The 57,671-nt window shown below is 63.8% G+C and carries 36 protein-coding genes (2 of these 36 only partly in view); 18 read left to right on the top strand and 18 right to left on the bottom strand.

The window, feature by feature from the left end; translation table 11 throughout:
* From ACFRFQ_RS00990 to ACFRFQ_RS00970, 5 genes are all read left to right on the top strand, one after another.
* Positions 1-687 carry the 3' portion of a hypothetical protein gene (locus ACFRFQ_RS00990; protein WP_378651960.1) on the top strand. It extends 525 nt beyond the left edge of the window, so only the last 687 of its 1,212 coding nucleotides appear in the window; its start codon lies beyond the left edge, outside the window; its stop codon occupies positions 685-687.
* Positions 688-783: 96 nt separating this feature from the next.
* Positions 784-2,799 (top strand): glycosyltransferase family 2 protein, encoded by a 2,016-nt coding sequence (locus ACFRFQ_RS00985; RefSeq protein ID WP_378651957.1) that lies wholly within the window; start codon positions 784-786, stop codon positions 2,797-2,799.
* Positions 2,796-5,081: a hypothetical protein gene (locus ACFRFQ_RS00980; protein ID WP_378651954.1), complete on the top strand. Its 2,286-nt coding sequence runs from the start codon at positions 2,796-2,798 to the stop codon at positions 5,079-5,081. Before ACFRFQ_RS00985 ends, ACFRFQ_RS00980 begins: the two co-directional genes overlap by 4 nt.
* On the top strand, positions 5,078-5,275 hold the full coding sequence (locus tag ACFRFQ_RS00975) for a hypothetical protein (protein WP_378651952.1): 198 nt from the start codon (positions 5,078-5,080) through the stop codon (positions 5,273-5,275). Before ACFRFQ_RS00980 ends, ACFRFQ_RS00975 begins: the two co-directional genes overlap by 4 nt.
* Positions 5,272-6,177 carry a family 16 glycosylhydrolase gene (locus ACFRFQ_RS00970; RefSeq protein WP_378651949.1) on the top strand — a complete coding sequence of 302 codons (906 nt, stop codon included), beginning with the start codon at positions 5,272-5,274 and terminating at the stop codon, positions 6,175-6,177. The genes ACFRFQ_RS00975 and ACFRFQ_RS00970 overlap by 4 nt, the downstream gene beginning before the upstream one ends.
* Here the strand turns inward: ACFRFQ_RS00970 and ACFRFQ_RS00965 are convergent.
* The gene (locus ACFRFQ_RS00965; protein WP_378651946.1) at positions 6,162-7,481 is read right to left on the bottom strand and encodes a lipopolysaccharide biosynthesis protein; all 1,320 of its coding nucleotides are present in this window, start codon (positions 7,479-7,481) and stop codon (positions 6,162-6,164) included. The genes ACFRFQ_RS00970 and ACFRFQ_RS00965 overlap by 16 nt on opposite strands.
* On the bottom strand, positions 7,478-8,284 hold the full coding sequence (locus tag ACFRFQ_RS00960) for a glycosyltransferase family 2 protein (protein ID WP_378653477.1): 807 nt from the start codon (positions 8,282-8,284) through the stop codon (positions 7,478-7,480). The genes ACFRFQ_RS00965 and ACFRFQ_RS00960 overlap by 4 nt, the downstream gene beginning before the upstream one ends.
* Positions 8,285-8,594: 310 nt before the next feature.
* On the opposite strand from ACFRFQ_RS00960, the gene ACFRFQ_RS00955 reads away from it, so the two are divergent.
* Positions 8,595-9,782, top strand: coding sequence for a 4-hydroxybenzoate 3-monooxygenase (locus ACFRFQ_RS00955; protein WP_378651943.1), 1,188 nt, complete (start codon positions 8,595-8,597; stop codon positions 9,780-9,782).
* A 15-nt stretch (positions 9,783-9,797) separates the two neighbouring features.
* Here ACFRFQ_RS00955 and ACFRFQ_RS00950 read toward each other — a convergent pair whose 3' ends face one another.
* Positions 9,798-10,529 carry an arylamine N-acetyltransferase gene (locus tag ACFRFQ_RS00950; protein ID WP_378651940.1) on the bottom strand — a complete coding sequence of 244 codons (732 nt, stop codon included), beginning with the start codon at positions 10,527-10,529 and terminating at the stop codon, positions 9,798-9,800.
* Positions 10,530-10,717: 188 nt separating this feature from the next.
* On the opposite strand from ACFRFQ_RS00950, the gene ACFRFQ_RS00945 reads away from it, so the two are divergent.
* The 6 genes from ACFRFQ_RS00945 to ACFRFQ_RS00920 all read left to right on the top strand — a co-directional run bounded on the left by ACFRFQ_RS00945 (position 10,718) and on the right by ACFRFQ_RS00920 (position 18,683).
* Positions 10,718-11,554, top strand: a complete 837-nt coding sequence (locus ACFRFQ_RS00945) for a 2-amino-3,7-dideoxy-D-threo-hept-6-ulosonate synthase (RefSeq protein ID WP_378651937.1) — start codon at positions 10,718-10,720, stop codon at positions 11,552-11,554.
* Between the two features lie 66 nt (positions 11,555-11,620).
* Positions 11,621-12,805, top strand: a complete 1,185-nt coding sequence (locus tag ACFRFQ_RS00940) for a 3-dehydroquinate synthase II family protein (protein ID WP_138870149.1) — start codon at positions 11,621-11,623, stop codon at positions 12,803-12,805.
* A gap of 5 nt (positions 12,806-12,810) precedes the next feature.
* Entirely contained in the window at positions 12,811-13,953 is a 1,143-nt protein-coding gene (locus ACFRFQ_RS00935; protein ID WP_378651934.1) for an LLM class flavin-dependent oxidoreductase, read from the top strand.
* A complete protein-coding gene (locus ACFRFQ_RS00930) occupies positions 13,946-16,477 on the top strand; it encodes an alpha/beta fold hydrolase (RefSeq protein ID WP_378651931.1) in 2,532 nt (843 codons plus the stop codon). The genes ACFRFQ_RS00935 and ACFRFQ_RS00930 overlap by 8 nt, the downstream gene beginning before the upstream one ends.
* On the top strand, positions 16,474-17,376 hold the full coding sequence (locus ACFRFQ_RS00925) for a beta-1,6-N-acetylglucosaminyltransferase (RefSeq protein ID WP_378651928.1): 903 nt from the start codon (positions 16,474-16,476) through the stop codon (positions 17,374-17,376). The genes ACFRFQ_RS00930 and ACFRFQ_RS00925 overlap by 4 nt, the downstream gene beginning before the upstream one ends.
* Positions 17,373-18,683, top strand: coding sequence for a lipopolysaccharide biosynthesis protein (locus tag ACFRFQ_RS00920; protein ID WP_378651925.1), 1,311 nt, complete (start codon positions 17,373-17,375; stop codon positions 18,681-18,683). The genes ACFRFQ_RS00925 and ACFRFQ_RS00920 overlap by 4 nt, the downstream gene beginning before the upstream one ends.
* Here ACFRFQ_RS00920 and ACFRFQ_RS00915 read toward each other — a convergent pair.
* The 8 genes from ACFRFQ_RS00915 to ACFRFQ_RS00880 form a co-directional block, all read right to left on the bottom strand.
* A complete protein-coding gene (locus ACFRFQ_RS00915; RefSeq protein WP_378651922.1) occupies positions 18,680-19,576 on the bottom strand; it encodes a glycosyltransferase family 2 protein in 897 nt (298 codons plus the stop codon). The genes ACFRFQ_RS00920 and ACFRFQ_RS00915 overlap by 4 nt on opposite strands.
* Positions 19,573-20,547 (bottom strand): glycosyltransferase family 2 protein, encoded by a 975-nt coding sequence (locus ACFRFQ_RS00910; protein ID WP_378651920.1) that lies wholly within the window; start codon positions 20,545-20,547, stop codon positions 19,573-19,575. Before ACFRFQ_RS00910 ends, ACFRFQ_RS00915 begins: the two co-directional genes overlap by 4 nt.
* A 78-nt stretch (positions 20,548-20,625) precedes the next feature.
* Entirely contained in the window at positions 20,626-21,648 is a 1,023-nt protein-coding gene (locus ACFRFQ_RS00905) for an endonuclease/exonuclease/phosphatase family protein (RefSeq protein ID WP_378651918.1), read from the bottom strand.
* On the bottom strand, positions 21,638-21,868 hold the full coding sequence (locus tag ACFRFQ_RS00900; RefSeq protein WP_378651915.1) for a phosphopantetheine-binding protein: 231 nt from the start codon (positions 21,866-21,868) through the stop codon (positions 21,638-21,640). The genes ACFRFQ_RS00905 and ACFRFQ_RS00900 overlap by 11 nt, the downstream gene beginning before the upstream one ends.
* On the bottom strand, positions 21,865-23,181 hold the full coding sequence (entS, locus tag ACFRFQ_RS00895; RefSeq protein ID WP_378651912.1) for an enterobactin transporter EntS: 1,317 nt from the start codon (positions 23,179-23,181) through the stop codon (positions 21,865-21,867). The genes ACFRFQ_RS00900 and entS overlap by 4 nt, the downstream gene beginning before the upstream one ends.
* A 2-nt stretch (positions 23,182-23,183) precedes the next feature.
* Positions 23,184-24,236: an ABC transporter substrate-binding protein gene (locus ACFRFQ_RS00890; RefSeq protein WP_378651909.1), complete on the bottom strand. Its 1,053-nt coding sequence runs from the start codon at positions 24,234-24,236 to the stop codon at positions 23,184-23,186.
* Between the two features lie 10 nt (positions 24,237-24,246).
* Positions 24,247-36,342: an amino acid adenylation domain-containing protein gene (locus ACFRFQ_RS00885; RefSeq protein ID WP_378651906.1), complete on the bottom strand. Its 12,096-nt coding sequence runs from the start codon at positions 36,340-36,342 to the stop codon at positions 24,247-24,249.
* 59 nt (positions 36,343-36,401) lie between these two features.
* Positions 36,402-47,048, bottom strand: a complete 10,647-nt coding sequence (locus ACFRFQ_RS00880) for an amino acid adenylation domain-containing protein (protein WP_378651904.1) — start codon at positions 47,046-47,048, stop codon at positions 36,402-36,404.
* Between the two features lie 144 nt (positions 47,049-47,192).
* On the opposite strand from ACFRFQ_RS00880, the gene ACFRFQ_RS00875 reads away from it, so the two are divergent.
* Entirely contained in the window at positions 47,193-48,068 is an 876-nt protein-coding gene (locus ACFRFQ_RS00875; RefSeq protein WP_378651902.1) for a siderophore-interacting protein, read from the top strand.
* Positions 48,069-48,078: 10 nt separating this feature from the next.
* On the opposite strand, the gene panD is transcribed toward ACFRFQ_RS00875, so the two are convergent.
* Genes panD through ACFRFQ_RS00860 form a run of 3 tightly spaced genes read right to left on the bottom strand, consistent with a single transcriptional unit; the run spans position 48,079 to position 49,972 of the window.
* Positions 48,079-48,474 carry an aspartate 1-decarboxylase gene (gene panD, locus ACFRFQ_RS00870; protein WP_378653474.1) on the bottom strand — a complete coding sequence of 132 codons (396 nt, stop codon included), beginning with the start codon at positions 48,472-48,474 and terminating at the stop codon, positions 48,079-48,081.
* 17 nt (positions 48,475-48,491) lie between these two features.
* A complete protein-coding gene (locus ACFRFQ_RS00865) occupies positions 48,492-49,157 on the bottom strand; it encodes an isochorismatase family protein (RefSeq protein ID WP_378651886.1) in 666 nt (221 codons plus the stop codon).
* A 59-nt stretch (positions 49,158-49,216) separates the two neighbouring features.
* Positions 49,217-49,972: an SDR family oxidoreductase gene (locus ACFRFQ_RS00860; RefSeq protein ID WP_378651884.1), complete on the bottom strand. Its 756-nt coding sequence runs from the start codon at positions 49,970-49,972 to the stop codon at positions 49,217-49,219.
* A 62-nt stretch (positions 49,973-50,034) separates the two neighbouring features.
* On the opposite strand from ACFRFQ_RS00860, the gene ACFRFQ_RS00855 reads away from it, so the two are divergent.
* The 3 genes from ACFRFQ_RS00855 to ACFRFQ_RS00845 all read left to right on the top strand — a co-directional run bounded on the left by ACFRFQ_RS00855 (position 50,035) and on the right by ACFRFQ_RS00845 (position 53,171).
* Positions 50,035-51,678: a (2,3-dihydroxybenzoyl)adenylate synthase gene (locus tag ACFRFQ_RS00855; protein WP_378651882.1), complete on the top strand. Its 1,644-nt coding sequence runs from the start codon at positions 50,035-50,037 to the stop codon at positions 51,676-51,678.
* An 11-nt stretch (positions 51,679-51,689) separates the two neighbouring features.
* Positions 51,690-52,028 carry a hypothetical protein gene (locus ACFRFQ_RS00850; RefSeq protein ID WP_378651879.1) on the top strand — a complete coding sequence of 113 codons (339 nt, stop codon included), beginning with the start codon at positions 51,690-51,692 and terminating at the stop codon, positions 52,026-52,028.
* Between the two features lie 246 nt (positions 52,029-52,274).
* Positions 52,275-53,171 carry a class I SAM-dependent methyltransferase gene (locus ACFRFQ_RS00845; protein WP_378651877.1) on the top strand — a complete coding sequence of 299 codons (897 nt, stop codon included), beginning with the start codon at positions 52,275-52,277 and terminating at the stop codon, positions 53,169-53,171.
* A gap of 7 nt (positions 53,172-53,178) precedes the next feature.
* Here the strand turns inward: ACFRFQ_RS00845 and ACFRFQ_RS00840 are convergent, their stop codons facing one another.
* Both ACFRFQ_RS00840 and ACFRFQ_RS00835 read right to left on the bottom strand, forming a co-directional pair.
* Entirely contained in the window at positions 53,179-53,961 is a 783-nt protein-coding gene (locus tag ACFRFQ_RS00840; RefSeq protein ID WP_378651874.1) for an oxidoreductase, read from the bottom strand.
* Between the two features lie 382 nt (positions 53,962-54,343).
* A complete protein-coding gene (locus tag ACFRFQ_RS00835) occupies positions 54,344-54,499 on the bottom strand; it encodes a DUF6131 family protein (protein WP_092803415.1) in 156 nt (51 codons plus the stop codon).
* Between the two features lie 142 nt (positions 54,500-54,641).
* Here ACFRFQ_RS00835 and ACFRFQ_RS00830 point away from each other — a divergent pair, with 142 nt between their 5' ends.
* Positions 54,642-54,845, top strand: a complete 204-nt coding sequence (locus ACFRFQ_RS00830) for a hypothetical protein (protein ID WP_378651871.1) — start codon at positions 54,642-54,644, stop codon at positions 54,843-54,845.
* 184 nt (positions 54,846-55,029) lie between these two features.
* Here the strand turns inward: ACFRFQ_RS00830 and ACFRFQ_RS00825 are convergent, their stop codons facing one another.
* The gene (locus ACFRFQ_RS00825) at positions 55,030-55,371 is read right to left on the bottom strand and encodes a hypothetical protein (protein ID WP_378651868.1); all 342 of its coding nucleotides are present in this window, start codon (positions 55,369-55,371) and stop codon (positions 55,030-55,032) included.
* 142 nt (positions 55,372-55,513) lie between these two features.
* Between ACFRFQ_RS00825 and ACFRFQ_RS00820 the strand changes: the two genes are divergently transcribed.
* On the top strand, positions 55,514-56,545 hold the full coding sequence (locus ACFRFQ_RS00820; RefSeq protein WP_378651865.1) for a hypothetical protein: 1,032 nt from the start codon (positions 55,514-55,516) through the stop codon (positions 56,543-56,545).
* 23 nt (positions 56,546-56,568) lie between these two features.
* Here ACFRFQ_RS00820 and ACFRFQ_RS00815 read toward each other — a convergent pair whose 3' ends face one another.
* Positions 56,569-57,671: the 3' portion of a MinD/ParA family protein gene (locus ACFRFQ_RS00815; RefSeq protein ID WP_378651863.1), read on the bottom strand. It continues 79 nt past the right edge of the window; the window shows 1,103 of its 1,182 coding nt (coding positions 80-1,182); its start codon lies beyond the right edge, outside the window; it ends in the stop codon at positions 56,569-56,571.

Here is a 57,671-nt window from a genome sequence, read left to right as displayed (position 1 = left end):
GGGCCGGTGGAACCCTGGACGCCCGACCGTACCGCTGCCGTGGTCACCACTGATCCCGACACAGTGCGATCCTTGCGGGCGTGGCGGGACCAGAATCTTCCGTCGGTGTCGATGTATGCCCTGACCGCCTCGGTTCTGCACCGCGCACTGGTCGACGCCGGACTCACGATCAACCCCGTTGCAACAGTGACGCTCGATGCACGTCGTTACCTTCCGGCAGGTCGAGTTCCGTTGGGAAACTTCGTCTCCGGACTCGAGTTCGATCTGGGGGCGAACCCCACGCCTAGCCGCATCAACGAGGTCACGTCCGATGCTGTGGCAGCGGGGCGGCCGGTTGCGAACCTGGCCTTGAATACGATGCGGACCCGAATCGGATTGCGAATCAACAATTCCGGTGCATATCCGATCAGTCGACCACAAGATCCCCAGGCCCAGCTGCTGTTTTCGAGCATCGGCCCGGTGCCTCGACAGGGTCAGGTCCCGTGGCTCGACGGCGCATCACCGTTCTACTCGGCGCACAACGATCCGGTCGGCCCCGAGGGCATAACCCTTACGTGGGCGATCGTGGAAGGTGCGGTCGCGACGACGGCGTCGTTCCACGGAAACGTGTTTCCGCAGGCCGCGGTGACGGCAGCTCTGGAATGCGCTGCCACCGATCCTTTTGCTTTTCTGTCTTCGGTTAACTGACCCGATGTGCCCTCAGGCCACAGGCGTCGGATAATATAGGTAAGGCTGCCCTTCCCGGGTGGTGTTGCACCCCGCCTAGACCCGTCGGAGTACGTCTTGACAGCGCAGACCCACCTGGTCCCCGGGATCACCGTTCTGATCTGCTGCTACACCCACGACCGCCTGGAACAGCTGTCCACCGGCATTCGTAGCGCTCAGGCACAGCTTCGTCCAGACGAGGACGAACTGATCGTGATCGTGGACCACAACGACGCGCTCCGCGCAGATCTGGTTGCCGCATTCCCGACCGGCATCACCGTTATCCCCAACGCAGCGACCCCCGGCTTGTCCGGCGCCCGTAACACCGGCGCCGAGGCAGCGCGGACGGAGTTCGTCGTGTTCGTCGACGACGACGCCGTGCTCCGCCCCGGGGCCCTCGACAGCGTTCGCGGCGCCTTCTCCGACGTTTCGGTCATCGCTGTCGGAGGCGCGGTACACGCCACATGGGAAGCGGGAGCACCACCGTCGTGGTTCCCGGACGAATTCGGGTGGGTCGTGGGCTGCGACTACCGCGGGCTTGCCGCCGACGGCGCCGAGATCCGCAATCCGATCGGCGCCGCCATGGCTGTCCGCCGCGCCGAATTGCAGAAGATCGGCGGATTCTCCGACCGTCTGGGCCGCGTCGGAACAGTGCCGGCGGGTTGCGAGGAAACCCTGATGGGAATTGAACTACGACAGCAATTCCCGGGCTCCAAGGTTGTGCGGATCGAGGCGTTTGCCGTCGACCACTTCGTTCCCCGCACCCGTAGTACTCTGCGCTACTTCGTCAGTCGCTGCCGCCACGAGGGCCGATCGAAGGCAGTGCTCTCCGACATGGTGGGCGGCAAAGCCGGCCTCGCGGCCGAGCGCAGTTTTGTCATCCGTACCCTGACCACCGGAGTGTTCCGCTATCTCCGACGCGCAGTAACGGGCGACGGCATCAGCGCGGTGTCCCGCATTCTTGTCATGATCCTCGGTTTGTTTGTCACAGCGTCAGCCACTGCGGTAGCAGCCATGCGCCAAGGATCACGCACCACCAAGTCGGAAGTACAAGTAGCAGTGCAAAAACCGGCAGAAACACCCGTCACCGCCGACGAGTTGATCACCGTCGTGATTCCCACCGTCGGTCGCGATTCGTTGCTCAACACCGTGCGCACGGTGCTGGCTCAGGACCACCGCAATATCGAATTGCTGGTAGTCGACAACCGTCCCCACCGAGGTGAGGCCGCACGGATCTTGGCCGGCATCGACGACCCCCGCCTGTCGATCCTGGAACAGCCCATCCCCGGAGTCTCGGCGGCCCGAAACAAGGGGCACCAGAGCGCCAGCGGCCGAATCGTCGCCTTCACCGACGACGACGCAGTCCCCGATCCCGGGTGGATCTCGGGGATTGTCACCAGCTTCCACGCCGACGACACCAGTTCCGTCGGAGTCGTGACCGGCCGCGTGCTCGGCACCGAATCCAACACCCGCGAACAAGCTTGGTTCGAGGAAGCGAAGGTCTTCGACAAGGGCGAGGTAGCAACGCTCTGGGCGCTGAACACTCGCGAGGAGACTGCGCTCGGCACTGACGGCATCCTCGGCGAGTACGGTCCCCACGGTCCGTTCTTCCCTTACACAGCGGGTGAGTGCGGTTCGGGTAACAATATGGCCTTCCGCGGGGCCGCTCTGCACGCGATCGGCGGATTCGACGAGCGCCTCGGCACCGGCACCCCCACCCACGGCGGTGAGGACCTCGACGCTTTCCGCGCAGCTCTCCTCAACGGTTGGGCTATTGCCTACAATCCGAATGCCGTTGTGCGGCACTACCACCGTGACAACATGCCGGAACTTCGGGTGCAAAGTTACGGGTACGGCACCGGAATGGCCGCGTCGTTGACCAAGTTCGTCCTGTCCGGATCACCGCGCCCGATCCTCACGCGCATCCCTCGGGGTATCCACATGCTGATATCGCCGACGTCGACGAAGAACATCGACTTCCCGTCCGACTGGCCACTGCACCTACGAGTGCTCGAAGCGCTCGGTTACCTGGCCGGCCCGGTCCTCTTCGTTCGTAGCCACCTGAACGCGCGTCGGGTCGGTGCCGGGCGATGAGCACCGATTTGGACACGGACACAGACATCATCGATCTCCGGCCGGGCAAGTCTGCGTCACCGCTCCCTCACTTCGGGTGGAATCCCCGCATCTGCCTGAGAATCGGCGTGGCAGTTGCGGTTGCCATGTTCGCGCTCAACCTGGCGGTGGCAGCCGATATCGCCGACGTCGTGCCCGCGCCGATCCGCCTGCTGATCGCACTGGCCGGTATGACGCTGGTTCCCGGACTGCCCGTTGTTGTTGCACTGCGCATTCCAGGACGCGCACTCTCCGCCGCCTTGACCGTGTCGGTATCTTTGGCCGTCGCCATCCTGGCCAGTCAGCTGACGATGGTGGCGCAGTGGTGGAGTCCGCTTCGCACTCAGTTCTTCCTGGCGCTCCTCGCACTCGCGCTCTGCGCCGCCGCCTCGCGCACGGTGCCCTCCGACTATCGACTTCCGAGCAGCGACCTTCAACGACTACGGACCTTCGACCGAAGCCGGGCAATCGGTTTCGGCGCACTGCTGATCGCCCTGATCCTGTTCCTGATCGCCGCAGCGAGATTGGATGTCGCGGCGGCAGGCCACTTCGGCATCATCACCGAGATCGGGCCGATCTACGTGCTCGGGCTGGTAACGCTCTGCGCCACCATTGTGTACACGCTGCGTCGACGCCTGATCGACCACGTGTTGATGGCGGCAAACACCGTCGTGCTGATCGTTTACACGACGATGCTCGTGCCGATCGCCACCGGCGAGACTTCGGTACCGACGTCGTTCGTGCATCGCGGTTTCATCAACATACTTGCCCAGAGCGGCACACTCCCCAACTCCATCGACGCGCGATTCAGCTGGGCCGGATTCTTCTCCGCCGGGGCACATCTGATCACGGTCGCCGATGTTCCGGACGCGACCGTGCTGCTTCTGTGGGCGCCGCTGTACATGGGTGCGCTACTGGCGTTTCCGCTGTATGCCATCGCAATTGCCATCACCGGCCGAGTTCGGCTCGCCTGGCTGGCAGTGGTGATCTACCAACTCTTCAACTGGTACCAGCAGGATTACTTCGCCCCGCAGGCTGTCGCGACCATCTTCTACACCACTATTCTCGCGACGCTGCTGTGGCAGCTACGACGCGCACCGCTTCCGGCAATCGGTTCCGGGATCGGCCGATTCATCGTCTCGGCGCCGCGGCGCACCCCCGGGTTTGTTCCCGGTTTCGATTCACTCCGCACACTCGCAGTGGGTGCGGTGCTGCTACTCCTCATTGTCGCCACCACTGTCAGTCATCAGATCACCCCGATCCTGGTCATCGTCGTCCTGGCATCGTTCTCTCTGTTCGGAGCAACGCGCTACCGGACCCTGTGGCTGGCAGCAGGACTCATCTTCGCGGCATGGTTCAGCTACGGCGCCACCGACTTCTGGATCGGCCACCTCCAGTCGATTTTCAGTGAGATCGGGCAGGTCGGCAATTCCGTGGGCCGCGGTGTCAGTGAACGCATTACCGGCGATCCCACGTACCAGCAGATGCAGTACCTGCGCATGGGCGCGTCCGGGCTACTCGCAGTAGTTGCCTTTGCGGGTTGGGTACTCTCACGTCATCGTCGGACATGGCTCGTAGCCGGTGCCGTTGCCGCAGCGCCCTTCTCGCTTGTCCTGCTGCAAAGCTACGGCGGTGAGATGATCATTCGCTGCTTCGTGCTCGCCTCCCCGGTTCTGGCTCCGTTTGCTGCCATCGCTCTCGCCCATGCCGGTAACCAGATTCACAAGGCCCTCAACCCGGTCTCGTCGGCGAATCACACGCGGCCGCGAAAGACGCGGCCGTCGCACTTGGTTCGGGCCGCCGCAGCAACCTTGGCATTGGTCTCGCTGGGACTACTCCTGACCACGAACCGCGGACTCAACACCGCATTCGAAGCATCGACAACCGATCAGGTCACGGTCTCGGACCAGTTCATTGCCGCAGTTCCGCCGTCGACCACGATCATGACGTGGAGCCACGCGTCCCACACCAACGGTGTTCGGCGAACCCTGGACCCACTCGGGCCACGGATGATGTTCATCGACAGCTACGAATGCGCCGACGACCTCAGCGGTTGTGCCTTGGCCAGAAACCCGATGTACGTCTACGTCACCAGCCAGGGCATCGGAATGGCCCGGTTGCAGCAGGGAATGACGCAGGAGTATCTCGACGCCGAACTGGCCGCTATCATCGACAGCGGCCTCTACGTCCCGATGATCGAAAAGCCGAGCATCACGATCCTGCGCCGTGTCGACGCACCCGCTATCGAATTCGAGTCCCCATGAGTGTTGCTGTCTTCTTCTTCCTGGCTGCCGGAGTTCTCCTGATCGCCGGCGTCATCCTGCGTGAACGCGAGGTTCCTGCCACCGGCAGCGTCGGCCGCGGACACGCCGCCCAACTGATCAGCCTTGCACTTGCCGTCTGTGTGATCACCGCCGCGACTTTGACTTTCGTACGACTGATCGCCATGGCTGTATGAGTCGTCCACGGCGCCGAACTGCCGGAGCGATCGCGGCGCTCGCCCTCATCGCGTCATGCACGTCGTGCACGATCGCAGCCGATCCACCGACTGTAAACCCGTGCGCGCCGGAATCGGCACCTGGTGGCACGGCGCTTCCAGAAGGTGACCTGCAGGGGTGGAAGCAGATCTTCAGCGATGATTTCGACGATTGTGATCTCGGATCGGACTGGGGTACATACAGCGGTCAGCCCGGCGGCAATCCGAACAGCACGTGGGATGATTCGATGGTGCAGGTCGACAACGGTCTGCTCAACCTGAATTCGCAACGAACCGATTCGGGATGGATCACCGGTGGTGTGTCGAACTATCCGGTCACCCAGCAGTACGGACGCTGGGAGATCCGCATGCGTGCCGACAACAGTGACGACATCTCGTACCACATGCTGCTCTGGCCGCAGAACGAGAAATGGCCGCCGGAAATCGATTTCGCGGAAAGCGTCAGCGGCACCCGGGACGAGATGTCAGCCTTCCTGCACTGGGTCGACGACACAGGCAGCAACGACAAGAAGGGTGTATCCACAGGCGGGGATTTCTCCGAGTGGCACACCGTCGGGGTCGAGTGGGGACCGGGCATCGTCCGCTATCTGCTCGACGGCAAGGTCTGGGCCGAAGCACACTCGGAGACAATGGTTCCGGACGTCCCCATGTGGCTCGGCTTGCAAGCCGAGGCCGGAGCGTGCGAACGTCGCGAGGACTGGGGAATGACCCCGTGCGCCGATGCATCCGAGCAGCGCCCGGACAACGTTGCCGTACAGGTGGACTGGGTCACTGTGTATGCACCGGACTTCGACGAATTGGAGAAGATGCAGAAATCCGGTTACTACGATCCGTCACCGGACGCCATTCAGTTCACAGACTGAGATTCGCTCCGCATAGCAAGAACCGCACGAGTAAGTGGCACAACAAGGATGACGGCAGACACGGACTCGGCCACGATGTACGCCCAGCCCAACGCAACAAGTCCATGGTTGTCGATCAACGCCAGACTGATCCCGAGAATCAATGCCGCATTACAGATCTGCACCGTGACCGCGAGACGCAAGCGGCGCCGCACACGGGCAACCGCGGTGTACGCGGCCACGATCGTCGCGGGAATCAACGCAATCGCAGCAAGGCGGAGCAGCGGAGTCCCCTGCTCCGCGTACGGTTTACCGACGATCTCCAACATCACGGGCGCGATCACCGCAAACAGAAGAACACCACTCAGGGCTACAGCACCGAGTATCGCAAAGAATCGAAGGGTCAGACCGTACAGGCGCGTCGAATCACTACTTGCCGACGCGGCAACATAAGGCCCGAGCAGCATGGTCATCAAGACCAGTACGGCTGTGACCAGGGACCAGGAGATAGCAAAGTACGCGTTGGCGTCGGCACCCAGGCGTGAGACGACGATCAACGGGAGTAGAAGTGGCGCAAGCGCACTGACCACGTAGATGCCGTAGGAACCGGCTAGGTAGTTGCCGATCTCCCGTCGAGGTGGCAACTGCGACGCCGCGCTCAGATAGTCGGGAGTACGTAACCGCCTGGCCACCATCACACCCAGGATGAGGGCAGCAACCAGCGCCGGTAGCGTCCACGTCCAGATGATGGTGAGGTGCGAAGCGGTGAACGCCAATGCTGCGGCAAGCACCAGCTTGACGATCGCGTGCGCGACGTTCTTTCCTGCAGCCCAACCGGCTTCGCGGAACGCCACCGCTGTGTGGTCGAGCATGGCAAACGTGGAGAACACCACCACGACCAGCGGGAAAAGCCAGTACTCGAACGGATGGAGAAACATCTCCGACGTCGGGCCCAGCAACAGGAATCCGCCACCCAAGAGAAGGCCGCCCACCGCGCCGACGGCAAACCCCGCCGCGACCATCGACTTCGAGCGCTGCCCGGCAAGCGGAAGGAACCGTTCGAAGAGTCCACCGATACCGAAGTTGCCGAAAGCCGAGAGCATGGTGGCCGTGGTGATCACCGCCGCGGCAGCACCGACTTCACGGGCCGGGTACAGGCGTCCGAGGATTGCCCAGTAGACAAGACCCACAACACCGGTCAGGAGCGCCGAGACGGTGAGCGCCAGACTGTTTCGCTCGAGGCTGTGGCCCTGTCCCTCGGTACTGGATCCACCTGCAATTGCCGCCTCCGGCGATACGACGGTGTCGCCGGAGGGGGCGGTCACAGTGTCAGTTCGCGGACGTCAGCCTGCGCGGTCTTTTTCTGGATGGTCTTGGTCTCGCGCCAGTGCTGCCATTCCTGACCGATGGTGCGCAGAACTCGCATACCGTCGCTGTAGGCATTGAGGTTGCTACGGCCGTGGATCCGCGGACCTTCGAAGCTGCCGACCTCGACGATGTTGAGGCCGCTCGTCGCAAGCCGCACGTTGATGACGGTCTCGATCTCGAATCCGTCGCCCCACTGCGCGCGCTGATACTCGACCGGCGCCAGTTCGAGCAACGGGATGTGCTTGCGCCAGAAGGCGTTGTAGCCGTAGCAGAGGTCGGAGAACTTAGTTCGGAAGATGATGTTGACCAAACCGTTGAGGCCCTTGTTGCCGAAGTTCCGCAACCCGGTGATATCGGAACTGCCACCGCGACCGACGAACCGACTTCCCTTGGCGAGGTCCGCCCCGCCGACCAGAGCCTCGACGAAGAAGGGAATCTCAGCGGGATCGGTCGAACCGTCGGCGTCGATCGTGACGATGATGTCGCCGGTCGATGCCTCGAATCCACAGGCCAGGGCGTTACCCTTACCGGAACGGGTCTGCACGACAAATGTTGCATCCGGCCACAATTCACGGGCCACCGCGACGGTGTCATCGGTGGAATGACCGTCGACGAAGACAATCTGATCGATGTCCGCGGGCATCCGCGATGCAACGAACGGCAAATTCTTTGCTTCGTTCATGGCCGGGACGATGACGGAGACAGTCGGACGGTTTCCACCTTTACCGGATTCCGGTTCGGACGGTGTCGCTCCGGTGATGTCGGCAGCCGGGCCACCTGTCGGTATCGAAGTACTCACGACGATCGTCTCCACTCATATTTGACAGTCCGATGCCTGGAGAATGTGTGGGCCAGTGGCCTACACCCAGACAATGCCCCTCTCCAAGAACTGGATTCGGGAGGTCCTGCAGTTCGTCGAACTGCATGCCCTACAGTAGAAGATAGGCAAGCCTTAGCAAAGCCCTACAGGGCTTGTGTGTCGACTGTCACATGGGATCCGGTAGCCGCAACGCAATTGATCCGGTACTGCGAGAACGAATACGCTCGAAGACAAACAAAGGAACTTACACGTGCACACTCAGGTTGCGATCATCGGTGCCGGACCCGCCGGGCTGACTCTCGCCGCCCTGCTTCACCGCCAGGGTATTTCCTCGATCGTTCTCGAGCATCACGACCGCACGTACATCGAGACCCGAACCCGAGCCGGCATCCTCGAGCAACCCACCGTCGACCTCATGCACGAAATCGGTGTGGGTGACGGAATCACGCGTGAAGGCATGGTTCACAACGGGTTCTACGTTCGATTCGACCGAACCACACATCATCTCGATTTCACCAAGCTCGTCGGCGGGCACGCCACGGTCTATCCGCAGCAGAAACTGGTTGCCGACCTCGTGGCGGACCGGGTCGGAGGCGGCGAGCCCCTACTGTTCGAGGCCTCGGTGCGTTCGATCGACACCACCACCGACTGCGCCCGCCTGCACGTCGAGACGCCGGAGGGTCTGATCGAGATCACCGCGGACTTCGTCGCCGGCTGCGACGGATTCCATGGGGTGAGTCGCGCGCACCTTCCCGCCGCCTCGGTCCGAGAGTTCGAGAGAACCTATCCTGTTGCGTGGCTCGGCATCCTGGCGTACACCACCCCCACGACCCCCGAGGGCATGTACTGCGCACACGAGAACGGCATCTCGGTGCACAGCATGCGTGGGCCGAACATCACCCGCCAATACCTGCAGGTTCCCGCGGACACCGACCTGAGCGAGTGGTCTGACGAACGCATCTGGGACGAGCTGACCCTCCGTAGCGCGAGCGATGATTTCCCGGTACTCGAGCGCGGCGAGATCTTCGACAAATCACTGGCCCCGTTGCGCTCGTACGTCTGCGAAACCATGCAACACGGACGGCTTTTCCTGCTCGGCGACGCCGCCCACATCGTTCCCCCTACCGGCGCAAAGGGTCTCAATCTTGCAGTGTCCGACGCCTGCACGCTGTCCTATGCACTCGGTGCGCATTACCTGACCGGCGAACGCGAGCACCTCGACGCGTATTCGAGCACGTGCCTCCCCCGAATCTGGAAGGCGCAGCACTTCTCCGCGATGCTCACCGAAACCCTGCACTCGTTGTCCGAAGATCCGCTGGATTGGCAGTTGCGACGCGCTCGCCTGACCAGGTGGGTGGAGTCGGAGCACGAGCAGTCCGCACTGGGCGAGGTCTACCTGGGCTTGCCCTTCCCCAGCCCCTGGCAGTTCCCGGCATAACAGGGATCAGGTTTTTCAGAATCGAATCGGCCGCGGGAGTTCGGGCAACCGGATGCCGAACTCCGCGGCTAGTACGGCAAGCGCTTCGTCGTCGTCCAGGTCGCGAGCACTGCGCAGCGCTCCGTCCGTGACGGCGAGCTGGTATTGCTCATCGGGCCTGCAGGAGAGGGTCTTTCGCACGCTACCCGCCGTCAGGGAACACACGATTCCGCTGGTGAAACGGGCTAGCGGGGAGGTGCTGTGCCACCACGCCATTGCCGCAAAATCCGAGAGCGGCTGCGGCGCAGCGTCCGTGAGGTACGCGGCACCGGAGGGAAAGCGCACGTCCCATCCGGCGACTGCGCCGGCGTCGATCTGGTGCACTATCGCGTCGCCGCCGAACCCGACGTCGACCAACCACGTCTCGCCGGCGAAGCCGACCACGATCGCGACGTGGCCCAGTGGGAGCCCCGGCCCGTTCGGCGTGACGACCGATGCGCCGACCAGCTGTGCATCGAATCCCAGCGTGCGCAGAGCGCGGGCGAGCAGGCCGTTGAGTTCGTAGCAGATTCCGCCTCGCTCACGCCCGAGGAGCTTCTCCTCGATCGCGGCTACCGAGACCTCCACCGGACACTTGCGGTGAATATCGAGATTCTCGAACGGAATTCGGGCCAGCTGAGCGTCGGCGATCCGTCGCAGCAAAGAAGCGTCCACCGGACTTGTCAGGTTATCGTCGGGCAATCCGACACGTCGGAGATACGACCGCATGACCGAATCCGGCATCACATCGAGATCGCGGCGCATCTGCCGTATTCGTGGTGCTACCGAGGGTGTTTGTGGTGTAGATCGCAGTGTTACCTCTACCCCGCTCGAATCCATTTGTGTAGCCTACCCTAATATTGCGGAGGCACTCGAGAACGTCAGCCGCACGTTCGATGCCCGATTGGAGAACCTCGGTGTTCACATCACCCAACTATGCGAAGTCGCAGTCCTCGGGCGGTAAGTCCATCCGACTCTCCCGGATCAGCAATTACGCTACCGGGCGCACCCTCGTCGTGCCGCTCGACCACTCCGTCACCATCGGGCCGCTCGGCAAGGCAGACCACGCCAACTCGTTGGTCCGCACTCTGGCGCAGGCCGGCACCAATGCCGTAGTTCTCCATCGCGGTCGCGCCAAACACGTTGATCCGGCCCACTTCGCGCGCATGGGATTGATCGTCCATCTCTCCGCCGGGACCACCCGCAGCATGGATCTCGACTCGAAGGTGCTCGTCGGTGGCGTCGAGGACGCACTGCGCATCGGCGCCGACGCGGTCAGCGTCCACGTCAACGTCGGATCATCCACCGAACGCGAGCAGCTCCTGGATTTCGGCAAGATCTCCCATGAGTGCGAAGTGCTCGGAGTTCCTTTGCTGGCCATGATGTATGCGCGCGGTCCCCTGCGTGGCGATCTCCCGTCGGATCCCGCAGAACTGATGCACCTGGCCGCGATCGCCACCGATCTCGGGGCGGACCTGGTCAAGCTCGACTACAGCGGCACCCCCGAATCCATGCGTGAGGTTGCCGAGTCCTGCCCGCTGCCCATCTGCGTCGCGGGCGGCCCGCCCCTCGAAGACGTCGACGCGCACGCTCTTGCGCTCGGCGCCGAAATACTGAGCTCAGGTGTCGCCGGATTGAGCTTCGGCCGTAATGTATTCGAGGCGCGCAATCCGTACGCGGTGGCCTCTACGTTGGCCCGGATGATGCACTCCCCACAGGAATCGGCGTCCCGGTCCGAACTCGAGATCGCCTGATCTTCAGGTTTCACCACCTCGCACGCACACGCGCTTTTTCAACCAACGAAGGGAACGTGTCCAACCATGGACAGCACTATCGTCACCGACCAGATCCTCCCGGCGACGGGGGCCGGCACGGACAGTCGACGGACACCGATCAGCCGCGAAGGACACTTCGCCTGGCTCGACGTCCGTTCGGTCGAGCAGAGCTTGCTGCCGGCAATTGTGCAAGCCGCATTGCACCATCGCATCGACGGCATCCTCTCGGACAAGATCGAGACCTTCGACGGCCTTCCCCCCACCGTGCGCCGCATCCTGAGTGTCGACGCTCCACTCGCAGAGGACTTCCCGTACGACGGAGTCGACCTTGTCGTGGTCGCCGATCGCGCGGACGCATTGTCCCCCAACATCGGTCACACCCCTGATCGTGGCGTCCATGTTGTCGTTTCCGACGCACCGACCCTGCAGTTGGCGTGCGAGGTCGTTCGTGAGGTGCCGTGGACGCTCCTCACGTTCACCGACCCGACCAAGATCCCGCTCGAGATCGTCATCGCCGCCGCGGAGAACTCCGGCGGACGCACCGTCACCACCGTCACCGACGTCGAAGACGCCGAAATCGTGAAGCTCGTTCTCGAGCACGGATCGGACGGACTCCTGCTTGCACCCCGTAGCGCCGACGACGTCGTCCGCATCGCGCGCATCGTCGATCACCAGATCGAGTCGATGGAGCTCTCCGAGCTTGTCGTCACGAAGGTCGAGCACATCGGCATGGGCGATCGCGCCTGCATCGACACGTGCTCGTTGCTCGAGAAGGACGAAGGCTGCCTGATCGGTTCGTTCTCCACCGGAATGTTCCTCTCCTGCAGCGAGACCCACCCGTTGCCGTACATGCCGACGCGTCCCTTCCGCTGGAATGCCGGCGCCGTTCACTCCTACGTGCTCGGCCCGGACAATCGCACGCGCTACGTCAGCGAACTTCAGGCCGGCCATCCGATCCTCGCTGTCCGTTCGGACGGCAGTGTTCGCGAAGTACGCATCGGCCGCGTCAAGATCGAGAAGCGCCCGCTGATCTCGATCACCGCAGTTGCCCCGAACGGCAAGAACGTCAACGTCATCGCACAGGACGACTGGCATGTTCGTCTGCTCGGACCCGGTGGCAGCGTCAACAACGTCACCGAACTGGAACCGGGCGACAAGCTGCTCGGCTATGTTCCCACCGAGGCGCGCCACGTCGGCCTGCCGATCACCGAATTCTGCGACGAGCGCTAGGAAAGATGTCCGTTCCCGAGATCCTCTGGTACATCGGAGCAAACGACGGAGAGGTGCCGTGGGATCCACGGCACCGGTTCGAGCCGTCGTTTGCCGCTCTGCGCGAGCAAGCGCGCACTCTCGACCGACTCGGCTATTACGGCGCGTTGACAACGGCCCGCGAGCCGATTTCGCTTGTCGCCGATACCGAACGGCTGCGCTTTGTCGTACCGGAGTATCCCGGAGTCAAACCACCGGCGTTGCTGGCCGAGGAGGCACAGGTCTTCGACCAGTACTCCGGCGGCCGGTTGATCTACAACCAGGTCAACGGCGCCGATCCGGTATTGGCGCGGTACGGACGATTTCACTCCAAGGACGAGCGCTACGGCGTCTCCGAGGAGTACTGGCCGCTGTTCAAGCGGCTCTATCTCGATGAGGCGCAGGCGTTCTCGGGCGAGCACTTCGAGCTCGGTCCGCGATACAAGCCGGCCATCGCCGGACCCCGTCAGCCGGGCGGGGTTCCGGTCTGGGGCACCGGGGCCTCTCCTGCCGGAATCTCGCACGCGGCAGAGGTTCTCGACGCCTACCTGATGTTCATGAGCCCGGCCGAAGCGATGTCGGCGCTGTTCACGAAGGTCAGGACGGCAGCGTCCGACAGGGGCCGCGAACTGAAGTTCGGGGTACTGGCCAGCGTCATCGTCCGGGAAACGGAAGAGGAGGCGTGGGAGCGGTTCGAATGGCAACTGTCCCAGACCTCACCGGAATCGGTGCTCAGCACCGCGGACCGCAACCTGACCAGCTTCGGGTTCCCGCCGTTGGCGGAACTTACCTCCGACGACGCTCAGGTGCGGGCTCGCATCAATGCTCTGCGGGCCGGGCGACTGCCCACGCGCGCGGAACTCGAATTCACCCCGAACATGGCTGCCGGGCTGACCACGTGGTCCGGGGCCGAACCACCATTCGACATCGCGGGCAAGGGTTCCGGCAATTACCTTGTGGGCAGCGCAGACAACGTGGCCGCACGCATGCTCGAGATGAGCGAGAGCGTGGGCATCGACATCTGGATCCTGTCCGGGTGGCCACTGATCCGCGAAGCTGAAATCACGGCAGAACTGCTGTTCCCCAGGCTTGGCGTCACGGCCGAAGTCGGAGCAAGTGCCGGTGTCTGACAATTCGACAATCGGGTCTTTCCTCGCTCCTCGAGGACACGAGCCGTTCCCGGTCCCGTGGTCCTCGGTTCGGGAACGGTTCGAATCCGTTGCGAGCGCACTACCCGACCACATCGCGGTGGTCTGCGGCGACAGCAGTCTGAGTTATCGGGAACTTCACTCGCGTGCGGACGCACACGCTCGGGCCCTGGTCGGTCATCTCGGTAGCGCTAGACGTCCGGTTGCCCTTGACACCACCTGCAGCCTCGACTGCGTCGTTGCGCTTGTCTCCGTGCTTCTCTCGGGACATCCGCTGGTGCTGCTCGATTCGCAACTGCCCGAGGATCGGCGCCACAACATTCTCACGCGATCGGGAGCCGGCCGCTTTACCCCGGCCGCGTTGGCTGCGCTTCCTCCGCGTCCCGATCAGCCTCTGCCCACTGTCACTCAGACAGATTGCGCGGTATTGCTTTTCACTTCCGGTTCCACCGGCACTCCGAAGGCCGTCCGCCAGGGCAACCGATTGTGGCTCAACCAGGCTGCGGATTTTCACGCCACGCTCGGGATCGGTTCCGGCGACCGGATAGGTATGGCGTTGCCGATCAGCTTCGGCGGTGGACTCGACGTGGTGTTCAGCGCCCTGCTCAACGGCGGCGAGCTGCACTTCCTCGATCCCCGGGAAGTGGGTATCGAAGAAGTCCCGCAGTGGATCTCGAGCCAGAACCTGACCACGCTGCACGCCACCCCTTCACTACTGCGCGCAGTCATGAAGGTGTGCGCCGGCAGCACAACCCTGACCGGCCTCCGGTTGGTCACCACGTGCGGTGAGGCCGTGCATGGCGACGACGTGAGACGGCTCCGCACATTGCTGAGTCCCACTGCGTCGTACTGCAACCTGTCTGGTTCCTCCGAGACCGGAAATCTCGCATTCAACGAGTTCCCCCCTGGCCGCGAGGTTCCCGACCGGGTGCTGCCCGTCGGTGTGGTTGCCGCCAACAAAGTGGTGCGGTTACGCGGCCCCGACGGCGGCAATGTGGCACCAGGTGAAGTCGGTGAAATCGTCGTCGAATCGCCCTATCTCTCCGAAGGCTATTTCGTCGAGCGGGACGGCACCGCTGCCGCAGACCTCACGAAGTTCGGGCAGGCAGCAGATGGCACTCGATCGTTCCGGATGGGTGATCTGGGCCGGTTCGACCAGCACGGACTGCTTCACCTGGTCGGCCGCAGCGACGACGCCGTCAAGGTACGCGGCTACCTGGTAGAACCGTCGGAAGTGGAGTCGGCGTTGCGTCGTCTGCCTGCCGTCGAAGACGCCGTTGTGCTGGCTCGACAGACAGACACCGGTGCCGCGCTGGTCGGATACGTGGCCGTGGATCCCACCACGCGCGCCCCGTCTGCGGCAGACTTACGGCGCGATCTACGAAAGACTTTGCCGGACTGGATGGTTCCAGCCAACCTGATGCTGCTTCCAGCCCTACCCCGCAACGAGCGCGGCAAGGTGGACCGCGCCGCTCTGCCGGCGCCCTCGCCCAGACCTACCGTGGTTTCCCCCGCGGTGGGTGTCGAGTCCGAACTGGCAGCACTGTGGTCCGAGATCCTGGGGATCGAACAGATCGGCCGTGACGACGACTTCGTCTCTCTCGGTGGTGATTCGCTGCAGACTCAGCAGATGCTGACCCGGGCCGGGGTGCTTTTCGGCGCCGAACTGTCGTCGGCAACTTTGGCCAACTTTCCCACTCTTCACCAGTTTTCCGCACATCTCCAACAAGCCTCCGCCGGTACGACGCTGCGCACCCGCGTGCTCGTTCCGTTGCAGAGCGGCGGCACCGGAGCCCCGATCTTCGCCTTTGCCGGAGCCGGTTCCACTGCGCTGGCATTGCTGCCGCTGGCGAGGGAACTGGGCCCCCGATGGACGGTGCACGGCCTCCAGGCCCACGGACTCGAGGGGCGCGGATTCCCCGATTGGACGGTGCGCTCAGCGGCAAAGCGTTACCTGCGTGAGATCCGCCGGGTACAGCCGCACGGCCCGTACACCTTTGTCGGCCACTCACTCGGCGGTGTGATCGCGATGGACGTCGCCCGCCTACTCGAAGCCGAGGGCGACACAGTCAACGCGGTAATCTGCCTCGATACGATCCTGGGTGGGCCGTTGGGTTCGGGAACACTCGATCTGTCTCGCGCTGAACCGGATTCGGGTACGGCGTCGATCCCGGTGTCCGAACCTCCTGCTTCCACCGATCGCGGCACACTGTGGAAGACGCGCGCGATGCTGCTCACGGCTGGACTGTGGCAGTACCCGGCACAGACCCAGTGGGATCTGTTCCACGATCTGGGCCGGCGGATCGCGCTCATGCACCGATTGCAACCGTGGAACGGCGCAGTGTCCGTTGTCATGGCCGAAGACAACCCGGATGACCCCACGTGGTGGACTCAGGTTGCGCCCGATGTCGTTTCGGTAGAGCGTGTCTCCGGCGATCATGTCGGGATGCTCCGCCCGCCGTACGTCGCGCGCACCGCGGCCCTGGTGCGCGAGGCACTGAAGTGAGTTTCCGCGCTGCAGTTCTGGTCATCGCGCATCACCAACCAGAAGTCTTTGCCGCACTCGTCGATTCACTGCGCCACCCGTCCATCGACATCTACGTCCATATCGATGCCAAAGCCGATCTCGCATCGTTCGAGGCCGTCGTACCCGAAGGTGACGGGGTGAGCTACGTGCGCGACCGTTCCTCCGTGAACTGGGGTGGGCTGAGCATCGTCCACGTGATCCTGCGCCTGATCAGAGAGGCACGATCGTCCGGGAACGCGTATCAACGGTACGCCCTGCTCTCCGGTTCCGATCTGCTGATCGCGCCGATCGACGAAGTCCTGACGGCCTGGCAGAGTTCGATCGAGTTCATCCGGATCGACTGGCGATTGACGGGACCCGATGCGCAACGCACCAACCTGGTGGACCGTCGCCACTTCCCGGACGACAGGTTGCCGCTTCGGGCGCGACTGTCGGGGCGCATTCCCCGGAAGGTGGATCCGACAATCGAGTTGTACCAGGGGTCGACCTGGTGGGCCCTGACCGCCGGCGCAGTAGATCAGGTCACCGGATTCATCGCGGAACATCCACGGTGGCTCGACTTCCATCGACACACACTGTGTTCAGACGAGATTGTCTTCCACTCCATCCTCAAAGCCTCACCGCACGCGAGTCGGATCGTTCAGGACGTGGAACAGTGCGCAGACGTCGACGCGTTCATCGCCGACCCGGTACACGCCCTCCACCACATCGATTGGTCGGATCGAACTGCACTGAGTCCGCGAGTATTCGGAATCGACGACGAACCGACGCTACGCCGTTCACCGGCGCTCTTCGCCCGCAAGGTGGACACGACCTCGGCGGCGCTGATCGATGCCTTCGCCGTGCGGCAGGCACACCATTCGGATTCACCCCGATGAGCCGCCTGCCCACCCGCCGCCTGAGCGCGGGACTCGAGTCCAATGCCGCGGCGCTGATGCTCTCGTCCGTGGCGACCGGTGCGCTCGGCCTGGTGTACTGGGCAGTCGCGGAACGCTTCTTCACGACAGCAGAAGTCGGCCGGGCCTCGGCAGTCATCAGCACGGCAACGATGCTGGCATCAGTGTCGTGCTTGTCGCTCGGCGGCGCATACCAACGATTCCTTCCCGTCGCCGGACGCGCTTCGACGCGTCTGGTTCTGGGCGGGTTGGCTCTGACAGCCACCGTCGCAATGCTTCTCGGTTGCGGTTTCCTGCTCGTCAATCCGACCAACGAACGCCTCTTCACGAACACCACCGAACGCGTCGTCTTCCCGATGCTGGTGATGACGCTGGCGATCTACGCGCTGACCGACCCGATCCTGACGGGTCTGCGACTGGCGAAGAGTGTTGCAGCCAAGAACATTGCGCTGTCGGTGCTCAAGATCGTTCCGATCGTCGCGTTAGCGGGCACGGGATCCACTCTGGCCCTGACCGGTTCCTGGGGAGTGCTGGCGTTCGGCGTCACTGCCGTTGCGCTGGTCCATATTCTGCGTACCGGTGTGCGCGGCCGGAAGGCAATCGCTCCTGACCTGCCACCGGTTCGCGAACTGTGGGCATTCCAGGGAGTCTTCTTCACGATGACACTGGTCCTCACGGTGACTCCCCTTGTCCTGCCACTGATCGTGGTGTCGCAGTTGGGGGCCGAACAGAACGCGTACTTCAACGTGGCCTGGACAATGTGCTCGGCAGTCGGTTTGCTCCGCAGCGGAGTCGGTTCGTCGTTTATCGTCGAAGCCTCGTCGCCCGATGCCGACCGGAAAGCCCTACTGCGACGACTGCTCCGGATGCTCGCCGCCGTAACTGCGGTGGCAGCCACCGGACTGGCGATCGGTGGACCGGTAGTCCTGTACGTGATCAGCCCCGACTACTTCCAGGCCGCAACAACACTCGTCCTCGTGATGGCACTCGAGTCGATCGTCGGAACCGTTGTCATGGTGTATTTTCTTCTCGCCCAGATCTTGCGACGGCTCCGGCTGATGCTGGCGGTCCAGTGCGTCATCGTCGTCACCACTGTGTCGCTGGCACTGGTGTTGATTCCCCGGCTGGGTCTGATCGGAGCCGGACTGGCAACGCTGAGCGCTCAGTTGGTCGCCATCGCGGTGATCGCGGTGCCCCTGCGCCGGGCAATCGTCGATTTCTCGGCTACCCCGGCTGTCCCGAAATCCGACCTCCCAGATTCCGACATGCTGGATTCCGCAAGAACCTAGTGCGCTGCTCGCACTTTCGCGAGCGTCTCGACAATCTTGCGTCCGGTGAACCGCACCGTCTCGACGCCCGGACGCCGCATCACCACCGACGCTGCCGGACGCGCGATGTCCGTCAGCGCCCGCAGTGCCGCCACCGGCAGGGATCCCGCCGGTACCTGTGGCCACAACAGCGCTGACAGCGCGTCGTCCGAAAGCGGGCGAACGCCAATCGACTCCGCGTATTCGCGAGCGATCCGCTGGTGCGCAGTCCGCTGCTGCGCCCCGTGCACAGCACTGACCTGGTGCGGGTAGATCCGGTACTCGTATCCGACCATCGCCACGTTGGCGAGGCGCCCGAACTGCGAGAGTTCCGCGAACATCCGATAGTCCTCGGCGTGCGCGAACTCCGTCCGGAACTCGAGTCCGCTGCGATCCAGCATGGGTTTGCGGATCATGACCGACGCACCGCAGTGACAACTGCCGAGCAGCAACCTCTGGCGACACGCAGCATCCGTGCGCGGCATCCGAACCCGGCCCGTCAGTGCCCCGAACAGTTCGTAATCGGTACCGCACGACACTATCGACGAATCAGCCGTCAATACCGCCAACTGGGCGGACAACCGGCCGACGCCCATCCGGTCGTCTGCATCCATCCGAGCCAGGAACTGGCCCCGTGCTTCCGCGAGACCCCGGTTCAGAGCGCCGACCAGTCCGGTGTTGTCCTGCCGCACCACCCGCAGTCGCGGATCAGTCACGGAGGCGAGCACGGCATCCGTATCGTCGGTGGACCCGTCGTCGATCACCAGCAGTTCGAAGTCGCGGAAATCCTGTGTGAGAACCGAATCGAGAGCCTCGTGCAGGTACGGGCCGGCGTTGTAGGCCGGGATCAGAACTGTGACCAGCGGCGCGCTCATCGGTGCCTCAGAATCGCCGAGTACAGACCGGGCGTGTACTTCACCATCACCGCAAACACAGCCTCGCGGCGATGACCGGTGCGTACCAGCGGAATCACGTCGTCCGTCGAAATCGACCGACGCACCCGAGCTATCGCCTCGTCGTACAGTTCGGGGCGCGTCGGCGAAGCATGGCGGGCGCGCATCGCCACATGGGCCACGGACGTCAGCACCTCGCGGTAGCGGAAGGCACGTATCTCGTTGCCCCACTGTGTGCTCAGAGAATGGTCGTCCAGCGCACTGTCGATGTCGCGTTCGACCTTGAACAGATCGAGCGTGCGCGACGTGAGCGAGGTACTGATCGAACCCTCGCGGTAGAGATATCGGTACAAGGGCTCTTCAACCAGGGCAACTCGCTCTGCAGCCAACGACATTCGCAGTACGGGCGCCATGTCCTCGTACCCCTGCCCCTCGTCCCACGGCCGCTCCCCCAGCAATTCTCGGCGGAAGAGTTTGGTACACGCGTAGGCCTTTGCATCCCCGAGAATCAGGCGCCGCGCAAACTCCTTGCCCGACACCACCATCGCGTCGAACGGCGCCTCGTCGACCTGGATTGCCCTACCTGATTCGTCGACGCGAGTTGTTCTGGTGCATGCGAAGTCCGCCGACGCGGTAGTCAAAGCCGACTCGAGCTGCTCGACAAAATCGGGTGCCGCCTCGTCGTCACTGTCGAGGAACCACACCAGATCTTCGGTCACGGCAGCCAAACCGGAATTGCGGGCACGCCCCAACCCCTCGTTGCGCTCGTGGACCACGGATGTGAAATCGACACCACGCGAACGCAAGTACGACTCCGCCTGTGCCATGGACTCGTCACCACCGCGATCGTCCACGAGAACAATCTGCGCAACCGGACGACTCTGCGCCAGCACCGAACGAAGGCAGTTCTCCACGTACGGCAGGCACCGATACACCGGCACAACCACACTCACGCCAGCAGGGTTACGGTTCACCGATCACTCAGGTCTCTCGATAGAAAACACCAACAGAAAGTCAAGAGTTAGGATAGCCTAGGTATTGTTGAAATGGGGTGTCACGGTCGCCACCAGACCATGATGGTCCGAACCCTCGATCTCGATCCGCTCGAACTCCGTTACCGTCGCCCTGTTCGTCACGATGTGGTCGATCCCGATCAGCGCCGGATACCACGTGTCGGCGGGGTAGGTCATCACGAACCCCGCGCCCGTCTGCTCCGCGGCATCAGTGAAACCGTCCGTCAGGATCGCACGAAAACGACTGTGCGAGTAGGTGGAATTGAAGTCACCGCCGACAATCATCGGGTTGCCGTCCGCCGCCTGCTCGTGCAGAAGTCCGTTCAACTTCCCCATCTCCGACGCCCACATCCAGGCCGGCGACGGATATGGCGGCATCGGATGCACCGCGGCCACCGTCACGCTGCGACCGTCGCCGATATCAGCGGTTGCCACGAGATTGGACATCGCGAAGTGGCCGAGCGACTCCTGCTCGGTGAGCGGGAAGCGACTGTAGATTCCGGTACCACCGCCGCCGTCCTTGGGCTCGACAAACCGGTACGGCAGCAACTCCGTCAGACCCGCCGCGCCCAGACGTTCCACCGCCGAGTCCGTCAGTTCCTGAATAGTGAGCACGTCGATCGAGTGCGAACGAACCTGCTCCACCAACGCAACCGGATCGGCCTCGCCCAGGCGAATATTCGCCTGCATCACCCGGATTCCATCGCCGGCAACAGTGTCCGGCGTATTCGAGACGAACAGCGGCGCCTGAGTGAACGCCCCCGCCACGAGAACAACCACTCCCATTGCGAGAGTTCGCCAGGATCTCGTTGCTGCCAGGGCAACCAAACCCAACACACCGACACCAAGCATCAGCGGAACAAACGACGACGCGATGATCAACGTGTTGGACTCGGGCCCGACGTAGAAGACGAGCACTCCCAGCGCTGCAACTGCTACCGCGCCAACTCCGGCAAAGTACGCCGCCCGCCGAACAATCCGGCGGGCGCCGCTCGCAGAACTCGCGCCTGGCTCGGGATCGACCTCGCCGTTACTGTGCACCCATTACCTCGAGCCACGCACCCACCTGGGGGTCCGACGCCAGGTCCACGAAATCGATTGCTGCGCCTTCGAATCGCCAGCGCTCGACCAGCGACATCAGCCGCACCGAGTCCAGGCCCAGGTCGATCAGGCTCACGTCTTCGGTCAACTCGTCAGCGGGGAGATCGAGCACCTCCGCAAGATCCGAGATGATGCGCTCGCGGGTAAATGCAGTGGTCATGTGTTTTCCTTCTCGAGTTCTGTCGAGGGCAACCGAGTGTCGCCCTCATCTGGCGTTGTGACGGCCTGTCTTGCACTGTTCGAGGTACTGCCGCTCACTCGCCGCAACGAACCCAGCACGACCGTCGACAGTAGTGCGACGCCGCCCAGGGTCAGGCTGTAGACGACAACAGCCGTCGACGGCAGGAAGGCTGCGCCGAAAACGCCGGCAATCAGGGCGCCCACCGACACTCCGGCCACTTCCTGAGCTGCCCACAATCCGTTGACACGGCCCAACAATGCTGCCGGTGTATGGGTCTGGATGATCGAGTACCGCAGCACCTCTTGAACAGAAGTGACGGCGCCGACTACGACCAGCAGAAGAACAGCCACTACCAGCCCTGTCGTCACTCCGACCAGTGCCTGCACGGCAAATGCTGCGACGAGTGCCGTCATCAGCACCCGGCCCGGATGAGCCAGGCGGCCAAGCCAACCGCTGGTGACGGTGGCCACCACCGCGCCGATGGCACCGGCTGCGTACAGCACACCCACTGCGCGAGAGTCACCCGTGAACCGTTCGTCCACCAACCCGGGAACCAGCACCAGGACACCGTTGCCGAGCATTGCGATCACGCCGACAGCCATGACGCCGCCGACCACGCGGTGCCCGAAGATGAAGCCCGTCACCGATACCGGCGGCCCATCGTGCCCGGACTCGTCCTCGTGGACGGGTGGCATCATGGACGGCAATCCCGAGAGAAGCACGATAGTGATCACGGTGCCGGCAGCCGCAACCCAGTAGTTCCAGGCCACCGACGTTGCCGCGATCAACAATCCGCCGAGGGCCGGGGAGAGCACGGCGCCGGCACGCGCACTGAGCACGTTGAGCGCGCCGACACCGACCAACTGTTCCCTGGGGATGAGACTGGGAATGACGGCAAAGAGTGCTGCGATACTGATCGAACCGATCAGCCCGTTGACTACGGACAGCACAAAGATTGCCACCGTCGACGGATTGTCCAGCATCGCGTTGAGTGCCAACCCGACAAACGTCAACCCGGATACTGTGCGCGCAAACAGAATCAGGGTCTTCCGGTTGTACTTGTCGGCGAGAATTCCGCCGAACACCATGCCGCCGATGGACGCTCCGCCTTCGACGGCCGCCACGAGACCGACCATGAAGGACGATTCCGTGAGCGCGTACATCTGGATCGGCACACCGACCATCAGCATCCCGATACCGAAAATCGAGATGGTCCTGGCGATGAAAACTCTCCGGAACGCGGCGCTTTCGCGCAACGGCCGTAAGTCGAGTAGCACTCCGCGTTCGCTCATTGCTAGCCCGTTGCGCTCTTCGCGACCGCGTCGGAGATGAGCGGCATGACCTGGTCGGTGGCCCAGCCGAGCGACAGTGCTGACGGGAATCCGACGGCGTTGGGCAGGCCGGTGTTACGGGCCAAGGACACCACAGCGCCATCCTGCACAGCAGGCAATGCGTTCCAGCCCTCGAACTTGGTGAGGTAACCCAGATCTCCGGTGGGCGAGACGACAAACAGCACGTCCGCGTTCAGGTCTCCGACACTCTCGTAGGACAGGATGCCGCGGCCGTCCGCGTCGACGGGCAGTGTGGTGGCATACGGGCTCAGGACCAATCCCAGCGAGGTGAGGAACTGGCCGATACCGCGCTCGTCGGAGGCCAGCACCGACAACTGTCCGCCGGTATCGCCGATGACCGCGTTGTAGGTCTTACCTTCGATTGTCGGGTTCGCTGCTCGAGCCGAAGCCAGGTCCGCTTCGGCAGCGGCAATCACCTCTTCTGCCTTGGCCGGGATACCGAGTGCGGCAGCAACTTTACGAGTCGAATCCTGCCACGGCTCGCCGTTGGCCTTGGTGTCGAAGTGGACAACCGGGAACTGCTTGCTCAGCTGGTCGTACGCAGACTGGTCGAGCGCCCAGAAACCGGTGGAGACAATGATGTCCGGCTCGAGCACAGCCAACTTCTCGGTGATCGATCCGACGCCGGTTTCGAGGTCGAGAGTCTCGGGCGTCGTGGTGCCGAATGCCTCCTTCTGCCACGGCCACACTCCGGAACCACCGGTAGCGGCACGGTTCTGGGCATCCACCGGAATCGCGATCGGAGTGACACCGAGCGAGAGCAGAATGTCTGCGTCCTGCGGGGAGAGCGGCATCGCGCGGGTCGGAGTGGACTCGATGGTCGTCTCACCGAACTTGCCGGACACCGTCACCGGGTACTGACCGGCGTCGGCACTCACCGAAGTGGTCTTGCTCGTGTCGGTGGTGTCGGAATCCGATCCGCACGCCGTGACGCCGAGCAGAACGGTTGCCGCGGCCAGCGCCGCACCGATCCTGCGATTCCATCGAGAGTTCATTTCCGATTCCTTACGTCGTAACAGGGGTTAGTTGTCGTGCCAATTCGCCCAACGAACCGGCGGCAAAGATCTGAGCGGCCTCCACCTCACAGCCGGCCTCACGCAATCGGCTCATCACAGCCATCACGCCGATGCTGTCACAGCCGAGCGCAAAAATGTCGTCGCCTAGTCCCACCTGATCGAGCCCGACATGATCGGCCACCACCCGGCACAGGAGCTTTTCGATCTCCGTCACCGGCTCGCAGTATTCCCCGACGGGCGCAATCTCCGGACGCGGCAATGCCGCTCGATCGATCTTGCCGTTCGGCAGCGTCGGCATCTCGCCGAGAACTACAAATGCAGACGGGATCATGTAGTCCGGAAGTACAGCGCCCAGGGACCGCCGCAGACCAGCACTGTCCGGCTCGGTCCCGTCGGCGACAAGGTACGCCACCAGTGCGCGGGTACCGATATCGTCGCGGGCCAGTACCAGTGCGGCGCCGATACCTTCGGTGGCCAGCAGCGCGGCTTCGATCTCCGCGGGTTCGATGCGATATCCCCGAACCTTGACCTGGTCGTCGGTGCGACCGCGATACTGGATGTGACCAGACGCCGTCCACTTGGCTCGGTCGCCGGTGCGGTACATCCGGGTTCCGCCGGGGGCAAACGGATCTGCCACAAACCTTTCCGCCGTTCGTGCGCTTGCACCGAGGTACCCGCGCACTACACCGTCACCCGACAGGTACAGCTCGCCTTCGACGCCCACCGGAACCGGACGCAACCACTCGTCGAGAATATGAGCACGCGTATTGCCGACGGGCCGGCCCGCGACCGGTGACGTACTGTCCGACACCCGCGCGACCAGCGCGTCGACGGTGCTTTCGCTGGGTCCGTACAGGTTGTACGCCTCGACTCCAGCTTTCTCGCGCAACAGATTCCACAGCGGCTGCGAGACGGCCTCACCGCCGAAGCCCAGTGACGCGGGCATGTGTTCCCCGTCGAGCAGACCGTTGTCGATCAGCTGGCCCAGGTGCGACGGTGTCACTTCGACGAAGTCCCACTCCTGATCTCGCGCTTGCTCGACCATGCGCCGCGGATCCCGCTGCGTCGATTCGTCCACGACGCAGAGGGTGTGGCCGTCGAGTAGCCACAGCTGGGGTTGCCACGACGCATCGAAGGCAAACGACCACGCGTGACCCACTCGCAGTCGATCACGCTGCGCCCGTTCCTGCGTCGGCACATACAGATCCGCACGATGGCTCTGGAACAGTGTCACCAGGCCACGATGCGGCGCGACAACGGCTTTCGGTACACCGGTCGATCCGGAGGTGAACACGATGTATGCCGGATGATCCGCTCGCAGCGGTGCGAGTCGATCCGCATCGGTCACAGGTACGGACGACAGATCGTCGAACTCCAGGCTGTCCATCGCCAGTACCAGCGAGGCGGGAATCCGGTCGACAAAGGCACTCACCGTCAGAGTCACTGCAGGCGAGACTGTTTCGAAGATCGTGTCCAGTCGACTTGCCGGAGCGTCGGGATCACAAGCGACATACGCGCCGCCTGCAGTAAGTACCGCGAGAATCGCCACGACGCTCTCTGCCGACCGCGGCAGCATCAGTGCCACCACCGTCTCGGGACCGACACCATTGCCGATCAGCACCCGTGCCAACCGGTTGACGCGCGCACCGAGTTCTGCGAAGGTCCAGGACACATCGCCGGCCAGCAGTGCAGTCTCGCCGGTGTGTTGCGCCACGGCAGCGTCGAACAATTCCGGCATTGTCAGCGTCGGCACCACAATCGGATTGACGCTCCAGTCACTCTCGATCAGTTGCTGATCCGTGGCCGGAACAGCCTCGATCTCGGACAACCTGCGCTCAGCGGACAGTGCCGTGAACTCCCTGAGCACCTGGGTCAGTCCGTCGGCCAACCGCTGGACTGTGCTGCGCTCGAACAGTTCCGAGCTGTACTCGATCATGCCCACCACGGTGTCGGTGCCCGCGTACTCGACAAAGTCGAACGACAGGTCGAACTTGGCGGTCGCTACCTCGATCGGTTCCGGAGTCATCGCCGCGCCCAGGCTCTCGGCCGGGTTGGGCTCCGTCAAGTAGACGATCATGGTCTGGAACAGCGGGTGCATCGACCGCGACCGCTCACCGCCGCCCAGCACCGAATCGACTACCTGCTCGAACGGCAAGTCCTGATGCTCGAAAGCACCGAGATCGCTTTCGCGGATCCGGTTCAGCAGTTCAGCGAGCGTCGGGTTGCCGGACAGGTCGGTACGCAGGACCACCGTATTGAGGAAGAACCCGACCAGATCTTCGAGTTGCGCATCCCCGCGGCCGGAAACCGGCGTTCCCAACGGAATATCCACGCCCGCACCGGACTTGTGCAGAAGTACTGCCACTGCCGCCTGCGCCAGCATGAACATACTCACGTTGTGTTCACGGGCCAATGCTCGCAGTCCCGCAACCACTTCGGGTTCCCAGGCCAGATACACGGCGCCGCCGGCATAGCTCGTCCGGGCCGGCCTGCTCCGATCGAAGGGCAGCGACAACTCTTCCGGCAATCCCGCGAGATTCGTGCGCCAGTAGATTTCCTGCGCTGCGGCCAGACTCTGCGGGTCGTCGCGCTCGCCGAGAATCTCCCGCTGCCACAGTGTGTAATCGGCGTACTGTACCGGCAACGGCACCCAGTCCGGTGCCTGACCGAGCTGGCGCAGCGCGTAGGCCGACATCAGGTCGCCGAGCAAAGCGCGGGTAGACCATTCGTCGGTCGCGATGTGGTGGATCAGCAACAGGACGACGGTGTGCGTCTGTCCCGCATTGTCGAACTCGAACACCGAAACCCGCACGGGAATCTCATGTTCGAGGTCGAAGCTGTAGCGCGATGCTTGCGCAACCCATTCGGTAACATTGTCGGCCGACACCGTGTGCCGGTGCACCTGCACATCGACGTCACGCGGCGGCACAACCACCTGATACGGCTCGCCGTGCACGGAGTGGAACACCGTGCGAAGTGCTTCGTGCCGGAGAACGACGTCGTGGACGGCTGCTGCCAGCGCGGCAACATCGACCATGGCCGGAACGCGCCACGAGATCGGCACGTTGTACGCGCCGCCGTCGACACCCAACTGATCGAGGATCCACATCCGCCGCTGGGCAAACGAGACCGGCACCAGTTCCGGACGCGCCCGACGTCCCAACGTCGACGAAGCACCGCTTCCGGCGCCGGCAGCGAGCACAGCCAACTGCGCAACCGTTGGCGCCTCGAAGACACTACGCACGGCAAGCTCGACCCCCAGTTCACTGCGCAACGCATTGACCAGACGAATGGCCGTCAGCGAGTGGCCGCCGAGCGAGAAGAAATCGTCGTCGATTCCCACCGTTTCCAGTCCGAGCGCCGACGCAAATACCTCGCACACCTGGCGTTCGAAGTCCGTGCGCGGTTCCCGCGAGGACGCAGTGCTCTCGAAGCTGGGACGTGGCAGCGCCTTTCGGTCCAGCTTTCCGTTGAAGCTGACCGGGAACTCGTCGACCGTGATCACGATTGCCGGGATCAGGTAATCGGGAACCGTGCCGCTCAGAGCGTTGCGCACCGTGGTCGCGTCGACCACCGCGTCGGCCGCTGTGATGACGTATCCGACGAGTACCGCCTCACCGTCGGGGTTTCGATGCACCGCAGCAACCGCGCGGGTCACGTCGCGATGGCCCTCGAGGATCGTCTCGACCTCACCGAGTTCGATGCGCAAACCACGAATCTTGACCTGATCGTCCAAGCGGCCGAGGAATTCGATGGTTCCGTTCTCGGTCCAGCGAACCAGGTCACCGGTCCGGTAGAGCCGCGAACCGGCGTCGCCGTAAGGATCGGCCACAAACCGATCCGCAGTCAGCGCGGACCGGCCCAGGTAGCCGTACGCCACCTGCACTCCCCCGATGTACAGCTCGCCCGCCACTCCGGCCGGAGTCGGTTGCAAGCGCGCATCCAGAACGTAAAGTTCCACGTTCGACCCTGGACCACCGATCGAGGAGGATCCGGCCGGGTCGACGCCGAGGTCACGAGCAAGGTCTGCCGCAAGCGTCACTTCGACGGCAGCTTCTGTCGGCCCGTAGAGGTTGTCGAGTCGAACACCCGGTAGCGCAGCGGCAAACCGTGCGACGGTTCGATTCTGCAGTGCCTCACCGCTACACACGACGCGGCGCAACGACGTCACGGCAGAAATCTGCTCGGTGAGTGCCTCTTCGAGCATCGCCGGAACGAAGTGCGCGATAGTCACGTCGTTCTCACGCAGCAACTTCACCAGCGCAACCGGATCTCGGTGGGTATCCGGGCCTGCTATCACGGTGGTTGCACCGTTCACACTGGGCCAGAACAACTCCCACACGGAGACGTCGAAGGTGGTCGGCGTCTTGAGAACCACGCGATCCGTCGGCAGCACCGGCGACTCCGCCTGCACCCAGGCCAAACGGTTGACCACGGACTGGTGAGACACCAACACACCCTTGGGGTTTCCGGTGGAACCGGAGGTGTAGATGAGATACACCGGGTGGGCCGGGGTCAGGGCGCTACGACGCTCGGTCACCGCCTCACCACTGAGCACCTGCAACCGGGCTTGCACTGCCGGTGCGTCGACATCGGTACGGGCAACACCGCCTGGCAGAGTTACCATGCTGGTAGCAAGCACTCGCACCGGTCGAGCGTCGCCGAGCATGTACTCGATACGCGACGGCGGCAACCCCGTGTCGATCGGCAGGTACGCGGCACCCGATTTCACGACCGCGTGGATCGCCACGATCAGATCTGCCGAACGCGGCACCGCGACGGCCACCACGTCACCGGGACCAGCACCGTCCTCGATCAACAGGCGGGCCAGACGGTTCGAGCGGGCCTCGAGGTGTGCGTAGTCGATCTGCTCGCCGAAAGCGGACAGAGCCGTGGTGGTAGGCGACAACGCTGCCTGCCGCGAAAGAAGGTCGCCGATCGTCGCGGATTCGACCTCGGCGCGGGGCCCGACACCCACCGCGAGTCGGTGAGCCCGCTCACCGGCGTCCACCAATTCCACAGCCCCGACGCGCGCGGACGGCGTAGCCGCAACCACGTCGACGAATCGTGACAGGACGGCGAGGATCATCTCCACCCGCTCCCGATCGAAGAGGTCTTCGGCGTACTCGGCGATGACGGTCACTTCACCGGTGTCCGGTGCGTCGACAAACGTGACGTTGAGATCGAACTTCGCACGCACGTTGGTCAGTTGCTCCCAACGAGTGGGCACCCCAAGGAAATCCGGGAGAACTCCGGCGCGTTGGAGATAGCTCACCATCACCTGGAACAGCGGATTGCGGCCCTCGACACGCGGCGGCGCCAACTCCTCGACCACCCGCTGGAACGGGATGTCCTGATGGTCCATCGCGCTGAGGTCGGCGTCACGTGTCCGGTCCACCAACTCTGCGAACGTCGGATCTCCCGACAGGTCGCTGCGCAGCACAACGGTGTTGACGAAGAACCCGACCAGATTGTCGAGAGCGCTGTCGGAGCGACCGGATACCGGGCTTCCGACGGCAATGTCGTTGCCACCCCCCAGACGTGAGAGCACTGCTGCTGTGGCCGCGTGCAGGACCATGAACATCGTGCCGCGGTGATCATCGGCAATGGCGCGCAGTTTCTGCACCACATCGGAGCCGAGGGCGATCTGTACGTTGCCGGCAGTGCCGGTCGGCTGAGCGGGGCGCAGACGGTTGGTCGGCAGGACGATCTCGTCCGGCAGTCCGGCCAGGTGATCACGCCAGAATCCGAGCTGGCTGTCCGACAGTGCACCGGCCAGTAGATCGTGTTGCCACAGTGCGTAATCCGCGTACTGCACGGGCAGCGGCGCCCAGTCCGGAGCCTGTCCCTGGGTCCGGGACAGGTAGGCGCGGGTGAGATCGCCGAGCAACGGTGCGTCCGACCATTCGTCGGTCGCGATGTGATGCAGCACCAACACAATGACGTATTCGGTGGGCGTGATCCGCACCAGCGTGACGCGCAGCGGTACGTCGGTGCGAAGATCGAAGTTGGCCGTCAGCCGCTCGATCACCACACCCTGCGCGGTATTCGCATCCGCGTCGACAATCTCGAGAGGGGTCGCATCCGAGACATCCATGATCTGCTGGAACGGATTTCCGTCGACGAGTCCGATGACGGTGCGCAAACTTTCGTGACGATCCACGACGTCGCGCAGAGCTACGGCCAACGCTGCCTCGTCCAGCGCGCCGTCCAACCGGGCAACGTGCGCGTAGTGGTAACTCAGGCTGTCGTCCTGCAGTTGCGCGAGCATCCAGAGCCGTTCCTGCGCTGCGGACAACGGCACGAACTCGGGCCGGGTGCCGGCGACAATCGACGGTTGTGCGCTTGCCGCGTTCGGCAGCAGCTGCGCAATCAGCGCCGGCGTGCGAGCCTCGAACAGATCTCGAATCGTCAACTGCACGTCGAACTCCGCACGCACCCGCGAGACCACGCGCATCGCGATCATCGAATGCCCGCCGAGTTCGAAGAAGTCGTCCTCGGCACCGACCGAATCGAGTTCCAGCAAGTCTGCGAAGACGTCGCACAGCGCCTGCTCTGTTGCGTTCTTCGGCGGACGCGATGTGGCCCCGGCGCGAATCTCCGGCATCGGGAGTGCTTTGGCGTCGAGCTTGCCGTTCACCGTCATGGGGATCGCGTCGATGATCTGCAGAGTGCTGGGCACCATGTAGTCGGGCAGCTTTGCCCGCAGGTACGCGAGCACCGTAGCGGCGATGTCCGGGTCCGAATCATCCGCAGCCACCATGTATCCGGCAAGACGTTTCATACCGGGGACCAGCGGGTCTTCCACCGCGATCACAGCGGCCGATGCGGCGAGGGGGTGTGATTCGACGGCCGATTCGACCTCGTGCAGTTCGACGCGGTAACCACGAATCTTGACCTGGTCGTCGATGCGACCGAGGTAGTCGAGGTTTCCGTCGCGCCGCAGCCGGACGAAGTCGCCGGTGCGGTACATGCGGTCGCCGCCGAACGGGTCGGCAACAAAACGATCGGCGGTGAGGTCGGTGCGCCCCAGGTAGCCGCGTGCCAATCCGACACCGGCGATGTACAACTCACCTGCCACTCCGTCGACGACGGGACGCAACCACGCGTCGAGGATGTATCCCCGCGTCGCACGAATCGGGGTTCCGACGGTAGGGGTGACGCTGTCGTCGGTGCCGGCGCCGAGGGTGTTGATCGTGTACTCGGTGGGCCCGTACAGGTTGTAGCCGAGGGTTCCGTCGCTGTCGCGTAAGCGATTCCAGACCGAGTCCGGGACCGCTTCGCCGCCGAGCAGCACCAGCGGCGGGCGATGCCCGATGCGGTCGCCGTCGATCGGTTCGCGGTCGAGCAGACCCTCGGCCAGCAAAGCCGTTGCGTACGTGGGTGTCACGTTGACAACGTCGATCTGCGCTCGGTCGCAATAGTCGACCAGGGCATTCGCGTCGCGGCGCAGGTCCTCGTCGCAGATATGCACTTCGTGGCCTTCCACGAGCCACAGCAGTTCTTCCCACGACATGTCGAAGGCGAAGGAAACTGTGTGCGCCACCCGAAGTCGACGCCCACCCTCGGCCGCCACCACCGGCTCGAAGATCTTCTCCTGATGGTTGCGTTGCATATTCGTCAAGCCGCGGTACGGCGTGAGAACACCCTTGGGCTTGCCGGTCGAACCGGAGGTGTAGATGACGTAGGCGGGGTGATCGAGGCGCCCGACGCGGCCCGGCGCAAACGCACCGAGTTCCGCTGCGGTCAGTGGGCTGGTGTCCCAAACATTGGGGACACCAAGGAGGATCGACCGGTCAGCGGGAAGACTCAGCCGCGTCGCTGCAGCCGTATTGGTCACGAACAGAACCGGATCGGCATCCTCGATCACCGTCTCGAGGCGGTCGTCCGGCTGGTCGAGTTCGAGCGGCAGGTACGCCGAACCGGCTCGAAGCACCGCAAACAGAGCGACCACCATGTCCACCGTGCGCGGGAGTCCCAGCGCAACAACCGACTCCGGACCCGCACCGCGGACGATCAGTTGGCGGGCAAGTGCTTCCACCCGGCCGGCCAGTTCCTGATAGGTGACCCGCTCGTCACCGAATACCAGTGCGATCTCGTCCGGGATGGACCGCGCCCGCTCGATGAGCATCTCCGCGATCGTGATGTCGTCGACAGCAGGCAACGGCGCATCCCAGGACAATGCCGCGCGCCCCAATTCTGTCGGGGTGAGCGCGGGAACGGCTGCAACCAACCGATCACCGTCGCGTGCAACCGTTTCCAGCAAGGCGATGAACCGCTCATGCAGGGCGTGAGCGCGCGCGGCGTCCACGATGTCGTGGCGGTAATCGATCTTGACGTGCAGTTGCTCACCGGGCGAGACCACCACGGCCAGCGGGTAATGCGTGTGGTCGAGGCTGTCCTCGGCCACGATGTCGTGCCGGGCCGACTGCGCCGCCATTTCGGTGGCGTTCTTGAAGTTCTGCAACACGAACAAGGTGTCGAACAATTCGGCATGCCCGGTGGCGCGCTGAATTTCTCCGAGTCCGAGGTACTCGCATTCCATTCGCTCGACGTACTCGTCCTGCATCCGCCTCAGCAGTTGCGACACAGTTTCCCCTGGCACCAGTGTCACTCGCACGGGCACCGTGTTGAGGAACATGCCGAGCACCCTCTCGAGTCCGACAATCTCGGTCGGCCTACCCGCAACGGTCGAACCGAACACCACGTCGGTGCGGCCGGATTCAGCCGACAGAAGTAGTCCCATGACCGCATTCATCAACGCGTTCAGCGTGACTCCGCTGCGCCTGGCCTGCTCACGCAGCGCCGACGTCAGTTCCGCGTCCACGTAGGACTCGATGCGGGTCGGCACCACCGGGGTACCGCCCTTGGCGCCGGCGGCGATCAGTGTCGGGTTCTCGAATCCCTCGAAGTTCTGGCGCCATGCCTGCGCAGCCACGTCCGGGTCACGAGCGTCGAGCCACGTCAGGTAGTCGGTGAATTGGGCATCCGGTGTGGGTACGGCATCACCGGCGTAGCGGGCCAGCAGTTGGTCGACGAACAGTGCGCCAGACCAGCCGTCCCACAGGATGAACTCGCGGTTGATCACCAGACGATCGATCCCGTCGCCGAGATGGATGAGCAGCATGCGCCACAGCGGTGGTGCGGTGAGGTCGAACGGTCGTGCGCGGTCGGCGGCGGCCAACTCCTCGGCACCCGTCTTCTGCTCCGCATAGGGCAGCATGGACAGATCAGCTTCGACGAAGGGAACCTCGAGTCCGGTTCCGATGAACTGGACCGGGTCTCCCAGACCGTCGTTGGTGAATCCGGCTCGTACCGTGGGGTTCTCGTCCAGCAGCGTGGCAGCGGCGGCGCGCATCCTGGCCACGTCGATGCGATGGCCGAAGTCCAGTGAGAACTGTGCCGTGTAGATGTCCTGACCGGAATCGAACACGGATTGGAAGAACAGTCCGCGCTGCAACGGCGAGAGCGGCCAGATGTCCTCGATCACCACGTCGCTGACGGCTTCGACGAGGTCGATCTCGTTCTGCGTGAGAGAGATGTGACGCAGATCGGACGGCGTGAGCCCGGACGTCGCGCCGCCGTCTGCCAACGCCACCAACTCTCGCAGCGCATCTCGCCACAAGCCGGCCAGCGTCTCCAATTCCGCGTCGTCAACACCGAAGTCGGAGGCAAACTCCACCCGGGCGCCACCGGATTTCTCGGCGTGCACAGCGATATCCAGGGCGTACCGAGCGATGCGGTCGCCCCCATCTCGCACCAATACCTGAGGCGTCGGCAAAGCTGCCAAAGCCGGGCCTGCCTGAACATTGGCGTAGCGCAGCAGCGGCCAACCGGAACCGCCTGCGGCCCGTGCCCGTTCCTTGGCCGACCGCAAAGCGCCGTGCGCATCGCCGGTCAGCACCAACCGAACCGGAGACGTGTAACCCAGCGGCCCGACGGTACGGCTCAGATCGACATCGTCGCCGGCTCCCCACGGCTGACGGCCATCGCGCCACACGTCAACGGTGAGTTCGTCGGTGCCGTCGATGCGCCGGCTCCAACTGGACACTGCGAGCGCGGTGGCCGCTGCCCACACATCGGCAGGCTCACCCTTGACCAGGTTCGGCACTCGCGTTGTTGCAGTAGCATATTCAGCCGCCGTCAGCATCGCCGTGCGGACGGCCTGCGCGCCGGCGGTATCGGTGGCGACCACGAGAGATGCGCCCGGTGCCAGAACCGATGTCCAGGTGACCAACTCCGCCAGACGCGTCGGCGATGTTGCTTCCTCGGCAAACCGTCGAGCATGCGCCTTCAGTGCCGTGGGCACGGGCGGCAACACAACCTTGCGCCCTCTCGACACTGCCCGGAGCGCGGTGGCAAAGTCCTCCGCGACAATCTTCCAGGAGACGTCGTCGATCAGACCTGCTGCGGCAGTGAGGATCAGCTCTCCGTCGGCCGAGCGGGAAACACACAGCCCACGACCTGTTGCGGGGTCCGGAACACCATCATCGCCGATCAGCAAATCTGCCTTCACCGCATCGGGTTCTGCTACGGCAAGCATCCACAGCACCGGCACGGGCGCAGTAAGAGTCGCTCGCAACCCGTGGTGGTGGGTGACAAGTGCGTCGACCGCCTGCGCCAACTGCTCACGGGTCAGATTCTCGGGAGCGGTGATTCGGTGCTCACGCAGAGTGCCGGCAACCGGCGCTCCGTTGTCACGGCGAGCAGCAAGACTCGGCAGCAACGTCAGCGGTCCTGCACCGTCTTCGTCGTGGGGACGATCCGCGGTCGCGACGTCCAGTCCGTCGACGTCGTACGACCACACCGACTCGTCGACCGAGTCGAGGAACGAGTCGATGAAATCCCCGACGCTGTCGGCAATCTCGTTGCAGCGCTGCGCATTGTCAGGATGACTGCGAAGTCCGATCTCGATCGGCTGCCCCGACTTGTGCAGCAGCACGATGAATTCGAGTTCACCGACCGGCCCGGAGGCAAGCATCTCCACAGTCGACTCGCGGCCGATGGTGAAACGTGAAGTCGAGTTGGGCATGATGTTGATGCCGATACCCGGGGGCCGCCAATCCGGGTTCCGGGCAGCCAGCTCGCGGCCGATGGCCTCGCCGCGATAGCGGCCGTGCTTGAGCAGTTTCCACATCTTCTGCTCGGCACCGGTTGCGATATCGGCCAGGCGAGCCTGGTCTCCGACGTCGATCCGCATCGGCAGCACGCTGGCCACCATGCCTGGTACGGACCGCAATTCACGTGTTCCGCGAGCAGTGGTCGGCAGGCTCACCACGACGTCGGTGGTGCCCGTTGCTCGGGCGACATAGCCGCCGAGCAGCGCAATCACCAACCACGACAACCGCAGTCCGTGCGCCTTGCCGTACTCCTCGAGTCGCTGACGGCGTTCGAGGTCGACGGTGAGGGTCACACTCGTGACGCCGGGCGCCGGCGGATGGTCCGCGGTGATCAACCGCGGCGACGTCGGCAGGTCACCCATTTCGGCGAGCCAGTATTCACGATCCTCGTCGATCACGGTGCCGGACGTGTACTCGACGTCGGTCTCGACGAACCTCGCCAGCCCCCACTCGGCGCGCAGGTCCGGCGCGGAGCCCTCCACGTAGGCGCGCGTGATCTTGTTCAGGACCAGAGCGATGCCGTAGCCGTCGTTGATGATGTGGTGATACTGCTGGTACAGCCTCATCGTGTCGCCGTCGATCAGGTGAACGGCAAAGGTGAAGAGCAGATCACTCGCCAGATCCACCGGCGATTCCATCCGCTCGCGCATCCATCGCAGTGACGCCGCGCGCGGGTCGGCCTCGCCGCGGAAGTCGATGACGGGCAGGTCCCAGTCGCGGCCCTCACGCGCAATCTGCACCAGCGCGCCCTGTGTATCCACGTCGAAATTCACATGCAGTGTCTCGGCTTGATCCAGCACAGATCGGCAGGCCTCGACCACCCGATCGATGTCGACCTCACCAAGCGTCTCCGTATAGATACCGGTGTTGTAAAGATGCCCCACAGCGTCCAACTGATGCCCGAAATAGATGCTGCGTTGGGCCGCTGTCACCGGAAATGCCGACTGCACTGTATTTTTCTCCAAGACTTCAAGATCCACTAGTGGCTCACCAGCGTGGACAACTGCTGGTTAGCCTATCCAAACTACGGAACTACGCTCAATTCGACCTGCCCGAACTCTGCAGTAATCGCTCGGGCATCGTCTTCACCGAAGAAACTCGCGTCGAAATCGAGCCGGATGTCAACGAGCCGCCCGTCGCCGGTGACGTACGCCGTCACGTCGAGTACACGCGGGTCGACGCGGCACTGCGCGCCTGGACTTTCCGCACCGTGGATCACCCGCAAACTGACCTCGGGCCGACTCCACAGTGCAAAAACTGGCGCGGTTTGCGCATTGAGGTATCGCAACATGTTGTAGCCGGCGCCTATACCCCCTGGTACGACGCTCAGAGCGGCCGCCGCGGACTCCAACGCCTCCTCCGACGTCACAGAAGCGGGCAGCGCCGGCAACCGAACCGGTACCCCGACAGCAAAGGGGCCAACCGTTGCCGTGCAATCCGGTTCATCCGTTCCGGCAATGCGAGCGTCACGCTCGAGTTCCACCGTCAACTCGGCCGGTGTGCCTCGCCACTTCGCCAACCCGTAGGCCAGAGCAGCCAGCGTTGCGGCTTCGACATCGCCGTCCGAACGCGCGTCCACCGTCGTCCGATACGTCCCTCTCGGGCCGCCGGTGACGATCGCGGGCGCGCCCGGCCGCAGCTCGGCTCCCGGCGCCAGAACCTGAGACCAGTGCGTCAGCTCCCCCATCAACGCCGGATCCTGGGCCAACTCGTTGAATCGTTCCGCAAACCCGTGTGCGGTCGCAGCGGGCCGTCGAACCGACAGTGCGCCGCGCCCGCGCCAGATCGTTTCAAGGTCTGCTCGCACCACCGCAGCGGACGCCGGATCTGCCACACACGCGTGCAGGGCGACCACCAGGATTCCGCTGCGGGATTCGCCGGCATCGAGCCATCGTGCCGCCACCGGCCGAGCATCTTCGATGTCGAGTTCGGCGATCAGCGCCCTAGCCTCCGCCTCGGCGCGCTGCGGAAGATCCGCGTCCCCGAGGTCGCTGCAATCGACCTGCGCCGCCACGAGCGCCGCGTCGGTGACCGGCTCGAGGGACCACAGAACAGACGCAACCCGGGTCAGTCGCAACCGCAGTGCGTCGTGCGCGTTCAGCAGTGCCGACATGGCTTGCTCGACGTCGTCCGCGGTGGTTCCTGCGGGAGTCGAGACGGACAGCGCGGTACCACAACCCGCGGGCGAGATTCCGGACTCGCGGGCGCGGTGCACCAACGGTGTCAACGCCATCGAGCCCGTCACATCGCTCGGGTCTACCGGTCCGGTGTGGCCAGGCTCAGCGTCATCAGCGACGCCGAAATCCACCACCTTCGCCAGTGCCGCGGGAGTCCGCCATTGGAAGATCTCCTTGGGACCGAACGTAATTCCGCTCCGAGCGGCAGCATTCACCACCTGAATCGAGATGATGCTGTCGCCGCCGAGCATGAAGAAATCGTCATCGGCGCCGACGGCGTCGACGTGCAACGCCTCGGCAAAGAGCTCACACATCGCGGTCTCCTCGGGGCCCTCCGGCGCTCGCCGCTCGGACGCGTCGGGAGCAACCGGCTCCGGCAGCGCTCGACGGTCGAGTTTCCCGTTCGGTGTCAGCGGCAGAGCCTCGAGTACGACAATTGCCGTCGGAACCATGTAGTCCGGCAACAACGTGGACGCAAAGGCCACAAGTTCGGCTGCGGCAACCGTCGCCTCCGGAACCGGAACCACATACGCGTGGATCTGACCGCGTCGCGCAACAACAGCGCTCTGGGCAAGCGTCGGATGCGACGTCAGCACGTTCTCGATTTCGCCGAGTTCTACCCGAAGTCCACGCAGCTTGACCTGGCCGTCCGTGCGACCGAGGTATTCGAGTGCCAAGCCCGCGTCACCGTGCTCACGCCAGCGCACGAGATCACCGGTGCGGTAGAGCCTTTCACCATCAGATCCGAACGGGTCCGCTACAAAACGTTCCGAAGTCAGCGGCGCCCGGTCGTGGTAGCCGCGCGCCAACTGCACGCCGCCGAGGTACAACTCCCCGGCAACTCCCGGGGCGACACGCCGCAACCGAGCATCGAGAACAATCACGCGGGTATTCCACAGCGGGCGACCGATTGTCACCCAGTTCGTGTCCGCAGCAGAGGCGATGTGCGACGCCGTCACGTCCACTGCCGCCTCGGTGGGACCGTAGAGGTTGTGCAGTTCTGCATCGACCGACGCATGGAACCGATCACGATGATCAGGTGTGAGCGCTTCACCACTGCACAACACTCGAACCAGCGCGGGACGGGGATTCTGTTCGAGGGCAACGTGATCGAGGAACGCAGCAAGCATCGACGGTACGAAGTGCGCTGTGGTGACGGATCGTCGCCGGAAGACCTCACGCAGATACTGCGGGTCCCGATGACCGTCCGGCGCAGCCACCACCATCGTCGCACCGGTAATCAAGGGCCAGAAGAACTCCCATACCGATACGTCGAAGCCGGCCGGTGTCTTCTGCAGTACCCGATCTTCGCTGCCAAGACGGTATTCGTCCTGCATCCACAACAGTCGGTTGACCACCGCGCGATGACTGACCAGAACGCCCTTCGGCCGCCCGGTCGAACCGGAGGTGTACAGCAGGTAGGCGGCGCTGTCGGGATGTACAACCACGTCCGCGGCGGTGAGTACATCCGATTGTGTTGTTGCGGTACCACCCTCGTCGATCTCGAGTATCGGAGCGAGGCAGTCCAACGGTTCGATACCCCGGCCTACCACCAGCAACGACGGCCGCGCGTCCGCGAGCATGTACTCGAGTCGGTCTACCGGATAGCTGTCGTCGAGGGGAAGGTACGCGCCGCCCACGCGGTGGATCGCCAGCAGTGTCACCACCAGTGCGGCACTGCGTCGTACCGCCACCGCGACAACGCCACCGACCGGCACCACACCACGAAGTGTCGCGGCGAGGTTCTCCACTCGCCGATCCAGTTCGGTGTAGGTCAGCGACTCGCCACTCTCGTCGACGATCATCGCGACGGCGCCCGGTGTGAGTTCGACCTGGCGAGCGAACATACCTGGCAAGGTCAGCGAACCGTCTATCGGCACTGCACGACCCGATTCGGCAATGACCAGTGCCGCCCGATCCGCCGGAGTCATCGGATCAAGCTGGGACAACCGCAGTTCCGGGTTGGCCGCACACTGCCGCAGCACCTGAACCAGTCGCCCGGCAAACGCATCCACCGTGCTCTGATCGAAGAGATCTGTGGCGTACTCGATGCGACCGCGGATGCCGCCGTCGGCGGATTCTGCGAGGTCGAACGTCAAGTCGAACTTGGCCGTTCCGGTTTCGAGGAACACCGGGCTCGCGTCGAGCCCGGACATCTCGATCCGGTCTACGGCGTCGCGGTACTGCACCAGTATCTGGAACAGTGGCTGGCGGGACAGGGAACGGGCCGGGGCCATCGCCTCGACCAACTGCTCGAACGGAACATCCTGATGCGCATAGGCATCGAGGTCCGTAGCGCGAACCCGCTCCAGGAACTGCGCGAACGTCGGATCGCCGGACAGGTCGGTGCGTAGCACCAAGGTATTGACAAAAAAGCCCACCACGCGTTCGAGCGCCGCATCCGAACGTCCGGCAACAGGTGAACCGACGACGATGTCGTCACCGGCTCCGAGTTCGGCCAGCAGGACGGCAACTGCGGCGTGGGTGAGCATGAACATCGTTGCCCCACCGGCCGCGGCGATTGCCGCCAACGAAGCCCGCACTTCCGGTTCGAGTTCGAACGCGACCGCGGATCCCCGGTACGTCGACACTGCGGGACGCTGCCGATCACGTGGGAGCGCAAGCTCTTCCGGCTGTCCGGCAAGCACGCCGGTCCAATAGCCGAGCTGACCGGCCAGTACCGATTCGGGATCGCTTGCCGCGCCCAGGACTTCGGGCTGCCACGCGCTGAAATCTCGGTACTGCACCGGCAGTAGTTCGGGAATGGTCCCCGTGCCGGACACAAGGTGCGAATACGCGCGGGTCAGATCGGACACCAAGGGACGAGCGGACCATTCGTCGGCCGCGATGTGATGCACCAGCACCATCAGATCCGCGTCGTCGGTAGCGGTGCGAAGCAGAACAGCGCGCACCGGCAATTCGCGGGCGATGTCGAAGGTGTAGCCGGCTTCCCGCGCGAGTGTCGACTCGAGTTCAGCCGGGGTCACGTCGAGCACGGTGAGGTCAAGTTCGACGTCCCCGATCGGAAGCACTCGCTGGTAACCGATGTGCCCGGCCTCACCGTCGCCGGACTCCGCGGTGAACACCGTGCGCAGTGTTTCGTGTTGGCTCAGAACATGCGCCAGCGCACCGCGCAACGCAGCCAAGTCCACCGCGCCCCGCAGATGCATGGTGTACGGGATGTTGTAGGTGGAGCTGGGACCCTCGAGCTGGAACAGGAACCACAGGCGCCCCTGCGCGGCCGACATCGGCACGGTTGCCCGGTGTTCCCGTCGAACCAGTTCGGGCCGCCTGACCTTCCCGATCTGAGCTGCCTGAGCCAGTTCGGCGGGGGTACGGAGGTCGAACACCTCACGAATCGTCACGTCGTGACCCGTGCGAGCGCGGATCGCCGACGCCAATCGGGTGGCGAGCAACGAGTTGCCACCGAGAGCAAAGAAGTCCTCGTCGGGGCCGACAGTGGCCATGCCGAGGAGCTCGGCGAGCACCTCGCAGTAGATCCGTTCCAGTTCGGTTGCCGGCTCGCGCCGTCCCTCGCTGCGTACCGGCACGGGGAGCGCGTCGCGGTCGACCTTGCCGTTGGGCAGCACCGGAAACACGTCGAGAACAACAAACACTGCGGGAATCATGTAGTCGGGCAGCAGGTCTCGAAGATGTGCCCGCAACTGGGAATCGTCCGGCGCGGCGCAGCCCGGTACCCGCACTGCGTAGCCGACCAGCTGATCGGACCCCGCTGCGCTCTCGCGAACCACGACAAGTGCCCGTTCGACGGACGGGTGGGAAGCCAATGCCGCCTCTACCTCACCGGGTTCGATCCGGAATCCATGCAGACTCATCTGAGCGTCGGCGCGGGAGACGAAGTCGAGTTCTCCGGACCGGGTGCGACGCACCAGATCTCCGGTGCGGAACAACCGCCCACCACTGCCCAACGGATCCGCGACGAACCGGGCTGCGGTCAACTCCGGCCGGCCCAGGTAACCGCGCGCGATCTGGACGCCTTCGACATACAGCTCACCCGTCACCCCGTCCGGCACCGGGCACAGATGCGCGTCGAGGATCCGCACACCCACTCCGGGAACGGGAGCGCCGATAAGCACGCGGCCTGGTGAAGGCGTTGCTGTCCAGAAGGTCACGTCACCCGCAACTTCGGAAGACCCGTACGAGTTGATCACTCGTGTGCCGGCGTCGTCGAACATATCGATCACCGCACGGGTGAGCGGTTCACCACTGAGGAACCAACTCGAGACACTGTGTGCCGATTCTTCTCGGAACTGCGCCAGTGCGGCAGCCAGACTCGGCACTGCGGTGAGTTGCCGCACGTCGTGCCGGTCGATCAGATCTGCGAGCGCCCCGGCATCGCGAGACTCCGCGTCATCCGCGAGAACCAACCGCGCACCGGCCAGGAGACCGGCCAGCAGTTCTGTGGAACCGTCGATGAAACTCATCGAACTCTTTGCCAACCGCACATCTGCCCACCCGTCGGCGCGCACCAGATCGCGCTGCCACGCCAGGCGATTGGCCAGTGCGCCTGCAGTTCCCATCACGCCCTTGGGCTGACCGGTGGAACCCGAGGTGTAGACGACGTACGCGGCGGCAGCAGATGACACGACGCTGCCCACCCGGTTGCGCTCGAGTGCAGCAGCGGCTCCCTCGAGTTCCGCGACAGTCGCATCCTGCGAGTCCGGCCGTATCCACTGTGCGGTGTTCTCGTCGACAATCACCAGCGCCGGAGCGGCGTCGGCCAGCATGTACTCGATTCGCGCACGCGGATACGACGGATCGATCGGCAGGTACGCCGCACCCGCGGCAATCACGGCTCGTAGCGCAACAACACACTCGACGCTCCTCCCGACAGCGATGCCCACCACCACGTCGGTGCCGATACCACGCTGGATCAGCAACCGTGCCAATCGGTTCGAACGATCGGCAAGCTCGCGGTACGTGTATTCGTCCGGTCCACAGATCAGTGCGACTCGATCGGCGAACTCCTGCTCGGCGTCGTCCAGCAGCTCTGGCAACAGGCGGGTGGTGTGAGCCGCCACCGGCAGTGCATTTTTTTCGGCCGGCAACAGCACGTCCACGCTCTGCAAACCGGTGTTCGCATCGGTGGCAAAGTACTCGAGGACCATGCGCAACCGAGTGGCGATCGACTCTGCCGTCGCCCGATCGAAAAGATCCTCCGCGTACTCGATCCGCACGTCGAGACCCTCGGCGAGCTCGACGAACTCGAAGGTCAGATCGAACTTGGCGGTACCCGTGGCAATGTACGACGGGCTCACTTCGAGTCCCGTGAAGGTTGGCACCGAGTGCGGGGTCCGATGCTGAACCATTGTCTGGAACAAGGGATGTCGGGCGAGCGATCGCGACACACCCACCGCGTCGACTACCTGCTCGAACGCAACGTCCTGGTGCGCAAACCCGTCCAGGGCACCTGCTCGCACGCGCGAGAGCACCTCGGTCAGGGTGGGGCGCCCGGTCAGGTCTACCCGCTGCGCCACCGTGTTGACGAAGAATCCGACGGTGTCTTCGAGGCTGCCGTCCACCCGGCCTGCAATCGGGGCACCCAGCGTGATGTCCTCACCGGCACCGAGTTTCGACAGCAGAACTGCAACAGCTGCCTGCGCCAGCATGAACATCGTGGAGCCCGATTTCTCGGCCGCGGATCGCAGTCCGTCCACCGTGGGTGCACCTGTGTGTGTCCACACCTCACCGCCGCGCCACGTCGGTACGGCTGGACGAGGACGGTCGTACGGCAGCTGCAACTCTTCGGGGGCACCGGTGAAGAGATCTCGCCAGTACGCGAGTTGTCGGTCAGTGGAAGCGCGTAACGCGGGATCCTCGGCGCACTCCTGCTGCCAGATCGCAAAGTCCGAGTAGTGAATTCGAGTCTGCTCGGCCGACAACTGCTCTCCGTTGTACACCGCTGCCAGATCGGTGAGCATCGGTCCGGCCGACCACTCGTCACCCGCGATGTGGTGAATAACCAACAGCAGTACCGCGGTGTCGGCACCGGACCGCACCAGGTGGCCGCGCACAGGAATGTCGTGTTCGAGGTCGAACGGCACCCGAGCTGCGGTCAGCAGCGCAGACTGCACCTCCCCCTCGGAGACGTCACTGACCGTGAACTCCGGCGCCGCATCGAGTACCCGACCGAACCCCACACCGTCGATATCGACGACGACGGTGCGCAACACCTGATGCCGGGTGACGATTGCCGCAACTGCATTTTCGAGCGCTGACGCATTCACCGCACCGCTCAGGTGCAGCGCAAACGGAATGTTGTAGGTCGCCGAGGGGCCCTGCGTCTGGTGAACGAACCACAACGACTGCTGCGCCGACGACAGCGGCACCAGGCCCGTCCGCTCGTGCACGACAATGGCGGGACGAGCCGGCGCCGCGGATTCCACCCGTACGGCCAGAGCTGCCACCGTCGGCGTGTCGAAGACGTCACGCAGCGACAGTTCCACTCCGAGTACGGACTTGAGCCGAGCTACGAGCCTGGTAGCGGAAAGCGAGGTACCGCCGAGTGTGAAGAAATCCGCGTCGACGCCCACCACGGTGAGACCGAGCAGGTCGGCAAACATGCCGGACAGTGCGATCTCCGCAACCGTCTCGGCCGAGCGCCCCGTGTCCGCATTCCCGAAGTCCGGCGCCGGCAACGCCTTCCGATCGATTTTGAGGTTGGGGGTGAGCGGGAACTCGTCCAGGACGACAATCGCTGACGGCACCATGTACGCCGGTAGACGCTCTGCGATAAAACGGCGCAGTTCAACGGAATCGACGTGCGCTCCCGACGCGGCCGTGACGTACCCGACCAGATGGACGGCGCCGCCCACGTCATTTCGGGCAACCGCCACAGCAGCTCCAACTGCGTCGAACTCCCCTGCCACGGTCTCGATCTCGCCGAGTTCGATACGGTGCCCGCGCACCTTCACCTGATCGTCGCCGCGGCCCAGGTATTCGAGCTGACCGGATTCGGTCCACCGCACCAGGTCGCCGGTTCGGTACATCCGGCCGCGCCCGAAGGGGTCAGCCACGAATCTGGTTGCCGTCAGATCAGGCCGACCACGGTAGCCGCGGGCGAGTTGTGTTCCCGCAACGTATAGTTCGCCGATCGCGCCCACATTGACCGGCTGCAGGTAGCGATCCAGAACCACCGCAACAGTGCCTGTATAGGGCCGGCCGATCGAACCTGTCCATTCGATGTTCGGCAACACCGGCGTGCTGGTGCACCACACCGTGGCCTCGGTGGGTCCGTACATGTTGTGCACAGAACGGGCTTGCTCGCTCAGTTGTTGCGCCGTGCGGGCGGGCAAGGCTTCACCGCCCACCAGGACGTCGACTCCGGCCAGATCGGCGCCGCCATGTTCGAGCACCGTCCCCCACTGCGATGGCGTTGCCTGCACAGCCGTGACGGACTCCGAACTCACCAATGCCGCAATGGCTGCCGGATCCTTGGCCTCGTCCTCGTCCGCAAGGATCACCGCGCCGCCCACGGTGAGCGGGACGAACAATTCCAGGACGGCGATATCGAAGGACAGCGTGGTCAGGGCGAGCAACCGGGTGTGTGCGTCGAAATTCGTGAGATCCGTGGCCGAGCGGACAAACCGTGCCAGCGCGCGGCGGTCCAGCATGACGCCCTTGGGGTTTCCCGTGGAACCGGACGTGTAGATGACGTAGGCGGTGTTGGCCGGCGCCACCCGTGGCCCACTCGCAACACTGGACGCTGCTGCCGACCAGACGATTTCGCTTCCGGTCAGTGTTGCGACTGCAGTTCCTGCCGGGACCACAACCGCGTCGGTGAAGCCGTCTGTGGTCAGCAGAATCGCCGGCCGAGCGTCGTCGAGCATGTACTCGAGTCGCGAGGCGGGGAACTGCGGGTCGAGCGGAATGTACGCGCCGCCGCACCGCAGTACCGCGAGGAGCGCGATCACAGCCGACGCAGATCGTGGTAGAGCCAGTGCAACCAAGGACTCCGGTCCGGCGCCCTGGGAGGCAAGGTCGGCTGCCAGAGCATCGACGCGCGTGGACAATTCGGCATAGGTCAACCGGTCGGCGCCTGCCACCAGAGCAAGATCGTCACCGCGCTCGCCGACCCGAGCGTCGAAAAGGTCCATGACGTCAGGGCAGAGAGCATCAAGGCCTTCTTCCCGCCCGCCCCATTCCTCGAGAATCTGTAAATCTGCGGGGTCCAGCAGCGACACCTGAGCGATCGCTGCGCCGGCGCCCTCGGCGGTGACGGATTCGAGCAGCCTGCGCAGAGCCGCAGCGTGACGTGTGAGCTCTGCATCCGTGTACCTGTCGGCGTCGGCGTCGATCTGGATTTCGAGCTCGCCACTCTCGTCGAGGCGGCGCACGATGAAGGCGATGTCGTGCACGGGGCCACGGGCCAGAGAGTGAACGCTCGAAACAGCCCCGTCGAAACGCAGGGTGTCGCCGAACGGCTTGATGTTGACCGTCGGGCCGACGGGCCCGGCACTGCTCGCAGGCAGGCGCAGGTCACGATGGATGTCTTCGGAGCGATACGCGGAATGCGGGGCTGTGCGCTCGACCGCTGCGCGGACGCCCGCAGCCAGGTCGACGAGGCCGGCGTTCGGGTCGACCACTACGCGCAGTGGCAGGACATTGACCGCGGTGGTCAGAACCTTTGCTGCAACTTTCCCCATTCGATTCATCGACGGGAATCCGACCGTCACGTCGTACGTGCCACTCGAACGTGCCAGGTACGCCGTCACTGCGGCGGTGGCGACCTCGGCCCAGCCGCCCTCGACAACGCGTCCAGCGGCAGAGATGCGCTCCACCGATGCTGCGGAGATCAGCGTGGTGTGGGATCGGAGCGTCCGTGCGACCGACGACGCGGGTGGGCTTGCGATCCGGGAGAGACTCACCGATTCCGGAGCGCCGAGCAGTTCGGCCGACCAGAAGTCCCGATCGAGCGTCGCAGAGTCGGAACCCGCACGGGCGGCGTCCTGGTCGAGCACCGACTCGAGGGGATCGAAGCGGGGTGCCGGCGGTTCCTTGTCCTGAGCCAATGCGTTGTGAACAGCGGCGATCCTGCGGCCGAGCAGGCTGTACCCGTAGACGTCGATCAACGTGTGGTGGATACGGAAGAACAACGCGTGATGCGAGCCTCCGAGCGCAAAGACGGTAACAACACATCCCGGACCGGCACTCGGATCGAGCGGTACGCGAAGTTCGTCGCGCATCTCTGTGAGTGCAACCTCGAAGCTCTCACGTGCTACAACGGTGGTTCCGGGGTACTCCCAGGCACCGAGTTCCTGGTACACCTCGCCGGAGTCCGTGCCGAACCGCGCCATGAGCGACGGGGTTTCCGCGACCACACGATCCACAGCGCGCACGAGAACGGACGGGTCGAGTGAGCCGACGATTTCGACGCATTGACCGGTGACAAACGTGGGGTTCTGCGGGTCGAGTTGCTGCGCGAACCACATCCCTGCCTGCGCAGCCGTCAACGCCAGACGCTTACTCGACACCACTGGATCTCCTCGCAGTCCTGCATGCCCTGATCGCTCGCTCGAGCACTCTAAGGCTTAGGGTTACCTACCCTACTTCAGATCGAGCGAGCGTCGTCTGACACCCTGGGTATAGATAGGTCCATTCGCGAGAGGAATTCGCTCATGCCGGTTACCACCCCGTCCCGACGGCTCGACCTGCCGATCGTTCTGCGAGAGCTGACGGTCATTCGAACTGTCGACGTCACACCGCGCATGCGCCGGATCACGGTCGGGGGCGAGCAACTGCGCGCCTTCCAGTCCGGTGAACACTCGGTCGCCGAGTTTCGCACCGAGGGTGCCGACGACTACGTGAAGATCTTCCTTCCCGAAACAGGCGGAGCAGCACCGGTATTGCCTGAGCAGCATGACGGCCATCTGCACTGGCCGAAGCGTCCGGCGCCGGTGGCCCGCTCCTACACGGTGCGCCGCTTCGACGCCGAAGCCGGCGAACTCGATCTCGACTTCGTGCTGCACGGCCACGGGATTGCCGGCAACTGGGCGCGCAACGCGCAGCCCGGTGACACCCTGCACCTGGCCGGGCCGAAGGTGTCGACCATTCCGCCTGTCGGCGCCGACTGGTGGTTGCTTGCCGGTGACGAGACGGCCCTACCCGCGATCGCCCGCTACATCGAAGAACACGACGGTTCGGTGCCGCTGTACGTTGCGGTGCTCGTCGACGGCCCCGAAGAAGAACAGCGCGAACTTCCCGGCGTCACCTGGGTACACCGTCGCGACGGCGTCTCGGACGCCCGTCTACTGGCCGATGCCGCTCGCACTCTCGGTCCGAGCACGGGCGCCGGCTGGATGTGGATCGCCGGTGAGGCATCCATCGTGCGTGAATTGCGAGCTACGGCCAAACAGCTCGGCGTGACGAAGGATCTCCTCGACGCTTCCGGTTACTGGCGTGTGCAGGTCGGCGACGGTCCCCTGGCCCGGGTTCGCACGCTGCGCGACAAGGCCGTGGAGTCGCTGGAGCACCGCCGCCGCGAGCACGCCTGACCTGTCGCGGTCAGCGTGAGGCAAGTTGGTCTTGGGCTCCGGGCACCGGCTGCGCCGGGTCCGAGCCCAGTTCCACGATGACGTTGTTCGTATCGACGTGGACGACCCGCGGCACCAGCGACTTCGCCGCGCGGTCGTCGACATGGCGGTAGGACATGATGATCACCAAGTGCCCAGGCGAGATCAGATGCGCCGCAGCGCCATTGATGCCGATCACCCCGGAACCTCGTTCGCCGGTGATGGCGTAGGTCTCGAGCCGTGCACCGTTGTCGATGTCGACGATGTGCACCTGCTCTCCTTCGAGCAGATCGGCCGCTTCCATGAGGTCCTGGTCGATGGTCACGGATCCGACGTAGTGCAAGTCTGCCTGTGTGACGGTGGCACGGTGAATCTTGCCCGACAGCATGATGCGGTTCACGAGTCTCACACCCCACTGAGTTCTGCGACGGCAGCGTCCACGCTGATCGCACCCAGCACGTCAGCCGCGGTGAGCACCCGCCCGCACCGCTTGGCTACGTATTCCAGTCCCATCAGATGCTCGTCGCGTGAGAAGTCGGCAGTCGCGTCCGCGACCATGAACGGCTCGATGTCACTCATGAACGCCTCGGCCGCGCTGAGCATGCAGCCCATATGTGCGTACACGCCGGTCACGATCAACTGGTCACGACCGACGCGGCCGAGGAGCTGACGCAAGTCCGTGCGCTGGAAAGCCGAGTATCGCCACTTGGTCACCTCGATATCGGACTCTCCCGGCGTGAGCGCGTCGATCACCTCGGTATCGCGCCCGGTTGTCATACCTTCGCCCCAGAAATCGGCCAGGATGCCTCGCCGGGACGGATGCTGATCACCCGGCTGCATCGTGTAGACAACCGGGATCCCGGCCCGAACACACGCGTCACGAACCGCCACCATGTTTGCCGTCGCGGTGGAGATGGGCTCCTCACCGGTGTTGTAGGCGTCGATGAAGTAGCGCTGCATGTCGTGGATCAACAACGCGCAGCGCGAGGGGTCGAGCTGCCAGTCGACGCGGTCCGCGGATACCTCGTCGCGTCGGGGCAGAACATAGCCGGCAATGGGTGGGATGGCCATCGGGCTCTCCTATTCGGTTTCGATCGGTTGTAGGTTTCGATCGGTTGTAGGTACGGACTTCACATGTCGAGCGTGGCGCCGCCGTCGACACGGAGGTCGTGCATCGTGATGTGCCGGGCAGCGTCGGAGCTGAGGAACAACGCCGTGGCAGCGATGTCATCAGGCTGTGCGAGCCGGCCGAGCGGAATCCCGAGGCGATACGCGTCGGCGTCGCCGGCGATCACCCCGGCGGATTGGTCTGTGCCGTCCCACATTCCGCGCAGCATGGGAGTGTCCGTCGAGCCAGGAGAAATGATGTTGCACCGGATTCCGTGCGGAGCGATCTCGAGGCCGAGGCTTCGCAGGTAAGCGGTTGCCGCGGCCTTCGACGCGCCGTAGGCAGCCATGTTCGTGCGTGGCGCCGATGCCGCGTTCGACCCTACCGCCGTGATTACACCGGAACCGGCGGCAACAAAGCGGCGAGCCGCTTCGCGGGCGACGTTCATCGTTCCCGTCGCGTTGACTGCCATGCACGCATCCCAGTCGTTGTTGTCCTCGGTCAGCGCGGAACCTGCCCGCAGCACGCCGGCCGTGTGCACGAGCACCGACACCGTTCCGATCGCGTCGGTGGTCGCGGCAAATGCCTGCTCGACGGACTTGACATCCGTCACGTCGACCGCGAGCGCGAATCCGTCACCCGGTACGGTCGGAGCTGCCAGATCCCACCGAGCGACCGTCGCTCCGGCCTGTTCGAACAGTGCCGCCGTTGCCGCGCCGATACCGCCGCCGGCACCGGTAATCACGACAGATCGCCCAGTCACACCCTTCACATCCATGAGCCTAGGCTATCCTTATCGAAATTGTTCACGCCGCCGGGCCACCACCAGTGAAGGAAGACATGCTTTCCGAAGTGTCACCACCACAACTCGCCTTCACCCCGTGGCCTGCAGACGACGCCGCCCGCTACCGCAGTGACGGAGTCTGGGCCGGAAAGACTTTCGACCAGGTTCTGCGCGAGAGCGTCGCCGCCCATGCCCACTCCGTCGCAGTCGTCGACGCCGAGCAGACATGGACGTACGCCGAACTCGACGCCCACGTGGACACCCTCGCTGCCGGACTCGCCGACCTCGGCATCACCGCCCAGCATCCGGTGATGATCCAACTGCCCAACCACGCCGAGTTCGTCGCCGTCGTGTTCGCGATCTTCCGGATCGGCGCAGTACCCGTGTTCTGCCTCCCCGCGCATCGTTCTTCCGAGTTGACCGCGCTGGCCAGTGCCTCGCGCGCCGTCGCCATCATTACGTCGCACCACATCGACGGATTCGACCACGGCGCCCTTGCACTCGAAGTGGCGTCTTCGACTCCGAGCTTGAATACCGTTGTGTGTCTGCCGGATTCCAGATCGGAGGCTCCGGCCGGTACCGTGAACTTCGATTCTGTGCGCGCCGCACCGCGCGAATTCGCCACCGCCGATCCGGGATCCGTGGCGTTTCTGCAGCTGTCCGGCGGCAGCACCGGCATCCCCAAGCTCATTCCACGTACCCACGACGACTACCTCTACAGCGTGCTGCGCAGCAACGAGATCTGCGGCGTTACCACCTCGACGGTCTATCTCGCGACATTGCCGGTAGCCCATAACTTCCCGATGAGCTCTCCGGGAATCCTGGGAGCCCTCGCCGCCGGCGGAACTGTGGCGTTGACCCCGTCCCCGAGCCCCACCACGGCCTTCGCAATGATCGAACGTGCCGGAGTGACGATGACGGGTCTTGTTCCGCCGTTGGCCCGGTTGTGGACCGAAACAGCTGAACGTGGTCACTCGCACGACCTGTCGTCGCTGACATCCGTACTGGTCGGCGGCGCTCGCTGCCCCGACGAGTTGGCAGCCCGCATCGGCCCGGCGTTGGGCGCACGGCTACAGCAGGTGTTCGGCATGGCTGAAGGCCTGGTGTGTTACACCCGCGACGAAGATCCCCTCGAGGTCGTACTCACCACGCAGGGCCGCCCCATGTCCCCCTCCGACCGGATCCGGGTAGTCGACGACAACGACAACGACGTACCCGCAGGCACCGAAGGTCAGCTGCTCACCAAGGGCCCGTACACGATTCGCGGCTACTACGACAATCCCGCAGCCAACGCCCGCTCCTTCACCGAAGACGGTTGGTACCGCACCGGCGACGTGGTCCGAGTTGATGCGAACGGCAACATCACGGTCTGCGGGCGAGCTGTCGACCGAATCAACCGCGGCGGTGAGAAGGTATCCGCCGAAGAACTCGAGGAACACCTTCTGGCGCACCCCGCGGTTCGCGACGCCATCGTTGTTGCCATTCCCGACGAGTACCTCGGTGAGCGCACGTGCGCTTTCCTCCTCGCCGCAGACCCGTCGAGTCCGCCGAAGACCGCCCAGATACGGGCCTTTGTGCGCGAGCGCGGCCTGGCGAGCTGGAAGATCCCCGACCGAGTGCAGGTGCTCGAAGCATTCCCGGAGACCGGCGTCGGAAAGACCAGCCGCAAGGATCTGCGTCGGATGCTCGCCGCGCGCTGATCTAGCTCGACGTGCTCCCCGCCTGGGCACTCCCGCAAGCACTCGGGGAGAGCCTCGATCTCGGCGGGCAGTCCAATCCTGGATTGTGCGTCCGTTCGGTCGATCAGTCGACGGGTTCGCTCGTGCATCAGATGCACGAGCGAACCATCCGACGCCTTCCTACCCGGTACCGAATTCACGACGGAACGGCACACGGCGTCGGCTACGGATTCTGCCGCGTCAGACGTGAGTTCGACGCGAGCACGTCGCACCACCAGTGGCCGGATCGCACGATACAACCTGGCTTTCGACTCGGTGCCGCCGTTTCGTGCGGCAACCTCCAGATCATCGAGCACATCATGGCGTTGTAACTGCGTCATCGCGACCGGTTGTCGCCTTTCTGTATTGCTTGCCGAGCGTTGAAATCGCACGTCCGCTCTGCCCGAAACACAAGCGTCGGGCCCCGCACTCTCTTGCAGTCGAAGCTCGAACCCTGACGGCGGGCTGCACTGGCTCTGTCAACCGGCCGGCAATCTCGAAACAGACCGAACCCCTTGAACTGCAAGGGAAGTAACGACACTCGAATTCGGAACAACGACGAGCGTAGGATCAAAAAGGTGCGCACCGACGGCGATACCTGGGACATTGTCAGCAGCGTCGGCCTGACCGCGCTGGGAGTGGCCGCGTTTCGCGCAATAGAGTCACGTCGCGCCGATGCCCTGATCGAAGACTCCTATGCTCCATGGTTTGTCGAAGCCGCAGGGGAACCGCATTTCATCGCACTATTGGACGACCCGTCGTCGCTGGACGACCTCCCACTGTCCGGCTTCATGGGTATCGGCATGGGCATCAGAACCAAATTTTTCGACGAGTTCTTTCTTGCCGCCGCCCGATCCGGAGTCACCCAATCGGTCATTCTGGCAGCCGGGTTGGACGCGCGGGCCTATCGGTTGGATTGGCCTACCGGCACTGCGGTTTTCGAAGTTGATCAACGTCAGGTACTGAATTTCAAAGATCGGGTACTGACCGAACACGGAGCAGAACCGACAGCGAACCGTTACGCAGTGTCCACCGATCTGCGCGATGACTGGCCTGCCGCCCTCGAGACGTCAGGGTTCGATCGGGCCAAGCCGTCGGCGTGGTCGGCAGAAGGACTGCTGGCCTACCTTCCCGGCACCGCACATGACGCGCTGTTCGAGAGAATCGACGAACTCTCGTCGCCCGGAAGTCGAATTGCCTTGAACTACTTCCCCTCCGGGATGGACGGCAAACGATTTGCCGAGATCAGAGCAAAGTACTTCAAGAAAGATCCTTTCGGCGGCTTGGATTTATCCGCCTTGTTCTACGACGACCAGCGCGCCGACCCCGAACAGTGGTTGACCGACCGAGATTGGTCGGTTCAGTGCCGCGACACCCTTGAACTGGCAGACGAGTACGGCCAACCGATCCCGGAACTTCCACCTGAACTTGCCGATTTGTCGAAACGCTCAGGCTATCTGACGGCCACGAAATAGCACCCGCTCAGAGCGTCTTGATCAAGCCACCGTCGATGACAAAATCCGCGCCCGTGATGTTTGCGGCACGGCCTCCGGCGAGGAATACCACCAGATCCGCAACTTCCTCCGGATCCGTGAATCGGCCTGTCTCCGAGCCCGCGGCTGCGCTGTCCACGATGTCGCGAGCACTGACTCCAGCGACCCCGGCGAGCGTCGACGCGACCCCGTCCGACCCGAGCCACAACGCCGTCCGCACAGGTCCCGGGCTCACCGTGTTCACCCGGATACCCTGCGGTGCCAACTCTTTCGACAGCGATTTGCTCAGGTTGGTCAACGCGGCTTTTGCTGCGCTGTAGTCGATCACCGCTGGGTCCGGAAGAAACGCATTCACCGAACTGACCGTCACGATGCTCCCACTGCCGGCCGTCATCGAAGGCAGAGCAGCCCGAATCATCCTCACCGCGGACATGAACGTTACGCGCAGTGACGCATCCCAGTCGGCATCGGTGACACTGAGAAATCCCTCTGTCCGCGGCGTCACCGCGCCCACGTTGTTGATCAGTATGTCGATACCGCCGTGCTCCGCCGCTGCCGCAGCCAATGCCGGTGGACCGTCCGCACTTGCCAGGTCGACGGCAACGAACGTGACACCGTCACCAGCCTCGAGTTTCGTGATTTCTGCCGTGCGTGTTCGTGAACCCGCGATCACGTGGGCGCCTTCTTCTGCCAATGCCTGGGTGATCGCAAGACCGATGCCCTTACCTGCACCGGTGACAACCGCGGTCTTCCCTTTCAACAGTAGATCCATCGAACCGGCTCCCGTCCGACCGGTCGCAATCCGGCTTCGGCCGTAGAGTCTCCATTGCGATCGGCAAATAAACCTGGCGCCGGTAAGGCTTGAACCTCACTTTTCGGAGGAAATCCCAAAGTATGAACTCAGGGGTGATTTCTCCGTAAATCGTTGGCAAACGCCCCCGATGCGCCGTATTGTTTTCGACGCACGCCCCGGCGTGCTGGGACTCGTTGACGCTCATGGAGATGTTGGCAAGACCAATCGGAGGCAGGTCCTGCACTCCCACAGGGTGTGGGGCCTGTCCTCGATCTGGCGAACATCCCAGCTAAGATCGATTAAGTTGCCCGGTGCAATGCCGGCGCCGTTCAGTACCAGTGCCGTTCAGTACCAGTGCCGATCAGTACCAGTGCCGTCGACCACCGACCGCCCGTCCTGTCGAACCCAGCACGAACAAGATCAACCCGATTACCAAGAGGACAACTCCGATTGTCCACAGAATCGGAATGTTCAAGAGAAATCCGATCAGCAGCAGGATGATTCCGAGAATAATCATGGCAGTCTCTTCCGACGACAAGCCCGGCACACATATGACGGCACTCTAAGTGCGGCTACCCCGCCCACTTGCGTTTCATACCCGCTCTGACCGGGTATTTCGACAGTCCCCACGTAGCACGGCTGAGGAATCGAGCGGTTCCATGCGACGGATCGTGACTCTGATCGTTTTGATCTGGCTTGTCGTCGGCGCCATTGCGGCCGGACAGCGCGGCTACTACAGCAACTCTCCGTCCAACTGCGCCGGCGTGGGCACCATCGCCTTGACCGTGGTTGCGGGGCCTCTGAACTACTTCGGGATCAATCCCAAGATTACGGATTGCACTCTGCCGCAACCCAGTTCCTGATGGAAGGCAGACTCGGCGGTCGTCGACAACGCCACCACTGCCCAAAGTCGGTGCCTGACGCCGAAGGCAGTCAGCGCCAGGCACCGGGTTCTGGCGTGGGGGTGGTGCAGGCTTCCCACTGCACCATCCCCACGAGGAGCAACACTAGCAATAATCGAACAAATGTGCGAGCCGAATGGAAAGTTCATTGCAGTGGGCCATACGCGCCCGCTCCGAAACCGGAACTGATCAGCATCAACACCATCAGACCCCACCCGGCCCCCTGCCAAATGGGCCACACCCCGCCCCGTTTCCACACCCGATACGTCTGAGCAAAGGCGATCAGCCCACCAACCAGGAAGACCGCCGCCGGCGCGAAGGCAAGGGTGCCAAGCCCCGACGACCTGTCGACCAGCAGCAACGAACACAGCGTCGCAAGCGCAATCGCGATCACCACACACGTGAAGGTCATCGCCCTACGGAACTCTTCCGGATCCGACCACCGTTTCTCGGTATCCATCGCTGAGTTGCGGCGCCGAGCCGACATGACCTGCTCCCTCCCCGAGACCTGGCGTGAATCTGCGGTCAATCGGATTGGATACCCCGCCCTCGTGTCGAATCAACCTCGAGCGGGTACGCGAGCCAAGAGGAGCAATCAGATACGACGACTACTACTGAGAGGAGTCGCCATGCATGCTGCGCGGCTGAAGAAGGTCGGTTCGAGCGAAGGACCGTTTGCCTCGGTGTACTTCGAGGACGTCCGCAATCGTGAAAACTCACGTGAACTCTTCGAGTTGGAGTGGCGTTCGATGCGCGGCCAACTGTCCAAACAGGGGGCGCCCGACGCATTGATCGAACAGTTCGACAGCGTGAAGGACAATCACCACGGAATTTCGGGCCGGGCCGGACGCGCGCTGGTGATCACGCCCGTCGAAGTTCTGCTCGACGACATCATGCTCGAACCGACAGCATCGACTATCGTGACGGTCGGTTCGTTGCCTTATCTGATTCCGCTCGTCGCACATGGCCACGACACCGAACCGTTCATCCTCGCCAAGGTCGATCACACCGGCGCCGATCTCTGCGTGCGCGACGCGCGCGGACGGGACGTCTACGGCGAGTCCGTCGACGGCGACGGATTCCCCGTGCACAAAGCCCGGGTGGGTGGCCCTGACCGTTACATCGACACCCAGTCCCTGGCGCAGGAGAACGTGCGAAAGAACTTGACCCAGGCCGCAACTCGTACCGCTGCCTTGGCACGCGAACACAAGGTCCAGTTGGTGCTGATCATCGGTGAAGTGCAGTCCCGCACAGCATTCGCGCAGTACCTTCCGTCGTCACTGCGCACTGTGGAGATCGAGCGTGGATCGCGCGCAGGTTCCTCTCCGGCGGATGTAGCCAAAGCCATTCGCGAACTCATCGACACCGAACGGTTGCGGCGAATGGACGCCGAAACCGAACGCTTCATGGCAGGTCAGGGCCGAGACACCGAACTCTCGGTCGACGGCACTGCCCGCGTGCTCGATGCCCTGGAACAGGGCAAAGTCGAGACTCTGCTCTTCACCGATCCTGACGACAAGGAAGTATCCAGCAATTCACTCTTTGCGCCCGCGAATCGACTACTCCCCTATCTGGCGATCCGAACCGGGGCGGAACTGATCCAGGTCGACGAACGCCTCACTCTCGCAGACGGATACGGAGCGATACTGAGGCATCCGTGACGTTGGCATCGTGACGCTCTCCGTCACCGTGACGCGTGTCGACCCTGCGAATCCGGGAACCCGTCGGCAATAGCGGCGACCAACTCGAGATAGGCGCGCGCAGTGCGTTTGTTCAACAACTTCAGATCGATGGGGCCACCCTCGCCGAGATGATCGTCGTACGGCAGGGTGCACACCGCCCGAACTCCGCGCTGGGCAAACACTTCCTCGAGTTGGTCGAGATCGAGCGACGACGATCCGGGCCGCGTTGCGTTGATCGCAACCACCGACCTGCTCACCAGGTCGCCGTAGCCGTGTTTGGTCAGCCAACTCAATGTGGCGGCGGCGCTACGCGCTCCGTCCTGAGCCGTCGGACTGACCACCACCAAGGCGTCGGCCTCGTCGAGGATTCCGTACATCGCCGAGTGCATGATGCCGGTGCCACAGTCGGTGATGAGGATGTTGTAGTGCACCTCGAGGATGCGCAAGGTATCGAGGTAGTCCTGCTCGTTGAACGACTCCGATGTTTCCGGATCCGCTTCGCTGGCAAGGATTTCCAACCGACTGTCACCCTGTGACGTGTAGTACCGCACATCGCTGTACGTTCGAATATCACTGTCTGCCAACAGATCACGAACAGTGAGATGATGCTCGCGATGTTCCCGATCAGCGAGCGTACCCAGATCAGGGTTGGCATCGATCGCAACAATCCGATCACCACGGATCGACGCAAACGTGGAGCCGACGGTCTTTGCCGCCGTCGTCTTTCCCACCCCACCCTTGAGCGAGATGAACGCGATCTTGTACACGCCGCGCACAGTCCGATTGGCCCGGCGGACCAGCGCCTGATGCTCGAGTTCCACCGCAGACTGCCCGGTGTTGATCCGCCCGCCCGAAAGCTTGAACAGCAGAGCGCCGAAACCATGTTCGGGCGGACGCTTGGCGCGCTTGATGATATCCAAGTCGTCGACGGAGGTCATCGCCTGTGGTGTCGACGTTCGGAAGTCGGTCGGCTCGTCGCGTCGCGCTTGCCGCATCCGTTGACTGGGAAGAGGTTTGACGGGAACCCCGTCACTTTGCGGCAAGTCGAAGTTCGGCGTAAAGGTAACGGTTCGAACCGAATTCGCGTAGGAGTCCTCGGAGCCGC

Origin of the sequence: Rhodococcus sp. NPDC056743 (assembly GCF_042790355.1) — a bacterium.
GTDB lineage: Bacteria > Actinomycetota > Actinomycetes > Mycobacteriales > Mycobacteriaceae > Rhodococcus_F.
Note: the sequence above shows the minus strand (reverse complement) of the source record. Positions and strands in the feature narration are given on the sequence as shown.

What these genes read in the sequence shown, in the direction of transcription:
- ACFRFQ_RS00980 (WP_378651954.1), top strand. Translation starts at nt 2,796, where the DNA reads ATGAGCACCGATTTGGACACGGACACAGACATCATCGATCTCCGGCCG.
- ACFRFQ_RS00975 (WP_378651952.1), top strand. Translation starts at nt 5,078, where the DNA reads ATGAGTGTTGCTGTCTTCTTCTTCCTGGCTGCCGGAGTTCTCCTGATC.
- ACFRFQ_RS00970 (WP_378651949.1), top strand. Translation starts at nt 5,272, where the DNA reads ATGAGTCGTCCACGGCGCCGAACTGCCGGAGCGATCGCGGCGCTCGCC.
- ACFRFQ_RS00950 (WP_378651940.1), bottom strand. Translation starts at nt 10,529, where the DNA reads ATGCGGTCGTATCTCCGACGTGTCGGATTGCCCGACGATAACCTGACA.
- ACFRFQ_RS00940 (WP_138870149.1), top strand. Translation starts at nt 11,621, where the DNA reads ATGGACAGCACTATCGTCACCGACCAGATCCTCCCGGCGACGGGGGCC.
- ACFRFQ_RS00935 (WP_378651934.1), top strand. Translation starts at nt 12,811, where the DNA reads ATGTCCGTTCCCGAGATCCTCTGGTACATCGGAGCAAACGACGGAGAG.
- ACFRFQ_RS00920 (WP_378651925.1), top strand. Translation starts at nt 17,373, where the DNA reads ATGAGCCGCCTGCCCACCCGCCGCCTGAGCGCGGGACTCGAGTCCAAT.
- ACFRFQ_RS00915 (WP_378651922.1), bottom strand. Translation starts at nt 19,576, where the DNA reads ATGAGCGCGCCGCTGGTCACAGTTCTGATCCCGGCCTACAACGCCGGC.
- ACFRFQ_RS00900 (WP_378651915.1), bottom strand. Translation starts at nt 21,868, where the DNA reads ATGACCACTGCATTTACCCGCGAGCGCATCATCTCGGATCTTGCGGAG.
- entS (WP_378651912.1), bottom strand. Translation starts at nt 23,181, where the DNA reads ATGAGCGAACGCGGAGTGCTACTCGACTTACGGCCGTTGCGCGAAAGC.
- ACFRFQ_RS00890 (WP_378651909.1), bottom strand. Translation starts at nt 24,236, where the DNA reads ATGAACTCTCGATGGAATCGCAGGATCGGTGCGGCGCTGGCCGCGGCA.
- ACFRFQ_RS00875 (WP_378651902.1), top strand. Translation starts at nt 47,193, where the DNA reads ATGCCGGTTACCACCCCGTCCCGACGGCTCGACCTGCCGATCGTTCTG.
- panD (WP_378653474.1), bottom strand. Translation starts at nt 48,474, where the DNA reads ATGCTGTCGGGCAAGATTCACCGTGCCACCGTCACACAGGCAGACTTG.
- ACFRFQ_RS00865 (WP_378651886.1), bottom strand. Translation starts at nt 49,157, where the DNA reads ATGGCCATCCCACCCATTGCCGGCTATGTTCTGCCCCGACGCGACGAG.
- ACFRFQ_RS00860 (WP_378651884.1), bottom strand. Translation starts at nt 49,972, where the DNA reads ATGGATGTGAAGGGTGTGACTGGGCGATCTGTCGTGATTACCGGTGCC.
- ACFRFQ_RS00855 (WP_378651882.1), top strand. Translation starts at nt 50,035, where the DNA reads ATGCTTTCCGAAGTGTCACCACCACAACTCGCCTTCACCCCGTGGCCT.
- ACFRFQ_RS00840 (WP_378651874.1), bottom strand. Translation starts at nt 53,961, where the DNA reads ATGGATCTACTGTTGAAAGGGAAGACCGCGGTTGTCACCGGTGCAGGT.
- ACFRFQ_RS00835 (WP_092803415.1), bottom strand. Translation starts at nt 54,499, where the DNA reads ATGATTATTCTCGGAATCATCCTGCTGCTGATCGGATTTCTCTTGAAC.
- ACFRFQ_RS00830 (WP_378651871.1), top strand. Translation starts at nt 54,642, where the DNA reads ATGCGACGGATCGTGACTCTGATCGTTTTGATCTGGCTTGTCGTCGGC.
- ACFRFQ_RS00825 (WP_378651868.1), bottom strand. Translation starts at nt 55,371, where the DNA reads ATGTCGGCTCGGCGCCGCAACTCAGCGATGGATACCGAGAAACGGTGG.
- ACFRFQ_RS00820 (WP_378651865.1), top strand. Translation starts at nt 55,514, where the DNA reads ATGCATGCTGCGCGGCTGAAGAAGGTCGGTTCGAGCGAAGGACCGTTT.